The 57,671-nt window shown below is 44.9% G+C and carries 38 protein-coding genes and 2 pseudogenes (1 of these 40 running past the window's edge); 21 read left to right on the top strand and 19 right to left on the bottom strand.

Annotation, left to right across the window (positions count from 1 at the left end; all coding sequences use genetic code 11):
- The 3 genes from KSW37_RS07455 to KSW37_RS07445 all read left to right on the top strand — a co-directional run.
- On the top strand, positions 1 to 749 hold the 3' end of the coding sequence (locus KSW37_RS07455; protein ID WP_217313862.1) for a hypothetical protein. It extends 1,627 nt beyond the left edge of the window; 749 of the gene's 2,376 nt are visible here — the last part of the coding sequence; its start codon lies off the left edge, out of view; its stop codon occupies positions 747 to 749.
- A gap of 86 nt (positions 750 to 835) precedes the next feature.
- On the top strand, positions 836 to 1,975 hold the full coding sequence (locus KSW37_RS07450) for an OmpA family protein (protein WP_217313861.1): 1,140 nt from the start codon (positions 836 to 838) through the stop codon (positions 1,973 to 1,975).
- Positions 1,976 to 2,096: 121 nt separating this feature from the next.
- Complete coding sequence (locus KSW37_RS07445; RefSeq protein WP_217313860.1) at positions 2,097 to 3,278, top strand: RICIN domain-containing protein; 1,182 nt, start codon at positions 2,097 to 2,099, stop codon at positions 3,276 to 3,278.
- A gap of 277 nt (positions 3,279 to 3,555) precedes the next feature.
- Here KSW37_RS07445 and KSW37_RS07440 read toward each other — a convergent pair whose 3' ends face one another.
- The 12 genes from KSW37_RS07440 to KSW37_RS07385 form a co-directional block, all read right to left on the bottom strand.
- Positions 3,556 to 4,560, bottom strand: a complete 1,005-nt coding sequence (locus KSW37_RS07440; RefSeq protein WP_217313859.1) for a hypothetical protein — start codon at positions 4,558 to 4,560, stop codon at positions 3,556 to 3,558.
- Positions 4,561 to 4,652: 92 nt separating this feature from the next.
- A complete protein-coding gene (locus tag KSW37_RS07435) occupies positions 4,653 to 5,711 on the bottom strand; it encodes a glycoside hydrolase family 43 protein (RefSeq protein WP_217313858.1) in 1,059 nt (352 codons plus the stop codon).
- Between the two features lie 361 nt (positions 5,712 to 6,072).
- On the bottom strand, positions 6,073 to 7,416 hold the full coding sequence (locus KSW37_RS07430) for a glutamate synthase subunit beta (RefSeq protein WP_006848361.1): 1,344 nt from the start codon (positions 7,414 to 7,416) through the stop codon (positions 6,073 to 6,075).
- Between the two features lie 99 nt (positions 7,417 to 7,515).
- Positions 7,516 to 12,039 (bottom strand): glutamate synthase large subunit, encoded by a 4,524-nt coding sequence (gltB, locus tag KSW37_RS07425; RefSeq protein WP_217313857.1) that lies wholly within the window; start codon positions 12,037 to 12,039, stop codon positions 7,516 to 7,518.
- Between the two features lie 224 nt (positions 12,040 to 12,263).
- Positions 12,264 to 14,051 (bottom strand): asparagine synthase B, encoded by a 1,788-nt coding sequence (asnB, locus tag KSW37_RS07420; RefSeq protein WP_217313856.1) that lies wholly within the window; start codon positions 14,049 to 14,051, stop codon positions 12,264 to 12,266.
- A gap of 467 nt (positions 14,052 to 14,518) precedes the next feature.
- Positions 14,519 to 15,238 carry a hypothetical protein gene (locus KSW37_RS07415; protein WP_217313855.1) on the bottom strand — a complete coding sequence of 240 codons (720 nt, stop codon included), beginning with the start codon at positions 15,236 to 15,238 and terminating at the stop codon, positions 14,519 to 14,521.
- A 202-nt stretch (positions 15,239 to 15,440) separates the two neighbouring features.
- The gene (locus KSW37_RS07410; RefSeq protein ID WP_217313854.1) at positions 15,441 to 16,703 is read right to left on the bottom strand and encodes an ammonium transporter; all 1,263 of its coding nucleotides are present in this window, start codon (positions 16,701 to 16,703) and stop codon (positions 15,441 to 15,443) included.
- A 154-nt stretch (positions 16,704 to 16,857) separates the two neighbouring features.
- The gene (locus KSW37_RS07405) at positions 16,858 to 17,214 is read right to left on the bottom strand and encodes a P-II family nitrogen regulator (RefSeq protein ID WP_022252389.1); all 357 of its coding nucleotides are present in this window, start codon (positions 17,212 to 17,214) and stop codon (positions 16,858 to 16,860) included.
- A 346-nt stretch (positions 17,215 to 17,560) separates the two neighbouring features.
- Complete coding sequence (locus tag KSW37_RS07400) at positions 17,561 to 20,704, bottom strand: glycoside hydrolase family 2 TIM barrel-domain containing protein (RefSeq protein WP_217313853.1); 3,144 nt, start codon at positions 20,702 to 20,704, stop codon at positions 17,561 to 17,563.
- Positions 20,705 to 20,714: 10 nt separating this feature from the next.
- Positions 20,715 to 23,057 carry a family 20 glycosylhydrolase gene (locus KSW37_RS07395; RefSeq protein ID WP_217313852.1) on the bottom strand — a complete coding sequence of 781 codons (2,343 nt, stop codon included), beginning with the start codon at positions 23,055 to 23,057 and terminating at the stop codon, positions 20,715 to 20,717.
- Between the two features lie 24 nt (positions 23,058 to 23,081).
- The gene (locus tag KSW37_RS07390; RefSeq protein WP_217313851.1) at positions 23,082 to 25,073 is read right to left on the bottom strand and encodes a glucosamine-6-phosphate deaminase; all 1,992 of its coding nucleotides are present in this window, start codon (positions 25,071 to 25,073) and stop codon (positions 23,082 to 23,084) included.
- Between the two features lie 55 nt (positions 25,074 to 25,128).
- Positions 25,129 to 26,094: an ROK family protein gene (locus KSW37_RS07385; protein ID WP_217313850.1), complete on the bottom strand. Its 966-nt coding sequence runs from the start codon at positions 26,092 to 26,094 to the stop codon at positions 25,129 to 25,131.
- Positions 26,095 to 26,520: 426 nt separating this feature from the next.
- On the opposite strand from KSW37_RS07385, the gene KSW37_RS07380 reads away from it, so the two are divergent.
- The 10 genes and pseudogenes from KSW37_RS07380 (at position 26,521) to mobV (ending at position 41,223) form a co-directional block, all read left to right on the top strand.
- Complete coding sequence (locus KSW37_RS07380) at positions 26,521 to 27,741, top strand: ROK family protein (RefSeq protein ID WP_217313849.1); 1,221 nt, start codon at positions 26,521 to 26,523, stop codon at positions 27,739 to 27,741.
- A gap of 36 nt (positions 27,742 to 27,777) precedes the next feature.
- A pseudogene (locus KSW37_RS07375) lies at positions 27,778 to 29,220 on the top strand (alpha-L-fucosidase); the annotation flags it as partial.
- Between the two features lie 55 nt (positions 29,221 to 29,275).
- Positions 29,276 to 32,275: a SusC/RagA family TonB-linked outer membrane protein gene (locus tag KSW37_RS07370; RefSeq protein WP_217313847.1), complete on the top strand. Its 3,000-nt coding sequence runs from the start codon at positions 29,276 to 29,278 to the stop codon at positions 32,273 to 32,275.
- A 375-nt stretch (positions 32,276 to 32,650) separates the two neighbouring features.
- Positions 32,651 to 33,601, top strand: coding sequence for a helix-turn-helix domain-containing protein (locus tag KSW37_RS07365; RefSeq protein ID WP_217313846.1), 951 nt, complete (start codon positions 32,651 to 32,653; stop codon positions 33,599 to 33,601).
- A gap of 128 nt (positions 33,602 to 33,729) precedes the next feature.
- Entirely contained in the window at positions 33,730 to 34,851 is a 1,122-nt protein-coding gene (locus KSW37_RS07360) for a site-specific integrase (protein ID WP_217313845.1), read from the top strand.
- 366 nt (positions 34,852 to 35,217) lie between these two features.
- A complete protein-coding gene (locus tag KSW37_RS07355) occupies positions 35,218 to 35,985 on the top strand; it encodes a hypothetical protein (protein ID WP_217313844.1) in 768 nt (255 codons plus the stop codon).
- Positions 35,986 to 36,095: 110 nt separating this feature from the next.
- Positions 36,096 to 36,467 (top strand): helix-turn-helix domain-containing protein, encoded by a 372-nt coding sequence (locus KSW37_RS07350; RefSeq protein ID WP_217313843.1) that lies wholly within the window; start codon positions 36,096 to 36,098, stop codon positions 36,465 to 36,467.
- 4 nt (positions 36,468 to 36,471) lie between these two features.
- Positions 36,472 to 37,863: a DUF3987 domain-containing protein gene (locus KSW37_RS07345; protein ID WP_217313842.1), complete on the top strand. Its 1,392-nt coding sequence runs from the start codon at positions 36,472 to 36,474 to the stop codon at positions 37,861 to 37,863.
- 114 nt (positions 37,864 to 37,977) lie between these two features.
- A complete protein-coding gene (locus KSW37_RS07340) occupies positions 37,978 to 39,000 on the top strand; it encodes a DUF6371 domain-containing protein (protein ID WP_217313841.1) in 1,023 nt (340 codons plus the stop codon).
- Between the two features lie 189 nt (positions 39,001 to 39,189).
- Positions 39,190 to 41,223, top strand: a complete 2,034-nt coding sequence (gene mobV, locus KSW37_RS07335) for a MobV family relaxase (protein ID WP_217313840.1) — start codon at positions 39,190 to 39,192, stop codon at positions 41,221 to 41,223.
- Positions 41,224 to 41,543: 320 nt separating this feature from the next.
- On the opposite strand, the gene KSW37_RS07330 is transcribed toward mobV, so the two are convergent.
- The gene (locus KSW37_RS07330) at positions 41,544 to 43,388 is read right to left on the bottom strand and encodes a beta-porphyranase A (RefSeq protein WP_254368577.1); all 1,845 of its coding nucleotides are present in this window, start codon (positions 43,386 to 43,388) and stop codon (positions 41,544 to 41,546) included.
- Positions 43,389 to 43,555: 167 nt separating this feature from the next.
- Complete coding sequence (locus KSW37_RS07325; RefSeq protein ID WP_217313839.1) at positions 43,556 to 44,878, bottom strand: glycosyl hydrolase family 28-related protein; 1,323 nt, start codon at positions 44,876 to 44,878, stop codon at positions 43,556 to 43,558.
- Positions 44,879 to 45,021: 143 nt separating this feature from the next.
- On the opposite strand from KSW37_RS07325, the pseudogene KSW37_RS07320 reads away from it, so the two are divergent.
- Positions 45,022 to 45,342: pseudogene (locus KSW37_RS07320) on the top strand (IS1380 family transposase); the annotation flags it as partial.
- A 6-nt stretch (positions 45,343 to 45,348) separates the two neighbouring features.
- Here the strand turns inward: KSW37_RS07320 and KSW37_RS07315 are convergent.
- The 3 genes from KSW37_RS07315 to KSW37_RS07305 form a co-directional block, all read right to left on the bottom strand.
- Positions 45,349 to 45,855 carry a hypothetical protein gene (locus tag KSW37_RS07315; RefSeq protein ID WP_217313866.1) on the bottom strand — a complete coding sequence of 169 codons (507 nt, stop codon included), beginning with the start codon at positions 45,853 to 45,855 and terminating at the stop codon, positions 45,349 to 45,351.
- A 65-nt stretch (positions 45,856 to 45,920) separates the two neighbouring features.
- A complete protein-coding gene (locus tag KSW37_RS07310; protein ID WP_217313838.1) occupies positions 45,921 to 46,310 on the bottom strand; it encodes a hypothetical protein in 390 nt (129 codons plus the stop codon).
- A 47-nt stretch (positions 46,311 to 46,357) separates the two neighbouring features.
- Positions 46,358 to 46,897, bottom strand: coding sequence for an RNA polymerase sigma factor (locus KSW37_RS07305; protein ID WP_217313837.1), 540 nt, complete (start codon positions 46,895 to 46,897; stop codon positions 46,358 to 46,360).
- Between the two features lie 191 nt (positions 46,898 to 47,088).
- Between KSW37_RS07305 and KSW37_RS07300 the strand changes: the two genes are divergently transcribed.
- The 5 genes from KSW37_RS07300 (at position 47,089) to KSW37_RS07280 (ending at position 54,239) form a co-directional block, all read left to right on the top strand.
- Positions 47,089 to 47,991, top strand: coding sequence for an Abi family protein (locus tag KSW37_RS07300; RefSeq protein ID WP_217313836.1), 903 nt, complete (start codon positions 47,089 to 47,091; stop codon positions 47,989 to 47,991).
- A 252-nt stretch (positions 47,992 to 48,243) separates the two neighbouring features.
- Positions 48,244 to 49,953: a RagB/SusD family nutrient uptake outer membrane protein gene (locus tag KSW37_RS07295; RefSeq protein WP_254368576.1), complete on the top strand. Its 1,710-nt coding sequence runs from the start codon at positions 48,244 to 48,246 to the stop codon at positions 49,951 to 49,953.
- A 222-nt stretch (positions 49,954 to 50,175) separates the two neighbouring features.
- Positions 50,176 to 51,714 (top strand): arylsulfatase, encoded by a 1,539-nt coding sequence (locus KSW37_RS07290; RefSeq protein ID WP_217313835.1) that lies wholly within the window; start codon positions 50,176 to 50,178, stop codon positions 51,712 to 51,714.
- Positions 51,715 to 51,769: 55 nt separating this feature from the next.
- The gene (locus KSW37_RS07285) at positions 51,770 to 52,990 is read left to right on the top strand and encodes an anaerobic sulfatase-maturation protein (RefSeq protein ID WP_217313864.1); all 1,221 of its coding nucleotides are present in this window, start codon (positions 51,770 to 51,772) and stop codon (positions 52,988 to 52,990) included.
- 88 nt (positions 52,991 to 53,078) lie between these two features.
- Entirely contained in the window at positions 53,079 to 54,239 is a 1,161-nt protein-coding gene (locus KSW37_RS07280) for a dicarboxylate/amino acid:cation symporter (RefSeq protein WP_217313834.1), read from the top strand.
- 60 nt (positions 54,240 to 54,299) lie between these two features.
- Here KSW37_RS07280 and KSW37_RS07275 read toward each other — a convergent pair whose 3' ends face one another.
- Positions 54,300 to 55,439: a DUF418 domain-containing protein gene (locus KSW37_RS07275; RefSeq protein ID WP_217313833.1), complete on the bottom strand. Its 1,140-nt coding sequence runs from the start codon at positions 55,437 to 55,439 to the stop codon at positions 54,300 to 54,302.
- Positions 55,440 to 55,693: 254 nt separating this feature from the next.
- The gene (locus KSW37_RS07270) at positions 55,694 to 56,305 is read right to left on the bottom strand and encodes an HAD family hydrolase (protein ID WP_254368575.1); all 612 of its coding nucleotides are present in this window, start codon (positions 56,303 to 56,305) and stop codon (positions 55,694 to 55,696) included.
- A 357-nt stretch (positions 56,306 to 56,662) separates the two neighbouring features.
- Here KSW37_RS07270 and KSW37_RS07265 point away from each other — a divergent pair, with 357 nt between their 5' ends.
- Together KSW37_RS07265 and tnpB are read left to right on the top strand one after the other, a co-directional pair.
- Positions 56,663 to 57,073 carry a hypothetical protein gene (locus KSW37_RS07265; protein ID WP_117588064.1) on the top strand — a complete coding sequence of 137 codons (411 nt, stop codon included), beginning with the start codon at positions 56,663 to 56,665 and terminating at the stop codon, positions 57,071 to 57,073.
- Positions 57,061 to 57,408 (top strand): IS66 family insertion sequence element accessory protein TnpB, encoded by a 348-nt coding sequence (gene tnpB, locus KSW37_RS07260; RefSeq protein ID WP_117588063.1) that lies wholly within the window; start codon positions 57,061 to 57,063, stop codon positions 57,406 to 57,408. Before KSW37_RS07265 ends, tnpB begins: the two co-directional genes overlap by 13 nt.
- Positions 57,409 to 57,671: the final 263 nt, after the last annotated feature.

The following is a 57,671-nucleotide window of genomic DNA, read 5'->3' as shown; positions in this document are numbered from 1 at the left end:
CTGTAGAAGTAGATGTTCCAGATGCTTCAACCATGACTATTAATGGTCATAAGGTACATATTAATGCCAGTGGCGAGTTGCAATGGGCTGACCCTAACAACAAGACCAATATCGAGGATTTGCAGGGCGTTAAGGTTACAGTGAACAATATTACTTTTGATGCCGGTGCCGTTGAGTACAACACCAAGAAGCAAGCAGTAACCGTTACCGTAAGCATGGCTGAGTTCAATAAGATTATTGATCAGGTTAACAGCCAGGTAGATAACATGCTCGGCACTGTTGAGAACTTGGCAAACAAGGTTAATAAGTTTGAGAGCGCTATTGATGGTAACTTCATCAACCGTGTAAACAGCTACATCCACAAGTGCAACTACTGGTTGGATAATGCCAACAAGTTCTTGCAGCCAGCTATGTTCGCTACAGACGGTAACAACTGGGTAAAGCTCCCAACTATCGCTTCTGGTGCAACATACGTGAAGATGACAAACGGCAAGGCTAACGTACTTTTGTTGCCTACCTCTTATACATTGGAGTATCTCGCTCCTGCCTATAAGAAGTATATCACCGTTAAGGATCCTTCTGGTGCAACCGTAACAGGTGAGAACATCGGCAAGGTAATCAGCGGTAACATCCACAAGGCTGGTTTCACCGCAACTAAGGAAGGTGTTTACACCATCACTTACGATGCAGTAGACTACACTGGTGGAAAAGCTAAAACAAAGACATTCTTCATCAAGGTTGTAAAATAAAATAAGGATATCATAGTGAGTGGCTCTTTCCGTAGGGCAAGAGCCGCCCATATCATTCTTAAAACAATTTTAAAACATATTCAGACATGAAATTTAATAGTATCATATTATCAGGTATCTTGGCAATGGGGTGTGTTACTGCTTCTGCCCAGGAAGCAGACAAGACAGTAAACGTCTTCAACCCACATTGGTATGTACAGGCTCAGGTAGGTGGCCAGTACACTTTGGGTGAAATTGGTTTCAGCGATTTGATTTCACCTAATGCACAGGTAGGCTTGGGTTACAACTTCAATAAGGTTGTAGGTGCCCGCCTTTCATTCAACGCATGGCAGAGCAAGGGTGGTCAGAAAGTGAACACCACAACTTACAAGTGGAAGTGGAACTATGTAGCACCAATGGTAGATGCTACCTTCAACCTGACCAACCTTTTCTGCGAGTACAATCCAGAGCGCGTAGTTAGCGTAGGTGTATTCGGTGGTATCGGTGCCAACATTGCTTGGAGCAACGAGGAAGCTGCTACAGCAAAGGCTGGTATCATGAGCAACTACAAGAACAGTTCTGAGAATCCATTGGAGTATCTCTGGAAGAAAACAGACGGCAAGGGCTCTAAGGCATTCTTTGCAGCACGCTTAGGAGCTAATGTTGACTTCCGTGTCAGCGACCGCGTAAGCTTGGGTCTTGAGGTTTCTGCAAACACTTTGAGCGACCATTACAACTCAAAGAAGGCAGGCAACCCAGACTGGTACTTCAATGCATTGGTAGGTGCTAAGATTGCTTTGGGCAAGACTCATAGCACAAAGGTAATTCCTGCTCCAAAGCCAGTAGAGAAGATTATCGAGCGTGTAATTGAGAAACAAGTTGTTCCAGCTCCAGCTCCAGTAGAGACCAAGAAGGAAGTTGCAGCAGAAGAGTTCCGTCGTGATATCTTCTTCACCATCGGTAATTCAGTTATAGCAAAGTCACAGGCATCAAAGATTACAGAGATTGTTAACTACATGAAGGAGAATCCAGATGCCAAGATTACTCTTACAGGTTATGCAGACAAGGGTACCGGTTCTGACGCAATCAACGACAAGGTAGCAGCTCGCCGTGCACAGACAGTTTACAATGCACTTGCAGCTAAGGGTGTTGCCAAGAGCCGCATGATTAAGAAGTCTGCCGGTTCACGCGTTCAGCCATACTCAGAGAACGGAATGAACCGTGTTACAATCTGTATTGCAAAGTAATTTGAAATATAAGAAATAGACAACACATCAATATTAATAAAAGATAACCGGTTTTCATACTTATCTAATTTATTGTGATAATGCATGAGAATCGGTTATTTTTATATTTATAACAGACATAATGAAAAAGATTACACTTTTACTACTCTTGGCTTGTATTTCTATCGGTACAATGCGTGCCCAGGTTAATGGTAACGGCTATTATCGAATTCAAAATGTAACAACAGGACGATACATGTCGCTTACAACCACAGAGACAAGAGGTATCAGTATGCAAAGTACAACCGTGGAATGCAAAGCCCTCTTAACCAAGAAGAAATGGGATGATGTAACAACAGATCCTGGTACTATCTTCTATATAGAAAACAAAGGCGGTGACCAATACAACATCAAAGGTCAGGGTTCCAGTTTATACGACATGATAAACTATTATATCCGCCTCAAATATTATAATGGCGCAAACGTATATCGTGCCTGGCAATCCAAGAGCGGTGGTACCGTTTATCTCAGCGACAACTATGAATATACGCTCGGCAGAGACACAGGCTATGTAGACAATAATACCCAAGAAACATTAAACTGGAAAATTACAGCAGTAGACAGTGAAGACAACTATCTCGGTGTAAAGCCAACGAAGGCAGCCAACGGTAAGTATTATGCTTCCTATTATGCCGGCTTCCCATTCAGTGTAGCTTCGCCTAATATGAAAGTTTACTATATCAGCAGCATTGACGAGAAGGAAGGAACCGCTACCTATAAGGAGCTTACAGGTATTATTCCTGCCAACACACCGGTTATCATTGAATGTGGATCAGAAAATCCAGCAGAAAACAAAATAAAGCCAGAATTGACAAATCCGACAGCTGTTAAGGATAATATCATGAAAGGTGTTTACTTCTGTGTGGGACTCAGAATGTCTGCTCATTTCACCAGTACAAAGTTTGAGCCAACCACCATGCGTCTCCTGAGTATTGATGAGAATGGTTCATTGGTATTGAACAATGATGAGTCAAATGCATATACGGTTATGATAAAAGAAGGTGCGTCCAGACCTTATAAATATCCATACATCAAGGCCATTCCTCACAATACAGCTTATCTGCCTGTATCAGCCAATTGCCCTAAGAGCCTGAAGCTCGTCAAAGAAACAACAGGCATCAGCAACATTACTTTGGGTAATGACAGCAAGCCAGCCAACGTATATAATATGGAAGGTAAGATTGTAAAAGAGAACGCCACATCAGTAGAAGGTCTTCCTGAAGGCATCTACATTTTTAAGAACAAGAAATATGTGGTAAAATAAGGGATTAATCTATCAATTAAACAAAGAGGGTGAGTCATGAGTTAATGATTCACCCTCTTTTTGTTGGAATATATAGGATATCTTGTTGGAAAAGATAGGATATGTTTGAGAAACAGTTAGTATCCTCGGTCGCACAACAGCTGTTGTGCGCTTGCATAACAGCTGATATGCGCATGCACAACAGCTGATGTGCATGCGGTGGACAGCTGTTATGCGCCAACTATTATTAAGACTTATTACACATCTTCTTTTTCTTTATAAAAAACTCTTTTTCCGTTTAGAAGATACGGTGAGTTAAACGCAACTCCAAGACAGGATAAACTTTTACTGCTTTGAAAAGACTTACATAATCGCCCACTTTTCCAGAGATATTCTTCACATCTTTAGCCAGGTCTACCCCATCGTGAGTAATGATACGGGGAGTTCCACCCCAGAACATGGCACCGCAATCAAACGAAATCCAATTACGGTCGCTACGATTCGACAACTTACCACCATAACCGAAACCTAAGTAAGGGCGGAAATTGTTCACCTTAATCTTGCAGGAAACCATATTGTTGGCATCCGGCTCCATACGGTAAGGAGTTCCATCAGGATAATCACCGACATGAACACCCATTCTACCATAATCCATAAACTTATTGTAGAGAGACTCATCAGCATAAATTTTATTGCCGCCGATAGAGATATAAGGTATAGGGATCACATTCGGATCATCGCTAATCTGACTCTCCCACGATTCCTTTACACGGTTATAAAGATTATTATAGATAGCAACACTCACCAAAGAGGTAGCATCATAAGCTGCATTTTCAGCCTTGGCTACTGTAGATGGTCCCCAATAGAAACCGGTGGTTACATGCCAATGCTTGTTGCGGAAAGGAAAGACATCCACCAACAGCTTGAAATTCTTCATCGTAGGCTTACCTTTCATATCCACATTACGGTCTACCTCAAATGCGAACATCTCATTTAAGGTCTGAGAGAGTTTGTTGAACTTCTCATCCTGTACCGTAGGATCAGTATCATCACCCACCTGCACCCCGAAGTGCATGGTTTGCTCATAATGCGGAAAGAAGTTGAAACCGGTGCGCACCTGCACCATTTTACCAATAGGCATTGCCAAATCTACACCCACGCCAGTGGTTCCCAAAGTGATAGAACCATCCAGATGATTGAGAATGTTCTTATCTCCCTTATCACCAGAAGGCTCTATCGTCTGTGCAAAGGCACAGGAAGCAGTCAATAAAGCTGCCACGATAAATCCGAAACGCTTTTTCATAAATAATATAGTTTTACTTTCTCTAGTCACCCAGAACTTCTATACAATTGATATAACGTGGCAAAGGTACGACATTTTTTTGAAAAAATCGCCTATTTTGCTTTATTTTTTAACTCCTTATCCCATTTCTGGAGCATTTTGTACTCGTTCTTGGTAATTCTCATGAAACTGCCATGCTGAGGAGCCGTAACTCCCTTGATATCTACAGGATCGGAGAAATTGCGGAGATACTTATCTGCCTTGCAGATACGATAATGTTTAGGATGGTCGCTGTACTGGATGTAAGCCACACGCCAGGTATCATCACCGATAAGCTGGAAGGCAGAACTTCCTTCTGTCAGTTTATTTCCCTCGAAACTTACAAAGTCATCATCGACAGGAGCGCCCCAACCATGATTGAGATATTTGCTGGTAGCGGTGAAGATACCTCTCTTTCCACCCTCTTTCTTGATGAGCATGTGGTAAAGTCCATCGCTCTTCAGGAAGTTGATATCGGCATCGATGGTAGCATAGCCCCAGTCGAAAAGTAGCTTAGGAGTGGTGAGTTTGGTGAATGTTTTGTCGGCATAACTGTAATACATGCGGTCGTACTTCTCCTCAGCACGGTTGAGCATGGAATAGTAGATCATGTATCCGCCTTTTTCTCCATTTTCCCAACGATAGTCAGGATCCCAGAAAATCTGAGGTGCCCATACACGGTTGATGGTGCTCCAATCCTTATAAGGAGATGTAGCAGTAGCAGCATCGCAGAAGTTCTGCATGCCCTTGCGGAAATCGAAGGTAACGCTGGTCCAGTTCTTCAAATCCTTACTCTTCAGGAGATCGATACCATAGTTATCCCACTTGTGGCTCTTGCGAACGCACATATCGGTGGTAACCATGATGTAACCCTTGCCATTGTGCATGCGGGTGATGTAGGCATCGCGGGTACCGCCTTCAATGCGGGCATGCTCTTCTGGATTGAAGATTGGATTGCCACCATTGATGTCCTGATAGTTGTAACCATCACGGGAAATGGCATAGGCTGTCCACTCACCCTTATCGCTCATGTGACAATAGAGATAACCATAATCTCCCTTTACAAGATTCTGTGCAGTCATTGGCATAAAGGCAGCCAATGCTAAAAGAACGGTTGATAATTTCTTTTTCATTTTCTGTTATTTCCTTAGTTTAATTTTTATTAGCTGAAGTTTTTGAGTGCAAATTTACACTTTATATTTGGGAATGCCAAATTATTAAGGGAAATATGGGGAAAATTCACGAATAATGGTCTTTTTTTATTGATTATTATTCATGGGACAGGCGATGGAATCGCCTGGAACGGGGGCAGAAGGGGGACGGAACAGAAGACAAAGGAGAGGGAGGAAAGAAAAAGGGAGGAAAGAAAAGAGGGAGGAAAGAAAAAAGGGAGGAAAGAAAAAAGGGAGGAAAGAAAAAAGGGAGGAAAAAAAAGGGAGGAAAACCTCATCACTGAGGTCAACCTCCCTACACTTATAGTTAAAAATAACCGATTTATTTGTTCAGGAACTTATCTACCTGGGCAGCAATCTTTCTGCCGCTTGCCATGGCGCGTACTACCAAAGAGGCACCACTGGCTGCATCGCCTGCCACGAATACATTCTCGGCAAACTCAGGCTGCTGTGGCTTCAGAAAGCCCATTGCCAGGAATACAGCCTCTGCCTTGATAATCTCCGGCTCACCAGCCTCTACCATCAACGGACGACCACCCTCAGGGTTTGGTTTCCAATCAATAGGCTGAACCTTCACGCCTGTCAACTTACCATTCTTTCCCAGAAACTCCAAAGAGTTGATGTTCCAGCGGCGAGTACAGCCTTCCTCATGACTTGAAGTGGTCTTCAGGGTGCGAGGCCAGTTTGGCCAAGGATTCTTAGGATCCTCAGGTCCTTCTACAGGCTTCGGCATGATTTCTATCTGGGTTACGCTCTTGCAACCCTGACGATGAGCAGTACCGATACAGTCGGAACCCGTATCACCACCACCGATTACCAACACATCCTTGCCCTTGCAGTTAACCAGTTCGTCCTTAGAGAACTCCATACCGGCAAGGATACGGTTCTGTTGAGAAAGCAGTTCGAGGGCGAAATAAACACCCTTCAGCTCTCGTCCAGGAATCTTCAGGTCGCGTGCCGTTGGCGTACCGGTAGATACCACATAGGCATCGAAGCCTTCTGGCAATTTAGTTACATCAATCTGCTGATTGTATCTGAACTCGATGCCCTCCTCTTCGAGAAGACGAAGACGGCGGTCGATGATGCTCTTGTTGAGCTTGAAGTTAGGAATACCATAACGCAACAGACCACCGGCATTCTCACGTGCCTCGAATACTGTTACCTTATATCCCTTATGGTTCAACTGGTTGGCAGCTACCAATCCCGCAGGACCGGCACCGATGACAGCCACCGTCTTGCCATTACGCTCAGGAATCTCAACATGTACATAATCCTCAGAGAAGGCGTGCTCCACGATGGCACACTCATCCTCACGGTTGGTGGTTGGCTCATGATCCATAAGATTCAATACACACGCCTTCTCACAGAGTGCAGGACAGATGCGTCCTGTGAACTCCGGGAAGTCGTTGGTGGAATTGAGGAGACGGTAAGCCTGCTCCCAATCGCCCTTGTAGAGGGCATCATTCCACTCCGGTGCCTTGTTGCCCAGCGGACAAGCCCAATGGCAGAAAGGCACGCCACAATCCATGCAACGTGAAGCCTGCTGTCGGCGGTCGTTGCTATTCAAAGTCTGTTCTACCTCGCTGAAGTCGAGGATTCTATCGTGAATTGGTCTATAACCTGCTTCCTTGCGAGGTATAGTCAAAAATGCTTTTGGATTTCCCATCGTTATATTCAGTTTATAATTTATAGTTTATAGTTTATAGAGGCTAACGCCCTTGAGCACGGAAGTCCCTATCAACTATAAACTATTAACTGTTAACTATTAATAATCTCGCTGCATATCCGCAATCTTCTGCTGCAACTTCTTTACCTGTTCTTCCTGGAGAACTCGCTTGTACTCGATTGGCACTACCTGGATGAAATCCTCTACGTAGTGGTTCCAGTCATCGAGCATGGTACGGGCGAGCTTACTGCCAGTATAGAGATAATGCTGACGAATCAACTCATGCAACTCCTTGCGATAGGTGCTGTCCTCCACGAGGTTAATCTCCACCATATCCATATTACAGAAGTAATCGAAGTTGTGGTTCTTATCCCATACGTAGGCAACACCACCACTCATACCAGCGGCGAAGTTACGGCCGGTTTCACCGAGCACTACTACTCTACCGCCCGTCATATACTCGCAGCAGTGGTCACCAGCACCCTCAATCACGGCGATGGCACCGGAGTTACGAACACCAAAGCGCTCGCCTACCTTACCATTGATATACAACTCACCACTTGTGGCACCATAGAGACCGGTGTTACCGGCGATGATGTTATCCTCGGCAGAGAAGTTGCTGCGGATAGGAGGAAGGATGGAAATACGACCTCCTGAAAGTCCCTTGGCAAAATAGTCATTGGTCTCACCTTCGAGCTTGAAATCTACTCCCTTGACCAGGAAGGCACCGAAGCTCTGACCTGCAGAACCCTTGAACTTCACGTTCACGGTCTTGTCTGGAAGACCAGCCTCACCATATTTCTCGGCAATCATACCGCTCAGCATCGCACCGGCAGCACGGTCAGTATTCTTGATGGCGAAGTCGAGGTTCACTTCTTCCTGGCTCTCGATGGCACGCTGTGCGCCACGGATAATCTGCTGGTCGAGTACATTGTCGAGGTCATGAATCTGCTCAGTAGTATGATAGAGTGAGCAATGACCTGTTTCACGATGCAGCAAGCGAGAGAAGTCGAGCAAGTCTGCCTTTTCCTCGATGCTCTTAGCCACCTCTGGCTCTACGGCATCAGCACCCTCGGTAGGAACAATCTCCTCATCCTTCTTGCGGACGATGAGCTCGGTATGACCGATGATATCGTTCAATGAGGTGTAACCCATCTCAGCCAGATACTCACGAACCTCCTCGGCGAGGAAGCGGAAGTAGTTGATGAGGTACTTGTAGCTGCCACGGAAGTGCGCACGGAGCTTAGGATCCTGTGTAGCAACACCCATAGGACAGGTATTCAGGTTACACTTACGCATCATGACACAACCCAAAACGATGAGGGCTGCCGTACCGAAACTGAATTCCTCAGCACCGAGCAAAGCCATCAGGATGATGTCACGACCGCTCTTCAACTGACCATCTACCTGCAGACGAACCTGACCACGAAGACCATTCTTCACAAGAGTCTGCTGGGTTTCAGAAAGTCCGATTTCAGGAGAGATACCTGCGAAACGCATGCTGGATGCAGGGCTGGCACCTGTACCACCCTCAGCACCAGAGATAACGATGAGGTCTGCCTTCGCCTTAGCCACACCGGCAGCGATGGTACCCACACCACTCTCAGCTACCAACTTCACGGAGATAGCCGCCTTAGGGTTCACATTCTTGAGGTCGAAGATGAGCTGAGCCAAATCCTCGATACTGTAGATATCGTGATGAGGTGGAGGAGAAATCAGGCTGATGCCAGGGATAGAGTGACGGGTCTTGGCGATGACCTCGTTGACCTTGAAGCCAGGCAACTGACCACCCTCACCCGGTTTAGCACCCTGTGCCACCTTGATCTGGATTTCCTCTGCATTTACCAAATATTCTGTTGTCACACCAAATCGACCGGAAGCAACCTGCTTGGTCTTGCTGGAGAGGCTGATGCCATCCTGTGTAGAATGGAATCGTTCGTTATCCTCACCACCTTCACCGGTATTGCTTCGAGCGCCGAGGGCGTTCATGGCGAGTGCCATTGCCTCGTGAGCCTCCTTAGAGAGGGCACCGAAACTCATCGCACCGGTAACGAAGTGCTTCACGATTTCCTCTACCGGCTCCACCTTATCTATAGAGATAGGATTCTTGCGGAAACCGAAGAAGTCGCGGATGAAGATAGGCTCCTGCTTATCGTCAACGAGATGTGTATATTTCTTGAAAAGATCGTAATCGCCCTTGCGGGTTGCGAGCTGCAGGGTAGCGATGGTCTCTGGGTTCCAAGCGTGCTTGATACCATCCTTGCGGTAGTGGAACTGTCCGAGACTTGGCAGGAAGTCGAGCTTCTTGGTCTCGAATGCCTTGTCGTGCAGGCGGATGGCATCACGGGCGATGGTCTCGAGTCCGATACCACCGATAGTGCTCACCTCTGTTCCGAAATAGCTCTTCAGGAGGCTTTCGCTCAAACCGATGCTCTCGAAAATCTTGGCACCACGATAGCTTCGGATGGTAGAGATACCCATCTTAGCCATAATCTTGAACAAGCCCTTCTTCACAGCCTTGATGTAGTTCTGCTCGGCTGTATGGTAATCCTCCTGAATCTTTCCCTTCTTTACCAGGTCGTCGAGGATGGCGTATGTCAGGTATGGACAGAGGGCTGATGCACCGTAACCCAGCAACAGGGCTGCGTGCATTACCTCACGAATCTCACCGCTCTCAACGATGAGGGCTGTCTGTACACGCTTGCCGGCATCAATCAGATAATGATGTACGGCACTCACGGCGAGCAGAGATGGGATGGCGGCATGGGTCTCATCCACGCCACGGTCGCTCAAGATAATGTAGTTGTAACCATCATCCACGCTCTGGGCAGCCTGCTTACAAAGTTCATCCAATGCCTCATGCAGTCCTTCTTCGCCCTTGGCGGTTTCGAAGAGCATGTGGAGTTTTACTGTATTGAAGCCCTTGTAGCGGATATTCTGAAGGATATCCAACTGGGTATTGGTCAGGATAGGATGTGGCAGACGAACCATCTTACAGTTGCTTTCGTCCGGGTTCAGGATGCCGGAACCTACTCTACCGATATACTCGGTAAGACTCATCACAAGGTTCTCACGGATAGAGTCGATGGCAGGGTTGGTAACCTGAGCAAACTGCTGACGGAAGTAGTTGAAGAAAATCTGTGGCTGGTCGGAAAGCACAGCAAGCGGAGTATCATTACCCATAGAAGCTGTAGGTTCCTGACCCTTGGTAGCCATTGGGATGATAGTACCGTCGATATCTTCCTCGCCAAAACCGAATTCCAATTCCTTGCGAGTGAGGTTATCCACAGCGTTTTCCACCTTACGACCACTGCGAAGTTTCTCCAGTTCTATACGGTTGGTATTCAACCACTGACGGTAAGGATGAGCCTCTGCCAGACGCTCCTTGATTTCGCCATCATAGTAAATCTTGCCTTCCTGGGTATCAATCAAGAGAATCTTACCAGGCTGCAGACGACCCTTCTCTGCAATCTCGGTAGGATCGAAATCCATCACACCTACCTCAGATGCTACTACCATCATATCATTCTTGGTGATGGTATAGCGGGCAGGGCGCAAACCATTTCTATCGAGCATACCACCGGCATAACGGCCATCGCTGAAGAGCAAGGCGGCAGGACCATCCCATGGCTCCATCAGGATAGAGTGGTACTCATAGAATGCCTTCAGATCCTCAGAGATAGGGTTCTTGTCGTTGAAACTCTCTGGCACCATCACAGCCATGGCATGAGGCAATGACAGACCGCTCATCACGAAGAACTCGAATACATTGTCGAGACTTGCCGAGTCACTCATATCAGGCTGAACGATAGGAGAAATCTCACGGATATCGCCCAAAGCCTCGCTGCTCAACACACTCTCACGAGCCTTCATCCAGGCACGGTTACCACGGATGGTGTTGATCTCACCATTGTGGGCAAGGAGACGGAATGGCTGAGCCAGACTCCATGTCGGGAAGGTGTTGGTAGAGAAGCGGGAGTGGACCAGAGCCAGACCGCTTGTGAAATAATTATTGGTCAAGTCAGGATAATATTGGCGCAACTGGAGGCTGCTCAACATACCCTTATATACGATGTTCGAATTAGACAACGAACAAATATAGAAATCAGGATCGCTGACACGTTTCTCAATACGTTTACGGATAAGATAGAGGATGCGCTCAAAGACAGGCACCTTATCATCTGTAACACCTGTGATAAACACCTGTTTGATAGCTGGTTCGTTACTCAAAGCAGCCTCACCCAGACAATCAGGGTTAGTAGGCACATTGCGGAGATGCATCAGCTGCAATCCCTCGCGTTCAATTTCCTCAATCATGATAGAGAGAATATCCTGCTGTTTCTTCTCATCCTTAGGCAAGAAGACGAGACCCGTACCATATTTACCTTTTTCTGGCACTGGGATACCCTGAAGAAGAATAAACTCATGTGGAATCTGGAGCATGATACCGGCACCATCACCCGTCTTGTTATCGGCACCCTCTGCACCACGATGACGCATGTTCTCGAGTACCTTCAAGGCGTTATCGACCAGCTCATGACTCTTGTTACCGTGGATATTCACCACCATACCTACGCCACACGCATCGTGTTCATAGGCAGAACTGTACAATCCTTTTTCCATTTCTTGTTCGTTTTATATCGGTTATTTCTAACTATTTTTATTATTGATTCAAGTTTCGCAAGTGAGGGAATTGATTGAAGTTAAAGAAGTTATCACTCCCTACGGTCGTTCGAGAAGTGAAGAGACAATAGTCTTCTTTCGTAAAACGTAGGACATTTGTCCCTTAACTTCCCTCTAACTTCCCTAACTTCACTTAACTTCCCTACATGCGAAAGTTCAGTATATTATTTATACGCCTGTTCATGAACTCCCGCCACGGCTCTGCCGCTAGGGTCGTTCTGGTTTTTGAATGAGGCATCCCAGGCAAGGGCTTCGGCTGTAGAACATGCTACGCTAGGCACACTAGGTACGCTCTTGGCAGCGCTGTCGCTTGGGAAATGCTCGGCGAAGATAGAACGATAATAATACTCCTCCTTATTCTGTGGAGGGTTGATAGGGAATCGCTCAGCAGCATGCGCCATCTGCTCATCGCTAACGGCAGATGCAGTAATCTGCTTCAGGGTATCAATCCATGAATAGCCCACACCATCTGAGAACTGTTCCTTCTGTCGCCATGCCACTTCTTCAGGAAGCAAATCGGCAAAAGCCTCACGAACCACCTTTTTCTCGATGGTCTTATCCGGACACATCTTCAAAACCGGGTTCATACCCATCGCTACATCCAGAAACTCCTTGTCGAGGAAAGGCACACGGCCCTCGATGCCCCATGCAGCCAAACTCTTGTTGGCTCTCAGACAATCGTAGAGATAGAGTTTACCCAACTTTCGTACGGTTTCCTCATGGAATGCTTTGGCATCCGGAGCTTTATGGAAGTAGAGATAACCTCCGAATACCTCGTCGGCACCCTCGCCCGAAAGCACCATCTTGATACCCATGCTGCGGATCACTCTCGCCAGCAGATACATCGGGGTAGATGCACGCACAGTGGTTACATCATAGGTCTCGATGAAATAGATGACATCACGGATGGCATCCAGACCTTCCTGAATGGTATAGTTGATTTCGTGATGCACGGTTCCGATATGCTCGGCTACCAACCGTGCCTTAGCCAAGTCAGGCGCACCCTTCAAACCTACGGCAAAGGAGTGCAGACGTGGCCAATAAGCCTTGGTCTCTCCCCCATTTTCCACACGGGTAGAAGAATATTTCTCGGCTACGGCTGAAATGACTGAAGAATCAAGGCCACCACTGAGAAGAACACCATAAGGAACATCACTCATCAACTGACGTTTGACAGAAGCCTCCAAAGCATCATGAATCTCTTTCACTGCCGCTTTCTCCTGAGGTTCAGCATTCTTCAGCTGTTCTTCAGCCTTCTTGGCATCATCAATCTGATATTTTTTCTGCATGGCAGCATACTCAAACCAATCGCGTGTATAGTAACGCTTCATGCCAGGGTTCTTGCTATAATAATAATGACCTGGGAGGAATGGCTCATAGTGGTCGCACTGACCTTCCAAAGCCTTCAACTCACTTGCCACCAGTACCTTTCCATCTTTATCATAACCGATATAAAGAGGAATGACTCCGATCGGGTCTCGAGCGATGAGGAACTCATCACGCTCGGCATCGTAAAGAGCGAAGGCAAAAATACCGTTCAGCTCTTCAAGCATCTTGGAGATACGGGCGTGGAGCGCATCCTCACCTTTATATATTAAGGTATCAAAGTCGGAATCTGCTCGCATCTCACGATAGAGAGAAAGAATCACCTCACAGTCGGAACCGGTCTGATACTGGTATTTGCCGGCAAAACGAGCACGGATGTCCTGATGATTATAAATCTCACCGTTTACGGCAAGCACCTGTTTTTTGTCTGGTGCAAACAAAGGTTGGCGACCACTTTCAGGGTCTACAATACTCAGACGCTCATGTGCCAGGATAGCAGAACCACCACAGTAGATTCCACTCCAGTCTGGTCCGCGATGACGAATCTTCTGGCTCATACGAAGCGCTTGCTGTCGCAATTCAGGAGTCTGCTCCTGAATATTGAAGATAGATACGATTCCACACATAAATCTTTTCCTTTCTTTTACGGTTATTTTTAACTATTATTCTCTCTTATTCATCTTGGCATGTCCCAGCGATTGTTTCAGAAGCAAACCAAGCAAAAACAAAGCTTAAAATTACTTTTTGCTATGTTTCGGGTGCAAAATTACAACTTTTTGTTAGAATAAAGAAAAGAATAGTAGCATTTTGTCTTCACTTTATCACAACAATAACATATCAACACATATTAGATTAAAATATATGATAAATTGAAAAGAAAAACACACAATTTGATTACAATCTGTAAAACACAATCAATTTTAAGATAAATAAAGCGTTTCTAGAGCACATTTTACATCATATACAACCTTCTACCCCCACACCATACAAAGAAATGCCGATAGCTCTTTGGTGGAACTATCGGCATTTAAAATAAAAAAATAAAAACTTAAACCTACCAACGTAAGATTATATCGAAAAACCTAAGAGCCTATTATGGCTGCAAGGTAAAACCTACTACCAGGTAAGCTTTTTCGGTGCTAGGGTTAGCAGCTACCTGAGCGAAGACTGGAACAGAGAAAGAATCTGTAATCTTCAAATCCTTGGTAGCTTTCAGTGAAACATTGGTAACTGCAAAACCATTGGCATCACCATAGAAAGATGTTGCAAATGGAACTGCGCCTATACTTGCTGCCCAATCACAACCGCCCAACTTGAATGGGGCTGTAGCCTCAACATATGAAGAATAAGCACGGTCACCATCCTTATTTAATCCATCATTGCCTGCAAAGTTGGTGTACCAGTTCAAGGCAACTGGACCAAAGTCATAACCTACGTTTGCCTCAAACACATGAGAAGTTTCATGTGCCTTATAGGCGAAATACTTCTCGTTAGGAGAGTTGAACCAGTAATCGGTTACGCCGATATGGAAACCACCGGTTTCATAAGCCAAGGTAAGGTCAAACTCCTTAGTATCCTCTGGCTTAGAGATACCTACACTTCCCCAAGCTGTCAGAGACAAGCCCTTGTAACCAATACCGAGTGTTGGCTGCAAAGAGACTTCTCCCAGTGACTGACCACGCCAGTAATACTGGTTTACAACATCTGCAGCGATGGTAGTTTCAACCTTGTCCTGCGCAGAAGCAGCAGGAGCAAAAGCAACCAAACCGAGTGCAAAGGCACCCATCTTCTTTATATCAAAAATCTTCTTCATATTCTCTCCTTTTTATGTGATACATTTTTGTTTTTAAAAGTTTCGGCAGCAAAGGTACTGCAAATCGAAGACAATACAAAATAAATTGCGATTTATTTATATTGTTGAGATGCAGCGTACCTTATTCAAAGGTACTAATAATAACTCTGCTCGCCAAAACTTCTGCTGAAAAATCTCTCTCGCTCGCTATATGAAAGCATCTTTAGTTGTAGCAACTCTCACCATGCTCATAGATATCGAGACCTTCTTCCTCGATTCGCTTATCAACACGGAGACCAGCAATCTTCTTGATACCCCAGAAGAGGATGATACCTGTTACGGCTGCCCAAAGGTCGATGCAGAGGATACCGAAGCACTGAGCACCGAAGAATCCGAAGCCACCACCATAGAAGGCGCCACCATCAAGGGCGAAGAGACCAGTCATCAAGGTACCGAAGATACCACAAACACCATGTACTGAACTTGCACCTACAGGGTCATCAATATGAAGCTTTGTATCAATTAACTCGATAGAGAATACCAAGATGATACCTGCCAAGAGACCGATGATGGCTGAACCCAATGGACTAACCAAATCGCAACCAGCAGTAATGGCTACCAAACCAGCCAAGATACCATTCAATGTCAATGAGAATGATGGCTTGCCATACTTGATCCAAGATGTGAACATGGTACCCAAACCACCGCAAACTGCAGCCAGGTTGGTTGTCAGGAATACGTGACTGATAGCAACACGGTTAACCTCACCAGAAGCAGCGAGCTGAGAACCAGGGTTGAATCCGAACCATCCGAACCAGAGGATGAATACACCAAGGGCAGCAGCCATGAGGTTGTGACCAGGGATAGCCGTGCTCTTGCCGTTGCGATACTTACCAAGACGAGGACCTAAGCAGATGGCACCAACCAAGGCAAGTACACCACCAACACTATGTACGATGGCAGAACCTGCGAAATCATGGAAGGCTGCACCGAAGGTGTTCATCATGAACGAACCTGCCTCGCTGTTACAAAGCCAACCGCCACCCCATGTCCAGTGACCCTCTACAGGGTAGATAATCAATGAGATGAAGAATGAATAGATGCAATACATGGAGAACTTGGTACGTTCTGCCATAGCACCTGAAACGATGGTAGCACTAGTAGCGCAGAATACGGTTTCAAACATCAGGAAGCCTTCAGTAGGAAGACCGGCTGCATTTGTATAGAAAGACAAATCACCGAAGTTAGGCATACCGATGAAACCGGCACCATCACTACCAAACATAAATCCGAAACCTACGAACCAGAAAAGAACAGAACCAATCATGAAATCGACAAAGTTCTTAAACAAGATGTTCGCGGTGTTTTTACTACGGGTAAAGCCCGCCTCGCAGAGGGCAAATCCCGGCTGCATGAAAAAGACCAACATGGCTGCCAAGAGCATCCATACGGTATCTACTGAAATTCCTAAATCCTGTACACTCATAATCTTTACCTTTTAAGAAGGAATGTTAAATGTTAAGTTAGCATACGTCCACTTAGCACTCGATACTCTCACCTAACTCCCAAACATTCCGATTTTACTATTAATTCATCCAATTCAGTTAACATTTAACATTAAACACTTAACATTAAATATTTTATTTCTCCTGCTCAGCATTATAGAGAGCGATGTCGCCTCTTTCACCTGTACGGATTCTTATGGTATCCTCTACAGGAATTACAAAGATTCGACCATCACCAATCTCGCCTGTACGGGCAGCCTCCTGGATGGCATTAATCGTTTTCTCTACGTTCTTGTCGCGCACGACAATATTCAGCAACACTCGCTCAATACTGCTGGTATCATACATGACACCACGATAGATTCGAGCCTGTCTCATCTTGCCCTCTCCTCTTACATCGTAGTAAGAGAACCACTCGATGTCGGCGGCAAGCAAAGCTTCCTTTACATCCTCAAACTTAGTCTTACGGATGATTGCTTCAATCTTTTTCATGTTAATCTCTCCTATTAATTAATTTACATTTTGTTTATTTTCTGGTGCAAAGGTACGACATTTTGCTTAATATTTTGTAATATCACTTACTTTTTGGTATTAGATTTTTCATTTAGTTATTATTTTGCATAGTTCTTTTTAAAATACAGAACAAAATGAAAGCAAATTACACATTATTCGTTTCATTTTGAAACAAACAACAAAAAGCCGCTTGAAAGGCCCCAAAGACCCCTCAAGCGGCAAACCTAAAAACAAACTCTCAACCCTAAAACTAGGGTTACTTTATTATTTGAACTTAATCTTATACCCGTATTTCCGCATATATCTGAGTTTTATAACGGAAATTTTATTTTGCCTTTATTTTGAATGTAAATTCACGATCAGCATAATGGAGACGATACTTCTCCATAGGCTTGGTCATCCAACTGTCGATGCAGCCCAAAGGATACTGGCATTTCTGGATATGCAACTGCACGAGTCCCTTATCCACCAGATCACCACTGTGTTGTCCCCATGCATGCGTCTTCTCGATACCAGAATCCAAATCCTCTACCAGATAAGGGATGGCACTGCACTCCATAGGTTCATACCCCTCGAAGGTAATCCCCTTGCCGGTGGTTGGATTAAAGATAGAGAAATAGCGGATATCGGTATGGTTACCACTCTCCTGCGGACGGATATATGGATAATATTCATCCTTCACGTCAGACTCGTACTTGCCGATAAAAGCAGAAGAATGACGATCTACGTAGTTTTCTTCAGGACCTCTACCATAATACTCGAGCTTAGAGAAAGTAGCAGGCATCTGCAACTGCAGACCGAATCTGAACAGATCGGCAACCTGAACCTCCTTGTCGGTAGTCATCTTCTGAGTAACATTCACCTCGCCCGCAGCACTGATGTCATAGCGGAGCATCAGCTGAGCTTTCACTTCAGGCATATCGAAGAGAGCTGTCAGCACCACATTGTCCTTACTCACATTTTTGTCGAAAGACTTCAGAGTCATCTGTGGGTTCTTCCATACTCTCATCTCCTTCTGCAGAGATGCTCCATAGTCATTATCGGTAGGAGCACGCCAGAATTCCGGAGTCATACTCTCACGGAACTTCAACATCGGTTCACCATCTACATCGAGATAATCTATCATACCCGTCTTCTTGCCTATGGTAACAGACATTCTCTGTGCGCTGACCTTCACATAAGAGTTGGTTTCCTCCACCTCCATACTGTTTGTCTCCTGCACCTTACCCTTCTTGGTTGGTGCAGCAGCAACAGCAGGAACCGCCGGTTTGGCAAACTGATAATCACTGATGATAAACTGCTGACGAGCCATCACCTGGCCCTTGTCTACCAGCGGCTGTGTGCCATCGCTTGCAAAAGCAAAGTTAAGAACAATCTCCTCCTTTGCATGCTTCGATTCAGCCTCAGCCACCGCATACTTCAGTTCATCACTCTTGATCAGTTTGGTAGCCTGAGGAGCAATACCCTTTGTTTCAGGAATCTCAACTGTAGCCAGTTTCACACCATTGGCATAAACCGTAGCTGTCAGGTTCAAGTCATCGATATTCCTGAAGAAGTTCTCGTTGTAAACCTTGAAAGCACCATTCACAGCATCCAGGTCCTTAATCCATACATTCTGATGATAGTACTGAATCTCGTAAGCATGAGGATTCAGACGGCGGTCTGGAGCAATGATACCATTACAGTTGAAGTTATAGTCACTTGCCGGATAGCGGCCGTAATCTCCACCATAAGTAAAGATTTCCTTACCGGTGACAGGACTCTTGTCACGAATGCCCTGATCTACGAAGTCCCAGATATAGCCACCCTGATACTTAGGATACTTACGGATGAGGTCCCAATATTCCTTGAAACCACCTTCCGAATTACCCATGGCATGAGCATATTCGCACTGGATGTACGGTTTAACACCATCACTCTTGCAATATTTCTCACTCTCCTCGTAGTCGATATACATCGGACAGTAAATATCGGTCTTGCTGTCATAACCGCCACGCTCATACTGAACAGGACGGGTCTTGTCGAGCGCTTTCACCCAGTCATAGGTCTTTTCGAAGTTGATGCCGTAACCACACTCATTACCCAAACTCCATACGATGATAGAAGGGTGATTGATAAAACTTTTCACATTACCTTCATTGCGCTCGATGTGAGTCTGGAGATACTCAGGGAACTTAGCAAGTGATTTCTCCCCATATCCCATACCATGAGATTCGAGGTTAGCCTCAGCAGTAAGATACAGTCCGTATTCATCACAGAGTTCATACCAGCGAGGATCGTCAGGATAATGGCAGGTACGAACCGCATTGATGTTCAACTGTTTCATGATTCTGATATCCTGAATCATGCGCTCTACACTTACCACATATCCACCATCCGGATCCATCTCATGCCGGTTGGCACCCTTAATCAGTACAGGCTTGCCGTTCACCAGCAACTGGGCGTTCTTGATTTCCACATTGCGGAAGCCCACCTTCTGCGGAATCACCTCCGCTACCCCCTGCTTATTCTTCAGAGAGATGTATACCTTATATAAATAAGGTGTCTCAGCAGTCCAAGCCTTCACCTTCGGTACTTTGATTACACCCTGAGTTCCGGTAGCCGATGCTATTTGCTTGCCATCCTTATCGCACAAGGCAACAGTCACATCAGTCTTGCCACCCTTCAGCGCTACCTGATAGTTCAGGATACCATCCCGATAATTATTCATCAAACCGGCATCAAGACGGATATCGGCAGCATGAAGTTTCGGACGTGCATAGAGATAAACCTCACGGGCTATACCAGTAAAGCGCCAGAAGTCCTGATCCTCGAAATAAGAACCGTCGCACCAGCGCATCACCTGCATAGCTATCAGGTTCTTGCCCGGCTTCAGATACTTGGAGATATTAAACTCGGCAGCCACCTTGCTGTCTTCACTATATCCCACATACTTGCCGTTCACCCAAAGGGTCAGGTTGCTGGTAGCCGAACCTACATGGAAATAGACATCCTTGCCCTTCCAGTCCTTAGGAAGTTCGAAGGTACGACGATAAGAACCCGTATAGTTGTTGAGTTCGCTGATATAAGGAGGATTTGGGTCAAACTGGGTAGCCCAGGCATAACCTACATTCTTATAAGTAGCATCTCCATAACCGTTCAGTTCGAACAGCCCCGGTACAGGGAAATCCTTCCACTCCGAATCGTCATAGCTAGCTGAAAAGAAGTTGGCAGGACGCTTGTTATGATCCTTCACAAAGTTAAACTTCCACATGCCTTCCATCGAAAGATAGTTGGCCGACTTCTTCTTATCAAACCCCTGTGCTTTGTCGAGGGTCTCGTATGCAAAGAAAGCAGCACGGCGAGGTTCGCGGTTCTGCTGGTTGATATCCACATTATGCCAGCGCGACTCATTCTGAGCCGCCACGCCATTGCTGACAGACAGCAAGGCGAGGCAAAGCGATACATTTGCTATATTTCTGATGCTCATATCTGTTTTATTATTTTCTGAAAAACATAGAGTTATCTACTGGTGTAAACTTCTGTTCGCTGTCCTTGCGCATTTCAATGCCGAGACTGCTCCACCATGAAGGCCAGCCGCCAACGATATTGCTGAGGAAAACCACCTTGAAAGGATGCAATCCCTTAGCCAATGCTACAGAAGTATCATGATTGGTACCAGCCTTCACATCCCCCTCGTTGCTGATCATGAGTTTGTTATCTATCCAAACCTGCTCCAGACGGGAAGAGAGATAATAGACACCATCCTCCGGAATATTGATGTAGCCCTCAGCGATGGCAGCATAATTATTGGCACCGCGCAAGGTAGCAGCATCATCCTTCTGCTGAATCTTCATCTGCTCCAAGCCCTCGATGTTTGCACACTCCCAGGCAGCATCAGCCCATTCCAGCTGGTCAACCTTCAGATAGTTGCCCTTAATGCGCTTCATCTGCAACCCAGGTTTTGCGCCCTCCACCTTAACAGCAGGAGCATAAGTCTGCTTCTCAACATCAACGGTTCTGATACGGCTCATCTTGCCTGAAGGCAATACGGTAGCTATCTTGATGATGGCATTTCCACTCACCCTGATAGGCTCTGCATAAGCCGAAGAAGAAGGAGTTGGTGTACTTCCATCCAATGTATAAACCATCTTCATAGGACGCGAGGTGGTAAAGGTTACTGCAGTATCCCCAGTAATGACCACCTTATCGCAAGAACCGAAAGGCTGCTCAGGCAATGGGATATGATAACGGATATGGCGCTCGTCCAGACGAACACTGTTTGCATCCAGTCGGCGGCAGAAATCCTTGAAGTTTTTCCTGCTCACTGGCGACCATGCAATCTCAGAGAGAGCAATGGCACGAGGATACATCATATACTCCATCTTGGCATTGGAATACATATATTCCGACCAGTTGTTACACTGAACGCCCAGGATATGATGAGCCAGTCCCAACGCCTTGATGGTATCAGGTACCGGATTATAATTATAGGTAGAAGCCAGATATCTAGGAGGACTAGGAATGGTTACAGGCTCCACCTTGCTGTCGCCCTGATACCAGTCGAGATACATACCGTCGCTGCCCGGCGTCATGATGACATCATGCTTCTGCATGGCAGCCTCGATACCTCCTTCCGTTCCACGCCATGACATCACGGTAGCATTCTCACTCAATCCGCCTTCCAGAATCTCGTCCCATCCGATAATCTTTCTGCCACGCTTCTCCAGCATTTTCTCTATGCGCTTGATAACGTAGCTCTGCAGTCTTTCCTCAGCCGAATGCTTTCCTTCAGCCTGCAAGCCCTCTGTCTGAATACGCTTCTGACAGGTAGGACAGTTTTTCCAACTGGTCTTCGGACACTCGTCGCCACCGATATGGAAGTACTTACCTGGGAAGAGAGGAACAATCTCACTAAAGATGTCATCCAGGAAGCGGAACATATCTTCCTTGCCCGGACACATCACGATATCCTCTACCCCCCAAACAGTTCTCAACGACCACTGCTCACCTTTGCATGAAAGATAAGGATAAGCAGAGATAGCTGCCATCATGTGACCAGGAAGGTCGATTTCCGGAATCACGGTAATATAGCGCTTGGCAGCATAATCCACTATTTCCTTAATCTGCTCCTGGGTATAGAAACCGCCATAAAGAGAGCCATCGCCCTCGGTACGGATACTGCCCACAGAAGTAAGTTTAGGATATTTCTTGATTTCGATACGCCAGCCCTGGTCTTCCGTCAGATGGAAGTGCATGGTGTTCACCTTGAACATAGACATCAGGTCCAGTTGCTTCTTCACATTCTCGACAGAAATGAAATGGCGGCATGGATCGAGATGGAATCCACGGTAGCCGAAGCGTGGAGCATCCTGGATATCACAGCATTGTGCTACCCATTTCACTCCATCCACCCGGGTTGCGCTCTCTATCTGGGCAGGGAGTAACTGCATGAAACTCTGCATACCGTAGAAGGCGCCCTTGGCGGTCTTCGCCTTGATAACAACCCCCTTGGCGGTTACGGTAAGGCGATAACCTTCCTCGGCAATTTTCAGCGAAGGAGAAATCTGTATAGAGATATTCCCCTTTTTTCCACCTACCGTTACCTCATAACCTGTAGAAGCCTTCAGTTTGTCTGCCATGTACTGGGCGATATTTCTGCCTTCAGCCGTCTGGTAAGCGATTACCACCTTCTGTGGCAATACGAACTCCCCTTTCTGTACCTGAGTCTTCACCGGTATCGGGATAATATTAATATCGGCAGCAGATGCCGGAGTAGAGATACCACCCAGCATCGCTGCACAGGCTATAAACGAGCCTAATAAACGATTGAACTTTGCCATAACATTAAATATATTAATAAAGTATTACAATGGTTTGTACTCCACGAAAGCCTCCATGGCCTCATAGCATGCCAGACCCAACTGGTCGTAGAGCGATGCAGTAGCACGGTTACGGTCCTCGGCTCTCTGCCAGAACAGGCGCTCATCATTACCCAAGAAAGGAGCACTCTCCATCTGCGACTGATGCTTGAGGATAGAGTTACGCTTTGCCCGCAACTCCTCAGGGCTCAATGGAACACACATTTCGATATTCTCAATCTCCCATTCAGCCCAGGCACCACGATACATCCAGATGCGACAGTCCTTCAACCATTCTGCACCCGCTTTCTTCTCTTCGTCGATAGCTGCCAGAACGGCATCAGTACACTTCTTGTGGGTTCCGTGAGGATCAGCAAGGTCGCCGGCAACATAAATCTGATGTGGCTGCACCTTCTGCAACAGAGCTCTCACTATCTCTACATCCTTCTCGGTCATTGGTAACTTTTCTATCTTGCCGCTCTCATAGAATGGCAGGTCGAGGAAGTGGACATGGTCAAGCGGAATATCATTATAGGTACAAGCGATACGAGCCTCACCACGGCGAATCAGTCCCTTGATGGTCAGGATATCTCTTGTATCGAAATCACTCTCCTTCTTCTTGGCAAAGAAGGTCTTGATTTCCTTATATTTATTAGAGATGATACTATCCTTTGAGTCAGCAAAGAGTTGGTTGAAACCATTGATAAAGTGCATGAATCTTGTTACTTCCTCATCACCCACAGCAATGTTTCCTGATGTTTCGTAAGCTACATGCACATCGTGGTTCTGCTGTACCAGTCGACGGATGGTTCCTCCCATAGAGATAACATCATCGTCTGGGTGTGGAGAGAATACGATAACCTTCTTTGGGAATGGTGTTGCACGCTCCGGACGATAGGTATCATCGGCATTTGGCTTACCACCTGGCCATCCGGTAATGGTATGCTGCAAATCATTGAAAATCTTGATATTGGCATTGTAGGCAGAGCCATAGAGTGCCAGAAGTTCACTCAGTCCGTTCTCATTATAATCCTTATTGGTCAACTTCAGGATAGGCTTGCCGAGTTTCTGGCAGAGCCATACCAGTGCCGAACGCACCAGTTTATCACTCCACTGGCATGAAGTTACGAGCCATGGATGCTCGATACGCGTCAGATGGTGAGCAGCACCCAGGTCGATGACAACATGTGCATTCGGATGAGTCTGAAGGAAGGATGCCGGTAGGGTATCTGTGATAGAGTTCTCCACCACCTTCTGCATAATCTCAGCCTTCTCTTCGCCCCAGGCTGTCAGATAGATGCTCTTGGCAGAGAGTAAGGTAGCGATACCCATGGTGAGCGAACATGGAGGAATGGTTTCCTTGGTCTGCTCGCTGTTCTCCATCTCTTCGCGAGAAGTATTGCCGATGAGGATAATACGGGTCATCGACTGGATGCCCGAACCTGGCTCATTGGCAGCAATATTACCCGAACGGCCTATACCTATAAGGGCTACATCGAGACCGCCAAAGGTCTTGATACGCTGCTCATAAAGACGACAACTGTCCTGTACGGCATCCTGTGCCACAAAACCATCCAGTGTAAAGATGTTCTGCTCAGCCACATCCACATGATCAAGGAAACGCTCCTTCAACTGGTTGATGGTACGGAGAGAACTGTCCTTCTGGAGCGGATAATATTCGTATGCATTGAATACAACAACATTGCGGAAGCTCAGGGTCTTCTCGTTGTAACGGCGAACGAGTTCATCGTATACAGAATAGAGAGAAGAACCGGAACCCAGCGCCATCACATAGAATTTGCCTTCCTGCTGTGCTGCCTTGATACCAGCTTCTATTTTATCAGCTACATGACTGGCACCTTCTGCCATAGAGGCAAAGATATCTGTATGAATCTTCTCCATTCTGGAGATTTCAGAATATTCTACAGTCGTCTTTGGCCTGTAGAACTCTACAGGTACTTTATTGAGTACGATTTGTGAACTAAGATTGAGTCTCATATCTTTATCTATATTTAAATCGGTTATGTTATATTTTCTTTTTTAAAATGACGGATTAGAGTTCAGATGCCATTGCTGCAGCACCCAGGATGGCAGCCTTGGCACCATCCAGTCCGCTCATCAGGAACTTAGCCTTACCTTTATATAATGAGAGCACATGCTCGTTATATGCTTCTTCAATAGGACGGAAGAGCAGATCGCCAGCCTGTGCCAATCCTCCGAAGAAGATAAAAGCCTCCGGGCTCAGAAAGGTAGCTATCTCTGCACAGGCCTTGCCGATTCTTGTACCGGTTTGTCTGAACACTTCCTGTGCCAGTGTATCTCCTGCCATGGCTGCCTTATAAACTGCATAAGATGTAATTTCTTCCCTTGGAATATTTCTCAGTTCAGTTGCCCCAGTTGATGCTTCGAGCATGGCCAAGGTAGTACGGACCACACCTGTAGCCGAGCAGTAGGTTTCCAGACAGCCCTTTCTGCCACAGCCGCATGGTCTTCCGTCAGGATCCACCACCATGTGTCCCAACTCACCGGCGAAACCGTCGCAACCATAAATCAGCTGCCCGTTAGCCACAATACCCGATCCTACGCCTGTTCCGAGAGTGAGTTCTACGAAGTTTTTCATGCCAACCGCAGCACCATATTTCATTTCTCCCATAGCAGCCGCATTTGCATCATTGGTAATAGCAACCGGAATGCCCAGTTTCTCTGCAAACATGTCAGCCAGCGGTACAATACCCTTAGCCCATACCAGGTTTGCTGCATTTTCAATGGTCCCCTTGTAATAGTTACCACAAGGAGCACCGATGCCCATGGCACGAATTTTCTCCATACCACCTACCTGTTCTACTATCTGCATCACAGCTTTTACCGACTCCTCTACGTATTGTTCCACGCTTTGGAATGTCTGGGTCTTGATTGAGGTTGTAGCTATTATTTCTCCGTCCCCATCAACGATGCCGAAAACGGAATTGGTTCCACCCAAATCCAAGCCAATCACTAAAGACTTTACATCGTATTCCATACTTCTTTTAATTAATAGGTTAAAATCGAAAAATAACGATGAGCGATACAAACTTCTATTTATTAAATTCTTTATTAACGCTCAGCTCGTTACTAAAATATTTTATTTTGCAAAGTTACTAGTTTTATCAAACACTGCAATGAAAATAGCGTTAATATTTCTAAAACAGAAACATTTTTTATACTTTAAGTCTCCTTACGGCTGAAATACCTGTACTTTGTTCGCATCTGACACCGATTAAGTGTAACCCCCCTTTTGTGCACTTACGCATCCAACCTCTCTATATATATAATAAGGTATAGAAGAAAACAGAATGTCCGAAAACGACGAAAAGTATACTATTTTTCGCTGTTTAAGTTTTATTAACATCAAAAATATTGTACCTATACAGAAAAACCTTATCTTTGCAAATAAAAAATATTAGTTATGAAAGCTGACTTAATAAAATATCTTAGAAAGATAAACAAAAAGCCCTCAGTTCAGGGCAAACTCCTGGAGCAGTTTATCTCTCACGGAGCCTCCACCATCCCAGAGATGTCGAAGGCTATCGGAGTTAGCTTACCGACAACAACAAGTGCCCTCAACGAGTTGATAAAAGAAGGACTCGCCAGAGAGATTGGAAAAAAAGACAATTCTTCGGGACGCATCCCGATGGTTTACGACCTCGTTCCAACAGCAGGCTACTTCATCGGCGTCAATCCTGAGATGAACTGCCTGGCACTTGCAGCAAGCGACTTCGCAGGCAATCTGATTACCGAAAAAACAAGAGTGCCTTACGTATATGAGAATTCTCCTGAAAACCTGGAAGAGATAAGCAGAATCATCAATGAGTTTATCGGAAGCCTTCCTGTTTCAAGAGAAGAAATACTTCAAGTTTGCGTGAACGTGGCTGAGCGCGTGAATCCTGTACAGGGAAATGCCTACAACATGTTCACCTTCCTGAAAGAATCATTGGCCGACAAGTTGACCCAGCTCATACAGCTACCTGTATGTATCGAGAACGATACCCGGAGCATGGCTTTCGCTGAGTTGATTAAGGGACAGTGCAAAGGCCTGAAAGACGCCATCTTCGTGAACGTATGCTGGGGCATCGGAATCGGAATCATCATCGACGGCAAACTCTATTACGGAAAGTCGGGATATTCTGGCGAATTCGGTCACATGACTGCCTACAACAACAACATCATCTGCCACTGCGGCAAGATAGGTTGCATAGAAACAGAGGTTTCGGGCAGAGCACTCAAAAGGAAACTCATCGAGAAGATAAAGGAAGGAAAGACTTCCATCCTCTCTGAAAGAGTTCTGAAAAAGAATGAAGACCTATCACTCCAGGATATCCTGGACGCCATAGCAAAGGAAGATGTACTGAGTCTTGCCACACTGCAGCGCATAGCAGATGAACTTGGCAAGCAGCTGGCAGGAGTCATCAACATCTTCAACCCAGAAATGCTGGTCATCGGAGGAGAAATGTCGGTTACAGGCGACTACCTCACGCTACCGGTAAAGATGGGTATCAAGAAATTCTCTCTCAACATCATGAATGAGGATTCTAAAATCGTTACCTCAAGTCTGAAAGGTCTTGCAGGAATCACGGGAGCCTGTCTGATGGCAAGATACCGGCTTCTGAATGAGAACATCGACAAATAAGGAATTTAAACAACCAATACAAAACCTATTTTAAGTATGAAGAAGTCTCTTCTTGTTGCACTATGCCTGGGGCTGGCAGCCATAACAGCTGCCGCCCAGCGCAACTACAGCCAGGTAGATCCCATCCAACCTGTGCCAACCGCCAAGCAGATGGCATGGCAGAAACTGGAAACCTATGCTTTTATCCATTTCGGCCTCAACACCTTCAATGATAAGGAATGGGGATACGGAAATTCGGATGTAAAGACCTTCAATCCTAAAAAACTGGATTGCGAACAATGGGCAAGAACCCTGGTTGCTGCGGGCATGAAAGGAGTCATCATTACTGCCAAACATCACGACGGCTTCTGCCTCTGGCCTACACGCACCACAGATTACTGCATCCGCAACACACCTTATAAGAATGGTGAAGGTGATGTGGTAGGAGAACTCTCCCAAGCATGCAAGAAATACGGTTTGAAATTCGGAGTTTACCTCTCGCCTTGGGACAGACACCAGGCAAGCTACGGTTCTCCCTACTACCTGAAGCTCTACCAGCGCCAGCTCAAGGAACTTCTGAGCAACTACGGCGAACTTTTCGAAGTATGGTTTGACGGAGCCAACGGAGGAGACGGCTGGTACGGAGGTGCCGAAGAAAGCAGAACCATCGACAGAAGGAACTACTACAATTTCCCTAGGATTTTCGAAATTGTTGACAGTTTACAACCCAATGCCACTATTTTCGGTGATGGCGGGCCGGGATGCCGATGGGTAGGAAATGAAAATGGATTTGCAGGCGAAACCTGCTGGTCTACAATACCATCCGACACCGTCTATCCAGGCTTCAAAGACTACAAACAGTTGCAGTTTGGATGGGAAGACGGCGACCAGTGGACACCAGCTGAGTGCGATGTCTCTATCCGCCCGGGATGGTTCTACCATGAGAAAGAAGACAGTAAGGTAAAAACCGTTGAAGACCTGTGCAATCTCTACTACAAGAGTGTAGGACACAACGCTACCATGTTACTCAACTTCCCGGTAGACAAGGATGGACTCATCCACCCTATCGACTCTGCAAATGCAGTAAACTTCCACAAGAAAATCCGACAAGAATTATCAGTCAATCTACTGAAAGGCATCATACCTAAAGTAGACAGTCAGCAAGGCAAGCACATTGGCAAGAATATCACAGACGGCCAGTATGACACCTTCTGGGCTTCTAAAAAGAAAAAAGATGCCTATATCGAGTTTCAACTCGGAAAACCAAAATCTATCACACGCCTCATGCTCCAGGAATACATACCTCTGGGGCAGCGCGTAAAAGCCTTCTCAATCTATTACCGACAAGGCAAGAACTGGGTAAGGCTCGACCCTAAGGAAGAGACTACCACTATCGGCTACAAGCGAATACTTCGCTTCGATAAGATTACAACAAGTGGCATCCGCATCGTAATCGACGATGCAAAGGGATGCCCTTGTATAAACTCTGTTTCAGCATTCTAATAACTAGAAAGAAGTACGAAAAATTTTATAACTAACAATAAATAATAGCCCTATGAACAAAAGAGCAAATTTGTATTTTGCAGCGCTTTTAGGTGCGATGTCACCTCTTTGCACTGTTTCTGCATTGGCTGCTCAAAGCAATTCTACCATTGCTACAGCTACCCAGCAGCAAAACTCATGTACAGGTACTGTTAAAGACGCTACCGGAGAACCTATCATCGGCGCTACCATCAGAATCGAAGGTAAGACCGGTGGAACCGTAACTGACCTGGATGGTAACTTCGCCCTCAACAACATCGAAAAGGGTGCCAAACTTACCATCACTTATGTGGGTTACAAATCACAGACCCTCACATGGAGCGGTAGTCCGCTCAACATCACTTTGCAGGATGATGCCAACATGCTTGAAGAGACCGTAGTCATCGGTTACGGTACAGTAAAGAAGGCTGACTTGGCAGGTTCTGTGGCAGTTTTGGACAGCAAGAATTTCAAGGACCAGCCTGTTGCACGTGTTGAGGATGCCCTCAACGGACGTATGTCTGGTGTGCAGGTAATGTCAAGCGGTGTTCCTGGTGGAGCCATGAAGATTCGTGTACGTGGTACAAGCTCTGTAAACAAGAGCAACGACCCTCTCTACGTAGTAGACGGTATCGTTCGCGAGACAGGTCTTGAGGGTATCAGCCCTGAAGATATCCAAAGCATCCAGGTTTTGAAGGATGCTTCTTCTACCGCCATCTATGGTGCCCGCGGTGCCAATGGTGTTGTTATGGTACAAACCAAGAGCGGTTCTGCCGGTGCTACCCAGGTAACATTCGATGCAAGTTTCGGTATATCTAACGCTTACCACATTCCAGAGGTAATGGGAACCAAAGAATATGCACAGGCTTTGATTGACTACAAGGGTGTAGCCAAGAGTGCCATGCAAGGTTATCTTGACGGAACCAAACCAGGTATCGACTGGATGGACGAGTTGCTCCAGACTGGAATCACCCAGAACTATAAGGTAGCAGTTTCTCAGGGCAATGAGAAGACTCAGACCTACTTCTCTGCCAACTACATGGACCAGAAGGGTGTTATCACAGATACAAAATCAAGACGTTACGCTATCAAGGCTAACATGCACAATAAGATTTTCGACTGGTTAGAGATGACCACAGATATCAACCTTGCTCAGACCGACAACTCTGGTGCAGGTTTTGCGCAGAACCAGTCTAACCCTATCTGGGTAGGATTGAACTACTCTCCAACGATGGAAATGATGGCACCTAACGGCAACTACAATGTGGATCCTTACAACTGTATTCAGAACAACCCTTACGGTATTCTCCATGATGGCGACAACGACCGCAAGCGTACCATGGTAACCGGTCACATTGACCTGAAGTTCAAACTTCTCAAAGGCTTGACATTCACCACCACAAATGGTATCGACTATAATGATTATAAGTGGTACAACTTCACTTCAACCAGAGTAAATGTTTCAGGTAACTCCATGACAAATGGCGATGCTGCAGTAACCGCTTTACAGTCTACCAACAATTTGACTTACATGGGCAAGTGGGGCGAGCACGCATTGACAGCTACCGGTGTATGGGAAGTTTCTTCTAACGAGGTTCGCAAAATGCAAATGACCGGTACCGGTATTGCCCACGAGCAGTTAGGTTACTGGAATATCCAGGATGCAGCTTCCAAGAATCCGACTAATGGTTACAGCAAGTGGACCATGCTCTCTGGCGTTGCCCGCGTCATGTACAACTATGCCGACCGCTACATGCTGACCGGTACATTCCGTGCCGATGGTTCCAGCCGTTTCACCAACAAGAAGTGGGGTTACTTCCCATCTATCGCAGGTGCTTGGACTGTTTCTAACGAAAAGTTCTGGGAGCCTATCAGAAATGCAGTAGACTACATGAAGATCCGTGCCAGCTATGGTATCATCGGTAATCAGGACATCGCTCCTTATTCTACTCTTGGAACTTTGGAATCAACAGGTTTCTCATACGGAACAAACCAGTCTTATACAGGTTACTGGGCAAACAGTTTTGCTACACCAGACCTGACCTGGGAGAAGGTTCACCAGTTTGACCTCGGTGTTGACCTCGGTTTCTTCGGTAACCGTTTGAGCATCAGTTTCGACTACTTCAACAAGACCACCAAGGATGCCCTTTTGCAGACTGCAGCTCCAGGCTACTTGGGTGCAACCCAATATTGGGTAAATGCCGGCGAGGTAAACAACAAGGGTGTTGACGTAACCATCAATGGTCAGATTATCCAGACCAAGGATTGGTCATGGTCATCTACACTAAATGCCAGCTACATCAAAAACAAGGTAACCAAGATGACAGCCGATGAACCTATCATTTATGGTGAGAAGCCAGCTCCTGGTACTGTTGACCCATGTACTATCATCAAGGAAGGTGAAGCTATCGGTACATTCTACGGATTCAAGTGGGCTGGAGTAGAAAAGAACGACAAGGGACAGTATGTAGACATGTATTATGCAGCAGACGGAACCAAGACTGCTTCTCCAAATGCAGGTACAGACCGTTTCGTATTGGGTCGCTCAAATCCTGATGTCACATTAGGTTGGAACAATACCATTACCTATAAGAACTGGGACTTCAACATGTTCTGCAATGCAGCCTTCGGTGCAAAACGTTTGAATATCGTACGTTTCGCAATGAATGCAGAGGTTGGTGCTTCAAGATTCGTTACAGACAAGGATCACTTCAGTAATATAGGTGTAACAATGCCTACCATCGGTGCAGAGAACAAGAACTATGGTAATTCAGACAAGTGGCTCGAGAATGCCGACTACTTCCGTTGTGAAAATATCAGCGTAGCTTATACATTCCCACGCAGCGTAACCAAATTGGCAGACATCCGTCTTTCACTCTCAGCTCAGAACCTCTTCACCATCACAGGTTATAAGGGTATTGACCCAGCAGGTGCTTCTTTCAGTGATGCCAACGTAGACCGTGATAATGGTTTGGATATGGGTGCTTATCCTAATCCTCGTACCATCACAATGGGTGTTCGTGTAACCTTCTAAATTCAACAATCTTGTTGTTGTATTTAGAGCCTTATAACTAACCATAACTTACTATGACTGACTAAACATAAATCCTTGATTTTCAATACTCTTTGATTTTTAACACTTTCTGAGTGCTTTTTGGCAGTTCCCGATTTTCCACATATTTTTGCAGCGTATTTCTACCGTGGAGAATTTGCGGAGCTTTTATTTTGTCATATCGTGAACGTAGTTGACAAGGGTTTACAAGTGGTTACGATGAAGGACAGATTTGAAGCTGATAGACAAAAAGCGTTATATCGTGGACTGGGTTGACAAAGGTTGTCAATGGTTCACTTCCGTTTACTCCATCGGTGGAATACTCAAATTATGTAGAACATAACAATATCAAAGAGTATGAGACCGACAAGAAAATGTGAATTTTGTGGCAAAACATTCGTGCCAAGAAGCGGTATGCAGAAATACTGTTCCGAGGAATGTCAGGCAGAGGCAAAACGTCTTAGGAAGAAAAGACAGCAGGACTTGATTAACGGTATTGAGCCAATCATGGATCTGCAACATCAGGAGTATCTTACTTTCTCCAAAGCTGCCATTCTGATGGGATGCACCCGACAGTATATCTACAAACTTGTGGCTAACGGCAAGTTGAAGGCATCAAGATTGAGCAGCCGAATGGCATTCGTAAGAAAGGCTGATATAGAGAAGATGTTTGAGGGTCATCCCTACAAGCGTGTGGTTCCTGTCAGCAAGAGCAAGCTCAGTAAAAAGGCAAAAACAGAAAAGCCAACACAAAACCAGGAATCAACAAAAGGGAAAGAGGAGAATGAGGTGCTTGACTATTATTCTGGTGAGGAAGTTATGTCCATTTATAAGGTCAAGAAGTCTTGGCTCTACACCTCCGCCAAACGCAACCAGATACCAATGTGTCGTATTGCTGGCAAGAACTATTACAGCAAACGGCATATTGATGAGTTTTTCGGTACTGCCGTTGACATCCACAGCATCAAGGAATGGGTGACAGCTGATGATGTGGATAATGTTTTCAACATGAGCAAGTCGGCACTTAGGGCATATGCATATCGCCATAAGATACCCACTAAACGTGAGTACGGTCGTACCTATTACTCAAAGGAGCATCTTGAAGAACTGCGCAGGACTGACTTAATGAGCGATGACAGCTATTATACTACAGAACAAGTACAGCAGTTGTATGGTCTTACAAGTGCCAATATCTGCCATATAGTGAAAGTTCACCATATCAGCAAGGTAAAAGTGGGCGTAAAAAACCTGCTTTTGAAGACGGATGTGGAACGTGCAATGGCAGAAAGGGCTGCTAAAGGACTGTGAAAGCAAGTGATTTCAGTATTATCCATCAGTTACTATGAATAATTGGAGTCACGGATGCATCATTTTATTCCTTTGCAGCCGTGAAGAGACACTTCACCATGAATATTCATCAATAATACATATCAGTTATGAGCAACATTTGCAAGACCGTATCATTGCGTACACGTAAAATCAAGGACGGAAGCATGCTGTCCTATTATCTTGACTATTATCCAGGCTATCGTGACGAGAGCACGATGAAAGTCATCCGCCATGAGTCGCTTGGCATCTACATCTATGCCAAGCCAAAGAACCAGACGGAACAGAAGTACAACCTCAATCTTACGGCAAGAGCCGAGGCGATACGCTGCCGTCGCTTCGAGGCTATCGTCAACGAGCGTTACGATTTCTTCGACAAGGAGAAGATGAAAGGCGATTTCCTTGCCTATTTCAAGAAACTGGCAGACAAGAAGAACTCTAAGTGGCAACACGTTTATATGCACTTTCGTTCCTTCACGCAAGGCAAGTGTACCTTCGGGGAGATAAACGTGGACTTGTGCAACAGATTTCGGGAGTATCTGCTGACAGCGCCACAGGGACTGCATAAGAACAGAAAACTACATATCAACTCAGCAGCCAACTACTGGTCAACTTTCCGTGCTTCAATCCACACTGCCTATCGTGACCGCAAGATAAAGGAGAACCCGAACGGTTTCTTGGAGCGTATCGAGACAATCCCGACTGACAAGGAGCATCTTTCACAAGACGAGGTTATCCGCTTGGCATCTACACCTTGCTCTGCTCCTGCCTTGAAGCGAGCCTTCCTGTTCTCTTGCCTAACGGCTTTGAGAAAGAGCGACATCAAGAAGCTCACTTGGGAGGAGATACAGCCATACGGCAGCGATGGTGTGATGTATGTCACCACACGAATGCAGAAGACAAAGGACATCGTGCATAACCCAATCAGTGAGGAAGCCTTGGAACTGATAGGCTATTCACCAGATAAACGAGGTAAGGTGTTCCCTGATTTCAAAGACTCCATGACACAGGCACCGCTGAAAAATTGGCTGAAAGATGCAGGGATCACCAAGCATATCTCCTATCATTGCTCACGCCACAGCTTTGCCTGTCTCCAGTTGGACGCAGGAACAAGTATTGCGGTTGTGCAGCGTTATCTCGGTCACAAGAATGTGGCAACAACAGAGGTGTATGCCAAGATTTCCGATGCCCAGAAGCGTGCTTCGGTTGGCTGTATCACCTTGAAGAAGTAACCATTTGACAATAACACGCAGAAAAGGACTGTTGGAATGATAGTGTTCCAATAGTCCTTTTCTCATTTTGTTGGTTCTATTTGCTGTCGTGGATAGAACCAATTCGACAAATACATTCCAATTTCTGTTGATATTAAAGAGGAACTGCAAATATCCCTTTTCTTCATCCTTACCTTTGTAGCCAGTAATCAGCAACAACTGGCACTAACGAGCTGTTTCAAGTATGATTCAGAGTATGAAATCATATTAGAACGCTAATAAAGCGTAAAAGAAAGAGTGCCAGAGAACGTAAATGCTGTTTTTACATGCTTCTGCATCTAACTTTGTGGAAGTTTTTGAACGAATAACAATAAAACGAATACAATAATGATAGAAAACAAGACAACTTCAGATTGTACCATCTACGCTTTTGTTGGTACTGCAATTCTCGCCATCTCTCTTGTCGTGGCTATGTATGTAGGCAATGACTTTCACCAAAGTCTGTTTGTCGAGTCAATCATCTTTGTAGGGAGCAACATCCTGCTTTGGGCGATATTCATTTCCATGGTGAATTATCCCTATGAACTGATGACCATTGGTAGCAACAGCAAGACAAAGAAAAACGTTGTAGAAGCAGAGCCAGCAACGGAACAAGAACAGCCAAAGCAAACATTACCACAAACAGAGTCAGTACAATACAGTCATGAGGACTATGCCAAGTGTGTAGAGGCACAAGAAAAAGAAGCACAGGAGATAAAGGAAAAACGAACGAGAGCCGTACTTGACTATGTACATCGTACCATGTCAAGGTTTCTGTATGAGGAAGATTTGTACAAGGTAATTGAGGCTGTCAAGGAATGGAGCAACGACACCAACTATACCCCGATAGCAATAAACCGTTTCAAGGAGACGGTTGAGAATATTCCTTTAAGGCACTTCGTGTGGAATATCGCAGAACGTTTGGGTAAGCGTGATTACACAATGGCAATGCGAATAGCCTTTATCAAGGCTTTGTTTCCCAAAGCGTTTGAAGGCTTGGACTACAGCACATTGAAGAACCTGAAAGCGCCATGTTCCAATGATGTCATTCCGATTGTTGAGCCAGACAATGGTAGACATGATTTCCATGATGTGACAGAGAAAACTCCCGAATAATCCCCATTGTTAGAGTTATTCCTTCGTGAATGACAAATGACTGTCACGAACCTCAGTAACGGAAGCATCATTCTGTTCCTTTGTCCCAGTTTTTTTAGAACAACTTGTATATGACAAAGGAATTAACTTTCAACGACCTTCCAATGGTCGTTGCCCAGCTTCGGGACGAAGTGGTGGGCATGAAGCAGATGATCATCAGTCTGCAATCACAGAACAAGCCACACAAGGCTAATACGCACATACCTATGAGTGTGGAGGAAGCATCGGTATACCTAAAGATGCCGATGGCAACTCTCTACATGAAACTTGGAAACGGCAGCATTCCTGCCACCAAGCCGGGCAAGCGTTACTGCCTTTATCAAGATGAACTTGACAAGTGGCTGGAGACTAACCGCAAGAATCCTGTACCTCTCACAGCAGAGGAGGAGAATGCAGCCATTCTTGCAGGAAACAAGCGCAAGCCGAAACCCTTAAACTGGTAATGTCATGGATGCGCTTGAACTCTGCAACAAAATCAACATGGAAGCCGAGTCTTTAGCGGACTCAGGCTTCCCTCTTGAGGTATTTCCACAAAAAATGCAGTCCATCATCATAGACATGGTGGTGCACGGCAATTTCAAGGTGGATTATGTCGCCATGTCCATGCTGTCGGCAGCATCAGCGGCTCTTGGCAATACCTATCGTATTCACGTTAAGCAGGATTGGGACACGAATGCCGCCCTTTATATCATATTGGTTGGCAGACCTGGCATGGGCAAAACTCCACCATTACAGCTTGCATACAAGCCAATTCGGGAGTATGAACGAAAGCTGTTTGACAAGTTTTGCTATGAACTTGACCTATATGAGGCAGCATGTGCAACAAAGGAAAGCGGAAGCAAGGAAATGAAGAAGCCTATTCTGGAAAGGGTCACATTGGATGACTTTACATTGGAGGCTCTGGTATTGGAGCATTACAACAACTTGCGTGGCATAGCCATCAACTATGATGAAATTCTCGGACTGCTTGCCAATACAGACAGGTATGGGAAAAATCCCATGCTTGAACGCCTACTTTCCATCTGGAGCGGATGCCACTTGGAGAACACACGTGTCAAGAATGACCGCCCACAACGTGTAGAAGAGCCATGTGTCAACATCATCGGTACAACACAGACCAAACGAATGAAGGAACTGATGGCTTCCAAATTCATGGATACAGGTTTTCTTGACCGTATTCTGGTTGTATATCCCAAATCCAAGAAAGTTCCACACTGGCTGGATGAGGAAGACGGCCATGTGCGCCAGAGCGAGGCTTCAAGAAAATGGGCTGACATCATCGGGAAAATCTTTGGACTTGACTATGCAAGGTGTAATGACACAAATGAATGTTGTCCAAATATCCTTTATATGGACAAGGACGCACATTCCCTTTTCTTTGGTTGGTGGAACAGAAATGTGGATGCCATCAATGCCATAGAAGACGATGAAGATGTTGAAACGAGGGTGATGAAGCACAATACCCATGTCGCACGCATTGCCTTATTGCTCCAAGCTCTAAGATACGCCTGTGGCGAGAGCCATCTGCAAAGTATTGATGTGGATTCCATAGAAGGAGCATTACGACTCAATGAATACTGTGAGAATTGTTATCAACGCTGCCGAGCCTTTGTTGCTGAAGATACCTGTGATTCTATGTCCAAGGAGTTGCTGTATCTGTTGGAAGACAGTTTTGACACAAAAACAGCCATAAAAACAGGAATGGAGAATCTGCATGTTACAGACCGTACTGTGATGAACTATATAAAGGAGCTTATGAAGTCTGGACTAATCACAAAGGCAAAGAAAGGATTTTACGAAAAAGTAAAGTTCCAAACAGGACAGGCAACTGAAACATAAACCAACCTGTTTTCAGTATTCATTTGTTTCAGTTTTTCAGTTGACAAGTGCGTAACTGAAAACATGAAAGAACTGAAAGCTGAAATTCACCAATAATTCATTTCAGTTACGATGATGAACGAGTATAGATTTCACTTGGAGAAATACAGATTGGGTAATCGTTACACATGCCCGAATTGTGAGCGCAAGCGTTGTTTCACAAGATACATAGATGATGAGGGGGAAGTATCCTTCCCTGACAATGTAGGCAAATGCGACCATGAGCATAGTTGTGGGTATCACTATACTCCTAAAGACTATTTCCGTGAGCATCCAGACTTTCTGTCTAAGGACAAATTGCCATATCCGACAAGAAGGAATATCCAACCGAAAGTCGTAGAAAAGCCTATTTTCTATATCGCCAACGCTATTATGGAGCGTTCCTTGTCTCATTACGGAATCAATCCGTTATACCAGTACCTTTCCAAGGTCTTTGGTGAACAAGAGACAGAAAGGCTGATGAAGATGTATCATGTCGGAACATCCTATAAGTGGGGAGGCTCAACCATTTATTGGCAAGTTGACAAGGATGATAAGGTGAGGACTGGCAAGGTCATGCTATATAATCCCAAAGACGGACATCGTGTGAAAGAGCCACGTTCTTATGTTGGATGGGCGCATGCTTTTCTTCATCTTCCAGATTTCAACTTGTGCCAATGTTTCTTTGGTGAGCATTTGCTGGCACAGCATCCCACAATGTCGGTCGCTATTGTCGAGAGTGAAAAAACTGCCATAATCGCATCCCATTTCATCCCCAATTTCATCTGGCTGGCAACTGGAGGTATGCATGGCTGTCTCAACCAAATCGCTGTCAAGGTATTGGGAGGTCGGGACATCATTCTATTCCCTGACCTTGGAGCAACGGACAAATGGAAATCAAAAATTCCATTGCTGCAATCTGTTTGCAAAAGGGTTGTCATAAGCAACATCTTGGAAGACAATGCCACCGATGAACAAAAGACCAAAGGTCTTGACATTGCCGACTTCCTATTGATGACGGAAACACCGCAGATGGCGCTACAAAGGCTGATAAAGCAACATCCGCCACTCCAACATCTGATAGACAGCCTTGGGTTGGTATTGGTAGAAGAGTCATAGCAGAGTGGGTAAGGATCTGCGAGCACGCTTGCGTGACGGACTTTCACAAAAGTCCTAAACATAATAGGGACTTTTAGATTCACTTGCTGACGCTGTTCACTTAAAAAGTCCTTCTATTATGCTCAGGCTCCGCCCGAGACCTGTCACCAGTTATACTATAACAATGTTACAAACTCAAACAAGATTCTTATGAAAAGAAACATACCACGTGCCGCCATCCATGTAGGCACAGACAAGAAATCGTTCTCGTCCCAAGTTGGCAACGAGGCGGAACGCAGAGGTTGGGACGAGAAGCGTTACCAACTAAAAAACGCAGACATAGATAAGAACAACCATTATAACTACTCACGCAAGAGACTCAACTTTGAGATAGTCAAGGGTGGAAAGATAGTGCCTCTTGGTTCCCAGTCGGTGCCGTTGCATGAACGCTTGCAGCACAGACTTGATGAACTTGGCTTCAAGCCATATATGGATGCCAAGCGTACCGACCAAGTTTCAAGGAACAGTCCGAACTGCACTGTCGGCATCATCTTCAGTGGTGACCATGATGTGCTTAACAGGCTTGCCTTTGGTGAACAGAAACTCAACACATCAGATCCAAATGCTGACCACAGCAAAGTTGTATTGCAAAAAGGCATCTATGACTGGGCATTGGACACCTACCGCTTTGCATGTGAGAAATGGGGAGAAGAGAATGTCATCGGCTTTGATGTGCATTGTGACGAGACAAGCATCCATGCCCATGTGCAGACCGTGCCTGTTGAACAAGTAAGGAAACGTGGGCGCATCGGAAGCAAGTACATTCACAAGGATAATCCAGAAAAGGTTCTCTCTACCAAGGAATGGAGAGCACTTCCAAAAGAAGAACGTGACAACTACACAAAATTGGAAGCGGCAAAGGGTGTTGTTGAAAGGGTCTCTTATGCCAAAGTGTGGGGAGAGCGAGCAAAGGACAAATCACAATACCTTTCCCAACTGCATACTGACTATTACAACAAGGTAGGGCATAAGTATGGCTTGGCAAGAGGCTTCTCCTATGATGAACTTTCAGAGGAAGAGAAGCGAGGACGCAAGCATAAGAACAAGGTGGTGATTGAAGCTGAACGTCAGGCGAAAGTCGCTCTTGACAAAGTGGAGAAATATGCAGTGCTTGCCACAATCGACAAGAAGGAGCTGACCATTCCTTTACTCAACATCAAGGCTCCAGTTCAAGAAGCGATGAATGCCGTAAAGAAAGAACTTGCCATCCCAATTCCTACTATTATCGGGCAAAAGGCGTGGCGTGAGGAACGGACAACAAACATCAATGATGCTATCAAAGCTCTTGTAGCAGCCATCAATGCAGAACGTGACAAGCAGAATGAAGGTGTACGCAAGTCTGTCAACAAGACGTACACTTACTATATGCAGAACCTCAATAAGCAGATAGAGGAGAACAAGTCGCTTCGTGCCGAGAATGATGCGCTAAAGGCAGAAAACAACAAAGTCAAACAACACATCTCTCAACTTGACGAGAAGGCTGTGGAGCGAGTGACTACTCAACTTGTCTGTGCGAAGGAAGAACTCGCCAGTGCCAAAAGTTATAATACTACACTTTTGGAAATGTACAATGATTTGAAGGCTCGTTGGAATGCCATTTGGCAAGAGCCTGAAATGACAGACGCATGGAGACGAGTGGAAGCACGAAAGGAGGAAGATGCAAAAGAAAAGGCTCGGCAAGAAGCCGAAACCAAACGTGAAAGTTTAGCTCGGCAAGATAGATACATAGGAGTGCTTGACAAGTTCATCAGAGAGGGGTATAAAACTTTATCATCCTTTGCAAAAACAGACAGAGTCAACTTCAACGAGAAAGAATCGGCTTCCATATACTATGGCATTATGGCATCTGCTGTAAAGCATAATATTGGATTGGACTCTAAAGCCTGTATAGAATCGGCAGCAAAAAGTTTCTTATCTGGTATGTCGTGGAAAGGTTTTACAGACTTCAAGCAAGAATGTGTCACCAGTTGGACAAAACTCTTCGCCACGAATGAAGTTCAATTCACAGACAAAGCCATTGACAACTTTCTCGCTTTTGTTGACTATATGTCATGCAGTGCAGACACATACGTTTCACTCGGTGGCTCCAATGGCTGCGCCGACCAACTTACGAATTGGGACGGAACACAAAAGGTGGGGCTGGGGAGCATTCTACAAAAGAAAGGAAAAAGAATATCACTGTAATTCAGAAGGACTATTTCTTGCCTGTGTTAGTTGTTTGTTTAGATTTTATACTGCAATATAAAATGGCAAAGAATAGAATCGAAAGATACGGCTTTATAATTGCCGGGAGAAGAAAATTCCTCTGTATATACCGTTCCTGTAGACATATCCTGTAGCATGACTTTCAACTTACATGCTCCTTCGGTCTTTACATCAGCAGAGAAGCGATAAGTCCTGCCACTCTCCATGTCAACCCTCTGCATGAGTCCTGCATGACCAGATATACAGGCTACATTATTGCCTGCATTGTCAGTCTGTACGCAAACCGTACCATAGTTACCCTATGGCTGCCATGCTGAAAGTCCTTCGCTGAAGGTTCCATTCTGCAAGGTAGAGACAGTATATTTCTCAACCTGCAGTATCATGGACGATACGTGACCTCCTCCGTCGGAAAAGGTGATGTCGACATTATTATCGCCATTCTTCAGCAGCAGTATGTCGAACGGTACTTCTATCATACCGAAAAATATATTGCGGTTGCTCTGGCCGTAGCCTTTCCAGTTGTCGGGAACATTCACAGCGGTACCATTAATCTTTACCACCGGTTTCTTGGAAGCAGAGACAGGACGGCCTATCGACATACGCAAGCTTGCTCTGCCCGAACCAGACTCGATTCCTGTGAAGGGGAACGAAAGGGATGATCCGGCGGAAATCGGTTTCAGATACTCACTGCTGTAATATTTATTGCGGATTATGGAGTTCGTGAATGCTGACGAAGACACATCTGCTACAAGGACTATGGTCTGATTTGGGACAATTGAGATGCTTTCAGGCATGGACGGGACATTCTGTTCCGTATATTCTATACCTGCGTTATAATTGACATATAGAGAACGCTTTGTGACATTCGATACATCCTTCCAGCTATTCTTATTGTTCAGATATACAGTCTGCGGGGTATCATCAAGATTATCAAGGGCGATATAGAGTCTGCCTCCATCCTTGAATGCCTGTACCTGAATATCAGGATTACTGCTGGTTATATCAACACGTTCGCCTTTTACATTCTTCCAGAGTTCGAAGAAATATTTTTTGTCATTAAGCCTCCATGTGGTATTCTTCAGATTCTGAGGATTGTCGGGAATAAACAGTGCCGCACTATATGAAGTATAATTGTTTGCAGCGGTGATATGCCACTCAGCCTTATCTGAGACAAAAGGTATTGAGATAAACAAATTGTCCTGACGTTCCATCAGATTAAACAGAAAATGATTAAACGACGAAACACTCCGCACACTGCTTATGTCATCATAGCTGTCGTCGGGCTTGCTGTTGTCAATACCTCCAAACTCGGAAATGGCAAGAGGCTTGACATGTCCGAACTTAATATAGGAATACGCCTCAACCATATCAAGAACTGCTTCGGAGTTACTTCCTGAACGTTTCGTATCGGTGCCGGTTACATTTATTCCATCATAAAGATGTACAGAGAATCCATCCATATATGCACCTGCACGATCGATGAACATTTTCATGCGGGTGTTCCAGTAATTGAAGTTCCCATCCTCCCAGGCGGGGTAGGCTGCGGCATAGCCTATCACCTTCATCTTTCCGTTAAGACGCGGATTATTGTGTATATGTTTACCTATTGAAGCATAAAAATCGACCATCAGTTCGCGCATAGCCTGTCCCTGAACGGTAAAACCGGCATCATTTGCATGAACGAACGGTTCATTGAGGGGTTCAAAAAACTCAGGTACCAGCTCGCTGTTGGAATAATACTCAGCCGACCATGCACCTGCAGCCTGAACGTCTATGCCGCCCTGTATGTGCTGTACATAGGGATGCTCTGTGGCAATATATCTTTTTACGGAAATATTTCCGCTGTATGGTTTCATCTGAGGATATTTGCCTACCTCATGCGTCTTGTTATACGCATACGAGTATGGTCCCCAGAACTTTCTTCCAAGACCGACCTGATAGTCGGCAAGAAACTTGCCTACATCCTTATCATCATCGGAGGTGGAATGAATATTGAAATATTTAGAACGGTCGAGTTCTGAAACACCGCTCAAAAAGCGACGGGTATTATAGTCGACAACCACCTCGTTCCTTTCCTGACAATAAATACCGGGAGGAACACCTAGGGTAAATGCCGATAACAGAAAAATATATTTATAGCTCATAATTTCTTTCCTTTTTATGCCCAAAAGATTAGAAAAACTTTTCCTGTAAAAATTATAAAAAAATGTCGTTTGAGCTTCTTTTTGTCGAATTAGCACTTTTTGAATTGTCGAATTAGCACTTTTTTGTCGTTTTGATACAAGCGGTACTGTTTGAGCGCTATGATCAACTATTTTATATTTGGTAAATTTTTAACTATACTCCACTTATTTTTTTCTCTATCTTTTATGTCTTCTAAAGTTACTATACCTTTAGCTTTTCCGTAAAATCCTTCTGATGTTATATTAGTTACTCTTATCTTCCATGAATCACCAACAGAACTAAATACAGCTGCAAGAGATGGACCATCAAAAGACTTTTTATTACCATGATTATTGTTACGAAAAAGTTTATACATATCAATATTAGGTTCTAAGACATAAACATCCTTACTATCAACTTGTGCATGTGTTCCAAATATAGCATGAACATTATTTATTTCAGAATCATCTGCATATGAACCTATTGTTGCATTAGGGTCATCTTTATGCTTTTTGTCAATAAAACCTTTATGAATTAACAGACAAAAAGAAGAACTTTTGGACCATACACTATCAATCTTAACCGTACCATTATGCGTTGTATGAGGGTTTAACATAACGGCAGCACGTCCATTTTCATTTTGTATGTTCTTTGCTTGTATATCATAAACACCTGCATATTTTCCACCCGCACCTGATTCCAGGCGTAATGTTACACCACCTTTTGCATATATTTCTCTGAAGCACAATGACTGTGCTCCATGCAATTGACACAGACCATATCCAGAATCTGCATTTAATATGCTACAATTTTTTATTTCTCCATTTGTAGGACGAGATATTTCCCATTTATCTGCCCCATATTTACTTGCAGGCACAAATACAATTCCACAAAACTTAGTATAATTATCTTTTATAACTGCATCTGCTATAAGAAAATTCTTTACTAATCTATTTACTATAAAACGAGCACAACTTTTATTTCCTGGTTCAAGATAAGAATAGTCTACTGTATAATTACCATTTATTCCTCTGATTGAACAATTCTCAATATATGAACCATCCTCTTTTTCTGTTGAGAAAATGAAAATACATGAGTTGCCTTTTCTATTGCTATATGCTAGTTTTAATACGGTCTTATTGTCTACCAATATATGCACATTAGACTTCATATATACGTTAGCCAAACAGAATTCACCCTCAGGTATATAAAGCCTTCCACCACCATTTTCAGATATATCATTTATAGCATTCTGAAAAATTTCAGACTGGTCTAAGTTTGAATTAGGTGTAGCATTATAGTCTTTTACAATATTCTTTTCTAATTTATATTTATCTATAGTTTCCACATAACTAGATTTGATAGACAATTCTGTTCTACACATTGAATTAGTATCTTTAGGCTTACAGAATGCAAATGAATATTCTCCACCTAAAGACAACAATAATAAAGCTATAATCAGTTTATTCATAACAATCCTTAATTCCGCAACATTTCAGTTTAACATTATTTACAATATCCTGAGCAACAATAAGTTGCTTAGAATTTTGCCATGTCAGAATTTTCACTTATCTTAGTGTTGCGAAAAGAAAACAAGCAAAACTCTAGTATGACATGGTAAAAATACAAATTAAATCAGAGAAACTCACTCCTTTTGGAGGAATATTTTCAATCATGAAGCAATTTGACTCCATATTGTCATCAGTAATCGACACAACCCTCGGTTTAAGATGTAAATCGTTTGGTTATCGGTACAGCGAAATCATCCGTTCTCTCATGAGTATCTATTTTTGTGGAGGCTCATGTATTGAGGATGCCACTACTCATTTAATGAACCATCTCTCGCTTCATCCGACACTTCGCACTTGTAGTTCTGATACTATTCTCAGAGCGATAAAGGAACTGACGCAAGAAAACATCTCATACACATCAGATATCATTTTATTGCTGCTGAAAGTTTCGTGCTCTAGGCTTACCATTCTTTCCCTTTCCCATTCCCTTTCGAGAACCCTTCTGAGCAAATCGCTTCATCATCTGACGCTCAAGCTCATAAACACGCTGTATTTGCTGCTGGGTGAGGAACTGCGAGTACTTCTTGTAATATTTCCGACGAATGTCAAGAATCTTCTCGCTCATCTCAAAACGCTGCTTAATCTCCTGTTCGGTCTGAGCATCTGTCTTTACTTCGCCTTTCTTATGATGAGGGCGAGATCCTAAAGCCCAAATTTCTTTCTGGCACTCGGTATAGGTGCCAATAAACTTAGAACTGGTCTTGTCATCAAGACCCAAATCGTGAGCAATATATTGTGCCTGCTTTTCAGCCAACTGTTCACGAGAAAGGCGCTGCTTTTGATTAGAAGCCTTCTGATTAGGAGCCTGTGCGTAAGAACTTACAGAAACAGTCATCATTGTGATGACCATCATCAAAATACCTAAAATCTTTTTCATAATTCACCTTAATTTATATATTATAGAATCTATTAATTATATCCTTGTTATATTCTTGAATCCGTTTATTCATCAAGAAAGACATCCTCCTGATAAACATTGAGCAAATAAGCCTGATCAGCAGAAGATAACTGAGCGAAAGCTTGATCTACCGCTTGCATCTCATTATCTGCCTGAGATGGCAGAGAAGAATGAGGCGCAGCGAAATCGATATTGAGTACCAGGAGTACTGCCACCGATGCTGCCACTGCCATTGCAGCCGCCCATATCCCCCTTATCAGAGGTCGCTTGTTCGGCTGTATCCTGACAGGTTTCGGTTTGTCATCCTTCACCTGTTCCAGGATATTGGCTTCCATCTCTTTGAAGAATCCTTCTGGCGTTGAGTAAGGCATCCGCTTACCCACCTGGTCGAAGTTGAACTTCCCGGTTTTATTGAAATCAAAATTTGTATCCATATTCTTTTCCATTTTGAATAACCATTAAAAACTCACAGAACTCTCACTTAATCGTTCGAATTCATGTACTTAATAATTTTCTCTTTGGCAACATGATAGCTTGCCTTGATACTTGTTGGTGTGGAATCCGCAACCTTGGCTATTTCGTCGAACTCGAGTTCGTCGTAATATCTCATATTGAATGCCAGCTGCTGCTTGGGCGGAAGCGAGAGAATCGCCTTTTGCAGTTTCACCGCCACCTTATCATCAAAGTCGATATAATCATCACCTTGAATCAGGTTGACACCTGTGGTTTCCGATTCTATGGAAACAACTTCCTGTCTCCGTTTGCTGATAATCCTAAGAGCCTCATTCGTGGCTATGCGATAAATCCAGCTTCTCAGAGAGCAATCGCCCCGATAGTTGCCGAACGAGCGATAGATTCTCACGAAGGTTTCCTGCGAGGCATCCTGTGCATCATCATGCGAAACCACCAGTCGGCGAATATGCCAGTAAACCGGTTTCTGATACTTCATCATCAGCATTCTGAATCCGTTCTCCGGGCATTCCTTCAGCGTATCCACTATGCCATTGTCATTTATACTCATATTCGTTTATTCATAAACGTTACAATAATATGACCATTCAAAATGGGAAAAGTAAAAAGGCGGAATACTTTTTTTTCTAAAAAAGTTTGTATTATCAATGATTATTCGTATCTTAGCAGCGTCAGTCCTCGCCAAGCCTCTTAACAATGCTCAAATCGTGCGAGGCGTTTTTTGTTTATACACATTTGAATATGGCGAGTCTTATTCCCTTTACAAAACGGTTTGAATCTTCAGAAAATCTCGTTGATTTGCTTGAATCTCGAGGTTTACAAATTTGTGATAGAAACAAAGCCATACAATACCTTGACAATATTGGTTATTACAGATTGTCTGCTTACATGTACCCTTTGTTGAAGATGCCCAAAACTGCACATTTGTATAAGGAAGGTTCAACATTCAAAAAGGTGATGATGCTTTATCGCTTTGACAAGAAACTGAGACTGCTCATGTTCAATGAAATAGAAAAGATTGAAATTGCTATCAGACGTGCGGTGATGCAAATAACAGCAGATATGACTGGCAATCCTTTCTGGCTTACTGACTCTTCTTATTTCTTGGATAGTTCAAAGTTTAATGAAACAATGCGAGCTATATCCAAGGAATATAGCAAATCCAAGGAGGAGTTCATTCTCCATTTCAAACGAACCTACTCAGAACCTTACCCACCATCGTGGATTTTAGGAGAGCTGCTTACTATTGGAAACGTCAATGCCATTTATCGCAACATCAAACAAAATCGCATACGCAAACGCATAGCAAAACGTTTTGGTTTACCTATAAATGTGTTTGAGTCATGGCTTACGGTTATTGCTGTTACTCGAAATGCCTGTGGCCATCATTCAAGAGTATGGAACAAGCAGAATGCTATTCAGCCAGCAATTCCCAATAGTCCCGCAGGAGAATGGATAACGCAGCCAACAGATTCCATGCGTGCTTACTTTGATCTTTGCATCATCAAGTACTTTCTTAATGTTATATCCCCAAATAATGATATGCAATCCAAACTAACATGGTTGTTCATTCGGTTTCCTGAAATTGACTTAAAAGCTCTCGGCTTTCCGCAGGGATGGGAAACGGAACCATTATGGAGGTAACAACATGTGGAATGGCTACTGATCATTCATTCCCTTACATGGTCTTCTTTGTTTCCTTTTTATCATATTACGGGGTCGGTTCAAACGCCCCCATCCAATCCATATCTATGTAATTTTGATGTAACCAAAAGTTAAATACGTTAAATTTTAGCCATTTCGTATCTATATAGAATCCACACAGTCACTTTTCTACCGTTTAGAACGTATAATACTGATAATCAACTAATAATAGATACAAAAACTGTAAGAATTATGAAAACTAAGAAATTATTATATACAGGTTGCTTCATGGCAGCTTCCATGTTGTCACTCACATCATGTGGCGATTTCCTGGATGAGGATCCAAAGGGTCAGTTGAATCCAGACACATTCTATACCATCGAAGACGACTACACCGCAGGTGTTAATACGCTGTACGATAAAGTGAATCAGACACAAAGTTGGACTAACCCTATGTATCCACAGTGGCAGGGAGATGATATCACTGCTAACCCTGGTTCCAACAAGCAGGCTTGTGCTGCGCTCGATGCATTTGATTCTGATGGTGCCAACAAGGGTGTTACAGAAGCCTGGACTCAGCATTATGCAGTTATCAAGACAGCCAATCTGATTATCGAGGGCTCTGAGAAATTCCCTGGTGATAAGGCTAAGATTGCTACCGCATTGGGAAACGCTCACTTCTGGCGTGCTTACTCGTACTACTATCTGGTACGTGTATTCGGCAAATTGCCTATTATCACTAAGACCAACATAGAACAGTTTAATGCTCAGCCATCTGAGATTGAGAAAGTATACGAATTGATCGTTCAAGACTTGAAGGATGCCATCAACGAACTTCCTACAGGTTATGACAAGGAGCCTGCCCGCTTGTTCGGAGTTGACGTTTGGGCTACCAAACAGGCTGCACAGTCTACCTTGGCAGCAGTTTATATGTCAATGGCAGGTTATCCGCTCAACAAGGGAACAGAATACTATAAGCTCGCTGCTGAGTTGGCTAAGGATGTCATCACCAACAATGGTACTTATGGCTTCATCTTGAACCAAGACTGGAAGGACGTTTACTCTATGGGTAACAATTACAACATGGAGACCGTGCTCGGTATCAACAACGATGCCAAGGGTTGGTGGGATCATGACTCACAGCTTTCTTCCTGCTGTCGCTTCGAAGGTCTCGGCGATGGTGGCTGGGGTGACGCCTGGGGCGAAATTGCTTTCTGGAAGAGATATCCAGAGGGACCTCGCAAGAATGCTATTTATGCTCCTAAAGTTACATTCCAGGAGACTATCACTGAGAAAATCGGCGATGAGGAAGTTAAAAAGGATAAGATCAGCAAGGCCGTTTACTGGTGGGAACTTGACAACAATGGCAAGCCTGTCGTAGATGCTTATCACCCTATGTTCACTATCTTCACTGTCAATGCTGACGAAAAGGGTACTATGCTTAAACAGCCATACGATTACATGGGAATCAACTATAAGGGTATGGTTAATGACCGCCGTCATAACCTCATCCGCTATTCAGAGGTTCTCCTCTGGTATGCTGAGAGTGCATCCCGTGCAGGCCTCTCTGACTTGACTGAAGCTAAGAAATGCTTGAAGCTGGTTCGCAGCCGTGCCGTAACAGATGTTGAAAATGTGACACTTGGCGACGGAACTACCGTAAAGATCGACAACATGAGCGCTGCCCAGCTTGCTGAGGCTTGCTACATCGAACACGGATGGGAAGTTGCAGGTAACTGGGTATCTATGGTTACCCGCCGTTCAGATGAGCTCCGTATGGACGAGCTCAAGAAGAACTTCGAGTATCGCGTTGCCAATGCTCCTATCGTTGTTGCGAAAGAGGGTGGCAAGGAATACACTGCCAAGGAGAGCGTTACCGTTAAGGGTACTTGGTCTGAGGATAGAATTTACTGTCCATATCCAACAACCGACGGTGAGAAGAACCCGAACTTGAAGAGGTAAACTTTTTAAGTAATCAATTCATAAGAAATCAACTATTCTATGTTGTACCAACACATTATGTACGAGAATAGACTAGGTTGTGTGCCCTTTCTGTTGTGAAACAGGAAGGGCACAGTTTTTTTATGAAGAATAAGAGAAATACTCTTAAGAAATATCCCGAAATTTTTGGTAATTACGAATATTCAGCGTATCTTTGCAAGATATAACTTAATACAAAACATTATGGCTAATAATTATCAACCTTTCAACCGATCTTTGCTGGCGATGGCTGCCCTGCAAGCCTTGCCGCTATCTCTCTTCGCCCAAAACACCCCACCCAACATTCTCTTCATACTGTGTGACGACATGGGATATGGCGATCTGGCTTGCTACGGCCAACCTTATATCCACACGCCTAATATAGACCGGATGGCACAGGAGGGAATGAGATTCACCCAGGCTTATGCCGGTTCTCCCGTCTCGGCTCCGTCGAGAGCTACCATCATGACGGGTCAGCATACGGGACATACACATGTGCGTGGAAACAAGGAATACTGGAGAGGTGTGCCAATGGTAAAATATGGCAACAACGAGGAGTATTCTGTCGTAGGACAGGAACCTTACGACCCGCAGCATAAGATTCTGCCCGAAATCATGAAGGACAAAGGATATAGAACCGGCGTATTCGGGAAATGGGCTGGCGGATATGAAGGTTCGGCTTCTACTCCCGACAAGCGTGGCGTGGACGAATTCTATGGCTATATCTGCCAGTTTCAGGCTCATCTCTATTATCCTAACTTCCTGAACCGCTACAGTCGTGCAATGGGAGATACAGCGGTGGTAAGAGAAGTAATGGAACAGAACATCCAGCATTCGATGTTCGGCAAGGATTATTTCAAGCGCAAACAGTATTCTGCCCGCATCATCCACGACAAGGCACTGGAATGGATTGACAGACAGGATAAGGAACATCCTTTCGTAGGATTCCTTACCTATACCCTGCCGCATGCCGAACTAGCCCAGCCGGAAGACTCTATTCTAGAGAATTACCAGAAACAGTTTTTTACCGATAAAACCTGGGGCGGATGGGAAGATTCGAGATACAACGCTGCGGTTCATACCCATGCACAGTTTGCCGGAATGATTACCCGACTGGACCAGTATGTGGGCGAAATCTTCGCCAAGCTGAAGGAGAAGGGACTCGACAGGAATACCGTTGTCATCTTTACTTCAGATAACGGGCCGCATGAAGAAGGTGGTGCTGATCCAGAGTTCTTCGGTCGCGACGGTAAGTTGAAAGGTCTGAAGCGCCAGTGCTACGAAGGCGGCATCCGCATACCATTTATCGCCTGGTGGCCTGAGCATATCAAGGCAGGAGCGGTGAACGATACCCAGTTTGCCTTTTACGACCTGCTGCCTACTTTCTGCGATTTGGCTGGCATCAGAAACTTTGCCAAGCGTTATACCAACAGAAAGTTGGCTGGTGATGGTTTCGACGGAATCTCTATCGCTCCTACCCTTCTGGGCAAGGATGCAGAGCAGAAACATCACGATTACCTGTACTGGGAATTTCACGAAACCGACCAGATTGGCGTGAGAAAGGGCGACTGGAAACTGGTGGTAGTAAAAGGCGAGCCGCGGCTCTATAATCTGGCTTCCGATATCCACGAAGACCATAATGTGGCGGCAGAACATCCTAAGATTCTTACCGAACTCCTGGCTGCCATCAGAAAGGAGCATCGAGACAGCAAGGATTTCGAAATTACGCTGCCAAAGTTCTGATTTTCTCTCCCGGTTACAGAAAGATAGAGATTACAACTAGATTCAAGAAAAAATGATGAACGACAACATAGCAAATCCATTTGCCAAGCCACTGTATGTAATGCTGAAGCCTGCGGGTGCCCATTGCAACCTGGCATGCAAATACTGTTATTATCTGGAGAAGAACAAGCTCTATCCCACTGCTCAGCGACATCTGATGAGCGATGAGATGCTGGAACAGTTTACCCGAGAATATATTGAGGCGCAAACCATGAACCAGGTGCTCTTCACCTGGCATGGTGGCGAGCCTCTGCTGCGCTCCATCGGCTTCTACCGCAAGGCTTTATCCCTACAGCAAAAGTATGCTGGAGGCAGGCGCATCGACAACGTAATTCAGACCAACGGCACGTTGCTGACCGATGAATGGTGCGAGTTTTTCGCCCAGAACCATTGGCTGGTAGGCATCTCTATCGATGGTCCGCAGCCTGATCATGACCATTACCGGCTGACGGCTGCGGGAAAACCATCGTGGAAGAAGGTGATGCAAGGCATCAAACTGCTGAAGAAACACGGGGTAGAATGGAATGCGATGGCGGTGGTGAATGCCTATAATGCCAATCATCCGCTGGAGTTCTACCGCTTCTTCAAGGAAAACGGCTGTCAGTTTCTGCAGTTCACACCTATCGTTGAGCGACTGACCCGACATGAGGATGGCCGTACCCTGGCAAGTCTTGCCGACAAGGATGAGATTTCTCTGAGCGAGGCATCGGTTGCGCCGGAGCAGTGGGGCTACTTTCTCTGTGCAATTTTCGATGAATGGGTTCGGAAGGATGTGGGCAAAATCTTCGTTGAGATTTTCGACTGCACACTGGCAAACTGGATGGGTATTTCTCCCGGCATCTGTGCTTATTCCAAGGAATGCGGTCATGCGGGAGTGATGGAGCACAATGGCGATGTTTATTCCTGCGACCACTTTGTTTTTCCGGAGTATAAGTTGGGCAATATCCGTGACCATTCGCTCATCGACATGCTTTATGGTGAGCAGCAACAGGAGTTCAGCCGTCTGAAACACAGTTCTCTTCCCCGCCAGTGCAAGGAGTGTGACATGGAGTTTGCCTGTCATGGAGAATGCCCCAAGAACCGCTTCATGAAAGATAAGTATGGCGATTCCGGTCTCAACTATCTCTGTCCGGGTTATTACCATTATTATCAGCATGTAGCGCCCTACATGGATTACATGAAGCAGGAACTCATGTCGCAGCGCCCACCTTCGAACATCATGAAAGTTGTACAGTAAGCATGACAGATTCTAAAAAAACAGCAAAATACTTGGAGAAAAGTCAGAAATATCGTACCTTTGCAGACAAAAAAGCAAAAATACGGATATGAAAAGAATCAAAATGCCACTCTTGGCAAGAATCATCATTGCCATCCTGTTGGGTGTAATCTTCGGCAATTTCTTCAATGAAGCTGCCGTCAGAGCGTTTCTCACCTTCAACGGCATCTTCAGCCAGTTTCTGGGCTTTATGATACCGCTCATCATCATCGGTCTCGTAACACCAGCCATTGCCGACATCGGTCATGGAGCCGGAAAACTCCTCCTTGCCACCGTGGGCATCGCCTTTGCCGACACCATCCTGGCGGGTCTGCTTGCCTATGGTACAGGTTCGGCACTCTTTCCACACATGATAGCCAACTCAGCCCATGTGGCAGTAGATAAGGCTGAAGAACTCAAGCCCTTCTTCGAAATCAAGATACCTGCCATGGTAGATGTGATGAGTGCCCTCGTATTCTCGTTCATTGCCGGACTGGGCATTGCCCACAAAGGCAGCCGCACCATGAAGAACATCTTCCAGGAATTCAAGGAAATAGTGTCTGGCGTCATCGCCAAAGTCATCATTCCCCTCCTACCTCTTTATATCTTCGGCATCTTCCTGGGCATGACATTCTCCGGCGAAGCCTACCATATTCTGCTGGTCTTCGCACAGATTATCCTCGTGATTCTCGTACTTCATATCGTCATCTTACTTTACGAATATCTGTTGGCTGGTGGCTTGTCCCACAAGAATCCGTTTAAGCTGTTGCTCAACATGTTGCCAGCCTACTTCACGGCACTTGGCACATCATCATCAGCAGCCACCATTCCGGTAACTCTGAAGCAGACCTTGAAAAACGGCGTCACCGATGGCATTGCCGGATTCACCATTCCGCTCTGTGCCACCATCCACCTCTCGGGTTCAATGATGAAGATTACCTGCTGTGCGCTTACCATCTGTCTCATCAATGGTATGCCTTGCAATCTTCCTCTCTTTCTCAACTTCATCTTCGTGCTCGCCATCTGCATGGTAGCAGCTCCGGGAGTTCCGGGAGGAGCCGTCATGGCAGCGCTCGGTCCGCTAGCCTCAGTTTTAGGTTTCAATGCTGATATGCAAGCGCTTATGATAGCCCTCTATATTGCGATGGACAGTTTCGGAACCGCCTGCAATGTAACGGGCGATGGTGCTATTGCTGTTGTCGTGGATAAGATATTCAGAAAGGATAAATAAAAAAATAAAAAGGTGTGTCATTAGTCCATGACACACCTTTTTTATATATAAAACCAATATTTAGAACTTAATCCAGGTCAGTTTCTTCCATATTCCCTCGAAAGGACCATGGGAGTGATACTTGAGCCAGAGGTTGGAGAAGAGGCATTGTACTACCACCATGGCAATACCCACAAAAAAGGCGTAGGTGATGCCAAGCTTTGTCTGGAGATTGAAACCATAATAGGCAAACAGTCCGCAACCGATGATAGACTGGAGGAAATAGTTGGTCAGACTCATCTTACCAAACTGGCGCAGGAATGACAATCCCTTTCTGAACCATTCCTTTCCGTACCATAACAATACGAATCCTGATACTACAAACGAGAGGATGAAGAAGTTGTAGATAGGATAAAGCCAATTGTTCCATGTTTCCATGTGGCGCACATCAGCTATGCCTCCCACAATCAATACCAGGATGGAAACCATCAGCACCTTCTTCCACAAAGCCAGGTTGTTGTTCTCATTGTAGAACCAACGCTTTCTACCCACCAGCATTCCGAGTATGAAGAGGCAGATGGTCTGCGTATGTCTTCCCTTCATCAGGCACCAGTAATAGGTAGCCACCTGTCCGTATCGCAGGTTACTGTAGGCATTCTCCAGGAAACTGCCGTGCTGATGTCCGTTATACATATTTCCATACACCTCACTCAACGACGATGCATCTACCTGCCATCCGGTAATGAGGGAATAGATTTCTACCGGTTGGATAAAGAGGAAGGCAACCACCCACCAGAGCCATTTGGTAGGAAGATAACTCAATGGGATGAGAACCAGTCCATAGATGGCATAGGAGAAGAGGATGTCGCCATCAAAGAAGGCGGTGTTCACGATACCGAGCATTGCCAGGAGGAACATTCGCCAGGCGAATCTACCCGAAAAGCAATTTCCACGCTGCTGCTGATTATCATTCATGATAAAGAAGCTTAATCCGAAGAGCAGGGCAAAGATGCCATACATCTTTCCCGACAGCAGCAATGCCAGCACATCTGCCATCCAATCATCACACCCCAGCGTATAAGCATGCGCTATGCTTCCATCGTACATATTGAAATGCTCCACAGAGTGATAGAGAATAATACCTGCTACGGCCAATCCTCTCAAGGCATCAGCCACGTCAATACGGCTGTTTTTCAGTCCTAATGTCTTGTAAAAATTCATTTTGATATTGTATGTTAGTTATTATGAGCCCACAAAGGTATAACATTTTATTGGAAAAAGCGAATAAATCAGCCTTTTCCTTAGTTATTCGTCAGAAAAAGTGTGGGAATTTGTTGATTATTCGTTAGAAAAAGTGTGGACTTCTACAGATATTCGTCAGAAAAAGTGTGGAGTTATTGCGATTATTCATCAGAAAAAATGCAAATTAACACAAAATTATTCAACGAATAAAAGCTTCGATTCTGACATTTCCGTCAGAATCGAAGTGAAAGCCAATCATCGAACTTCACGTTCTGGAAGGTATGGATGCCCAGTTTCTCGGCAGCCTCGCAGTTTTCCTTCAGATCATCGATGAAGAGGGTTTCGTCGGGATGGATGTTCGCCTGTCTGATTACCTCCTCATAGATGTGGGCATCAGGTTTTGCCAGATGCATTCGCTGAGAGAGGAAACAGTGATCGAAATAATCCTCTACCCCATGGTTCTGATAAGGGAAGAGATGCTCCACGCAATAATCCCAATGTATATCAATGGTATTGCTCAAGAGGAAGAGGCGGTAACCAGCCTTCTTCAACTGCAGGAGTCGCTCCTTTTTCTCATCAGGAATCTCCACCAGCATCTTGTTGGCTGCATCGATGATTTCTTCATTCGTCACATCAGCTCCTGTCAACTCACGGGCTGCATCGCAGAATGCTTCGGTGGTAATCATTCCCACACCCAGTTTGCTCATCAGCTTCATCCCTTCACTCTGAGGATTCGGATTCGCCAGTTCCCCCATTCCTATCGCCTTGAAAGCCCCGATGCATCCTTCCGGATTGAGCTTCACCAGGACATTACCTAAATCAAATATGATATTCTTGTATTGCATAATCTATACCTTATCTTAAATCGCACTTTTAATCTTTAATCAGATACTTACTGCAAAAGTACTGTAAATTCGGGAGAAAACAAATGATTTGGAAAAGGAATGGCGGGAATATAACATTTATTAGTAAAAGAGGAAAGCCTATGTATGAGAAAGTTTTTCTAAAACTATTGCCACTATTGCCACGCTATAAGATAGTTAACTGATATTCAGTTATTTAAGCGTGGCAATAAGGGCATTTCCTATTGCCACCTATTGCCACCTATTGCCACACTCGGGGTAAGCGGCTCCGCGTTTATACCTTGCCCTTTATCGTAAAATTTCTTACCTTTGCACCATAATTTTAAAAGCAACGAAATTATGAGAGCAACAGAACGTTATGAGAGGGCATGGAATGCCTTCCAGATTCATTTGAATCATAATCCAAAAGCCAGTTTGATTCCTTTTTTAAAGGAACGGCATGTAAACCATCGCTCGATGCATAGATGGATGTCAGAGAAAGGTTATTCTGTTAGGTTAGCCAAACAGCAGATTCGTCTGCTTCAGGCCGAAGCTCGTAAGGAATGTTCCGAGGCAATAGCCAAGGACACTGGGATGATGTTTCTTCCCATGGAAATGCCATCCGAACCCGTCTGTCCAGAGAACTATCTTTTTGGCATAACCCTAACCTTCCCAAATGGAACGATAGTCACCATCAAGAAAGGTAGCGCCAAATCTGTCATGCATCTGATGAAACTTTATGAAAAGGAGGATATGCTATGTTTGGACTAAACGAAAATACCCAGTATTACGTCTGCCAGCGATATGTCCGAATGAACATGGGCATAAATGGCCTGTACCAGATTGTGAGGACGGAGATGGAGCTGCCGCCACTCGGTGGTGCCGTCTTCATCTTCTTCTCAAAGAACCGCCAGCAGGTAAAAATGCTCAAATGGGATGGCGACGGTTTCCTGCTGTATCAGAAGCGACTGGAGCGAGGAACCTTTGAATTACCATTCTTTGATCCCCAAAGCAAACAATGCAAAATGCCTTACAAGACACTATCTGCCATCATGAGCGGAATTTGCCTGAAAAGTATGAGATATAGAAAACGGCTTAATCTGTAGGCGTGCAAGATTGCGTTTAATAGGTTGTGTATCAGTAAGATAGTAAAAATAAATATCTGAAAATCCTTGCATGTCTCGATATTTTTTCGTACCTTTGCACTATGAAAAAGGACGAAATTATAGTACTTTTAAAGGAACAGCTTCAGCTTGCAAACGAACAGCTTCAGCAAGCTAATGCTACGGTGGGTTCGCTGACTGCACAGGTCAGCGAACTCATTGAACGTATAAAGTCATTAGAAGAACTACTCGTCCAGAAAGGAATC

Origin of the sequence: Segatella copri (assembly GCF_019127135.1) — a bacterium.
Classification (GTDB): Bacteria; Bacteroidota; Bacteroidia; order Bacteroidales; family Bacteroidaceae; genus Prevotella.
Note: the sequence above shows the minus strand (reverse complement) of the source record. Positions and strands in the feature narration are given on the sequence as shown.

Bases quoted from the DNA above. Each gene is read 5' to 3' on its own strand.
- KSW37_RS07450 (WP_217313861.1), top strand. From the start codon at position 836: ATGAAATTTAATAGTATCATATTATCAGGTATCTTGGCAATGGGGTGT.
- KSW37_RS07445 (WP_217313860.1), top strand. From the start codon at position 2,097: ATGAAAAAGATTACACTTTTACTACTCTTGGCTTGTATTTCTATCGGT.
- KSW37_RS07440 (WP_217313859.1), bottom strand. From the start codon at position 4,560: ATGAAAAAGCGTTTCGGATTTATCGTGGCAGCTTTATTGACTGCTTCC.
- KSW37_RS07435 (WP_217313858.1), bottom strand. From the start codon at position 5,711: ATGAAAAAGAAATTATCAACCGTTCTTTTAGCATTGGCTGCCTTTATG.
- KSW37_RS07430 (WP_006848361.1), bottom strand. From the start codon at position 7,416: ATGGGAAATCCAAAAGCATTTTTGACTATACCTCGCAAGGAAGCAGGT.
- gltB (WP_217313857.1), bottom strand. From the start codon at position 12,039: ATGGAAAAAGGATTGTACAGTTCTGCCTATGAACACGATGCGTGTGGC.
- asnB (WP_217313856.1), bottom strand. From the start codon at position 14,051: ATGTGTGGAATCGTATCTATCTTCAATATTCAGGAGCAGACTCCTGAA.
- KSW37_RS07415 (WP_217313855.1), bottom strand. From the start codon at position 15,238: ATGAAGAAGATTTTTGATATAAAGAAGATGGGTGCCTTTGCACTCGGT.
- KSW37_RS07410 (WP_217313854.1), bottom strand. From the start codon at position 16,703: ATGAGTGTACAGGATTTAGGAATTTCAGTAGATACCGTATGGATGCTC.
- KSW37_RS07405 (WP_022252389.1), bottom strand. From the start codon at position 17,214: ATGAAAAAGATTGAAGCAATCATCCGTAAGACTAAGTTTGAGGATGTA.
- KSW37_RS07400 (WP_217313853.1), bottom strand. From the start codon at position 20,704: ATGAGCATCAGAAATATAGCAAATGTATCGCTTTGCCTCGCCTTGCTG.
- KSW37_RS07395 (WP_217313852.1), bottom strand. From the start codon at position 23,057: ATGGCAAAGTTCAATCGTTTATTAGGCTCGTTTATAGCCTGTGCAGCG.
- KSW37_RS07390 (WP_217313851.1), bottom strand. From the start codon at position 25,073: ATGAGACTCAATCTTAGTTCACAAATCGTACTCAATAAAGTACCTGTA.
- KSW37_RS07385 (WP_217313850.1), bottom strand. From the start codon at position 26,094: ATGGAATACGATGTAAAGTCTTTAGTGATTGGCTTGGATTTGGGTGGA.
- KSW37_RS07380 (WP_217313849.1), top strand. From the start codon at position 26,521: ATGAAAGCTGACTTAATAAAATATCTTAGAAAGATAAACAAAAAGCCC.
- KSW37_RS07370 (WP_217313847.1), top strand. From the start codon at position 29,276: ATGAACAAAAGAGCAAATTTGTATTTTGCAGCGCTTTTAGGTGCGATG.
- KSW37_RS07365 (WP_217313846.1), top strand. From the start codon at position 32,651: ATGAGACCGACAAGAAAATGTGAATTTTGTGGCAAAACATTCGTGCCA.
- KSW37_RS07360 (WP_217313845.1), top strand. From the start codon at position 33,730: ATGAGCAACATTTGCAAGACCGTATCATTGCGTACACGTAAAATCAAG.
- KSW37_RS07355 (WP_217313844.1), top strand. From the start codon at position 35,218: ATGATAGAAAACAAGACAACTTCAGATTGTACCATCTACGCTTTTGTT.
- KSW37_RS07350 (WP_217313843.1), top strand. From the start codon at position 36,096: ATGACAAAGGAATTAACTTTCAACGACCTTCCAATGGTCGTTGCCCAG.
- KSW37_RS07345 (WP_217313842.1), top strand. From the start codon at position 36,472: ATGGATGCGCTTGAACTCTGCAACAAAATCAACATGGAAGCCGAGTCT.
- KSW37_RS07340 (WP_217313841.1), top strand. From the start codon at position 37,978: ATGAACGAGTATAGATTTCACTTGGAGAAATACAGATTGGGTAATCGT.
- mobV (WP_217313840.1), top strand. From the start codon at position 39,190: ATGAAAAGAAACATACCACGTGCCGCCATCCATGTAGGCACAGACAAG.
- KSW37_RS07330 (WP_254368577.1), bottom strand. From the start codon at position 43,388: ATGAGCTATAAATATATTTTTCTGTTATCGGCATTTACCCTAGGTGTT.
- KSW37_RS07325 (WP_217313839.1), bottom strand. From the start codon at position 44,878: ATGAATAAACTGATTATAGCTTTATTATTGTTGTCTTTAGGTGGAGAA.
- KSW37_RS07315 (WP_217313866.1), bottom strand. From the start codon at position 45,855: ATGAAAAAGATTTTAGGTATTTTGATGATGGTCATCACAATGATGACT.
- KSW37_RS07310 (WP_217313838.1), bottom strand. From the start codon at position 46,310: ATGGATACAAATTTTGATTTCAATAAAACCGGGAAGTTCAACTTCGAC.
- KSW37_RS07305 (WP_217313837.1), bottom strand. From the start codon at position 46,897: ATGAGTATAAATGACAATGGCATAGTGGATACGCTGAAGGAATGCCCG.
- KSW37_RS07300 (WP_217313836.1), top strand. From the start codon at position 47,089: ATGGCGAGTCTTATTCCCTTTACAAAACGGTTTGAATCTTCAGAAAAT.
- KSW37_RS07295 (WP_254368576.1), top strand. From the start codon at position 48,244: ATGAAAACTAAGAAATTATTATATACAGGTTGCTTCATGGCAGCTTCC.
- KSW37_RS07290 (WP_217313835.1), top strand. From the start codon at position 50,176: ATGGCTAATAATTATCAACCTTTCAACCGATCTTTGCTGGCGATGGCT.
- KSW37_RS07285 (WP_217313864.1), top strand. From the start codon at position 51,770: ATGAACGACAACATAGCAAATCCATTTGCCAAGCCACTGTATGTAATG.
- KSW37_RS07280 (WP_217313834.1), top strand. From the start codon at position 53,079: ATGAAAAGAATCAAAATGCCACTCTTGGCAAGAATCATCATTGCCATC.
- KSW37_RS07275 (WP_217313833.1), bottom strand. From the start codon at position 55,439: ATGAATTTTTACAAGACATTAGGACTGAAAAACAGCCGTATTGACGTG.
- KSW37_RS07270 (WP_254368575.1), bottom strand. From the start codon at position 56,305: ATGCAATACAAGAATATCATATTTGATTTAGGTAATGTCCTGGTGAAG.
- KSW37_RS07265 (WP_117588064.1), top strand. From the start codon at position 56,663: ATGAGAGCAACAGAACGTTATGAGAGGGCATGGAATGCCTTCCAGATT.
- tnpB (WP_117588063.1), top strand. From the start codon at position 57,061: ATGTTTGGACTAAACGAAAATACCCAGTATTACGTCTGCCAGCGATAT.